General features: G+C 63.2%; 48 protein-coding genes and 2 pseudogenes (2 of these 50 only partly in view). 26 read left to right on the forward strand and 24 right to left on the reverse strand.

Translation table 11 applies throughout. The features are described 5' to 3' along the window. Positions 1-456, reverse strand: the 5' portion of a protein-coding gene (locus tag WMW70_RS02990; RefSeq protein WP_341436018.1) for an MOSC domain-containing protein. 39 nt of this gene lie to the left of the window's left edge; only the first 456 of its 495 coding nucleotides appear in the window; its start codon is at positions 454-456; its stop codon lies beyond the left edge, outside the window. Next, positions 453-1,082, reverse strand: coding sequence for a DUF1780 domain-containing protein (locus tag WMW70_RS02995; RefSeq protein ID WP_341436019.1), 630 nt, complete (start codon positions 1,080-1,082; stop codon positions 453-455). The genes WMW70_RS02990 and WMW70_RS02995 overlap by 4 nt, the downstream gene beginning before the upstream one ends. A gap of 315 nt (positions 1,083-1,397) precedes the next feature. On the opposite strand from WMW70_RS02995, the gene WMW70_RS03000 reads away from it, so the two are divergent. Further along, on the forward strand, positions 1,398-2,084 hold the full coding sequence (locus WMW70_RS03000; RefSeq protein ID WP_341436020.1) for an energy-coupling factor ABC transporter permease: 687 nt from the start codon (positions 1,398-1,400) through the stop codon (positions 2,082-2,084). Positions 2,085-2,228: 144 nt separating this feature from the next. Next, entirely contained in the window at positions 2,229-2,444 is a 216-nt protein-coding gene (locus WMW70_RS03005) for a hypothetical protein (RefSeq protein ID WP_341436021.1), read from the forward strand. A gap of 94 nt (positions 2,445-2,538) precedes the next feature. Here WMW70_RS03005 and yacG read toward each other — a convergent pair whose 3' ends face one another. The 5 genes from yacG to pilB all read right to left on the reverse strand — a co-directional run bounded on the left by yacG (position 2,539) and on the right by pilB (position 7,339). After that, the gene (gene yacG, locus WMW70_RS03010; protein ID WP_341436022.1) at positions 2,539-2,736 is read right to left on the reverse strand and encodes a DNA gyrase inhibitor YacG; all 198 of its coding nucleotides are present in this window, start codon (positions 2,734-2,736) and stop codon (positions 2,539-2,541) included. Then, entirely contained in the window at positions 2,733-3,341 is a 609-nt protein-coding gene (coaE, locus tag WMW70_RS03015) for a dephospho-CoA kinase (RefSeq protein ID WP_341436023.1), read from the reverse strand. The genes yacG and coaE overlap by 4 nt, the downstream gene beginning before the upstream one ends. Before the next feature lie 192 nt (positions 3,342-3,533). Then, a complete protein-coding gene (locus WMW70_RS03020) occupies positions 3,534-4,406 on the reverse strand; it encodes a prepilin peptidase (RefSeq protein ID WP_341436024.1) in 873 nt (290 codons plus the stop codon). After that, entirely contained in the window at positions 4,406-5,629 is a 1,224-nt protein-coding gene (locus WMW70_RS03025) for a type II secretion system F family protein (RefSeq protein ID WP_341436025.1), read from the reverse strand. Before WMW70_RS03025 ends, WMW70_RS03020 begins: the two co-directional genes overlap by 1 nt. Positions 5,630-5,632: 3 nt before the next feature. Next, positions 5,633-7,339: a type IV-A pilus assembly ATPase PilB gene (gene pilB / locus WMW70_RS03030; RefSeq protein WP_341436026.1), complete on the reverse strand. Its 1,707-nt coding sequence runs from the start codon at positions 7,337-7,339 to the stop codon at positions 5,633-5,635. Positions 7,340-7,585: 246 nt separating this feature from the next. Here pilB and WMW70_RS03035 point away from each other — a divergent pair, with 246 nt between their 5' ends. The 6 genes from WMW70_RS03035 (at position 7,586) to WMW70_RS03060 (ending at position 11,806) form a co-directional block, all read left to right on the forward strand. After that, a complete protein-coding gene (locus WMW70_RS03035) occupies positions 7,586-7,768 on the forward strand; it encodes a type IV pilin protein (RefSeq protein ID WP_341436027.1) in 183 nt (60 codons plus the stop codon). A 17-nt stretch (positions 7,769-7,785) separates the two neighbouring features. Further along, positions 7,786-8,232: a hypothetical protein gene (locus WMW70_RS03040; RefSeq protein ID WP_341436028.1), complete on the forward strand. Its 447-nt coding sequence runs from the start codon at positions 7,786-7,788 to the stop codon at positions 8,230-8,232. Between the two features lie 64 nt (positions 8,233-8,296). After that, the gene (locus WMW70_RS03045) at positions 8,297-9,097 is read left to right on the forward strand and encodes an ABC transporter permease (protein WP_341436029.1); all 801 of its coding nucleotides are present in this window, start codon (positions 8,297-8,299) and stop codon (positions 9,095-9,097) included. Beyond that, positions 9,094-9,924, forward strand: coding sequence for a hypothetical protein (locus tag WMW70_RS03050; RefSeq protein ID WP_341436030.1), 831 nt, complete (start codon positions 9,094-9,096; stop codon positions 9,922-9,924). The genes WMW70_RS03045 and WMW70_RS03050 overlap by 4 nt, the downstream gene beginning before the upstream one ends. Then, on the forward strand, positions 9,921-10,814 hold the full coding sequence (locus WMW70_RS03055; RefSeq protein WP_341436031.1) for an ABC transporter ATP-binding protein: 894 nt from the start codon (positions 9,921-9,923) through the stop codon (positions 10,812-10,814). The genes WMW70_RS03050 and WMW70_RS03055 overlap by 4 nt, the downstream gene beginning before the upstream one ends. Beyond that, positions 10,811-11,806: an acyltransferase family protein gene (locus WMW70_RS03060; protein WP_341436032.1), complete on the forward strand. Its 996-nt coding sequence runs from the start codon at positions 10,811-10,813 to the stop codon at positions 11,804-11,806. The genes WMW70_RS03055 and WMW70_RS03060 overlap by 4 nt, the downstream gene beginning before the upstream one ends. Positions 11,807-11,968: 162 nt before the next feature. Here the strand turns inward: WMW70_RS03060 and WMW70_RS03065 are convergent. Together WMW70_RS03065 and nadC are read right to left on the reverse strand one after the other, a co-directional pair. After that, positions 11,969-12,875 (reverse strand): annotated as a pseudogene (locus tag WMW70_RS03065) (IS4 family transposase); the annotation flags it as partial. A gap of 274 nt (positions 12,876-13,149) precedes the next feature. After that, positions 13,150-13,998 (reverse strand): carboxylating nicotinate-nucleotide diphosphorylase, encoded by an 849-nt coding sequence (nadC, locus tag WMW70_RS03070; RefSeq protein WP_341436033.1) that lies wholly within the window; start codon positions 13,996-13,998, stop codon positions 13,150-13,152. Between the two features lie 389 nt (positions 13,999-14,387). Between nadC and WMW70_RS03075 the strand changes: the two genes are divergently transcribed. From WMW70_RS03075 to WMW70_RS22020, 5 genes and pseudogenes are all read left to right on the forward strand, one after another. After that, a complete protein-coding gene (locus WMW70_RS03075; protein WP_341436034.1) occupies positions 14,388-16,679 on the forward strand; it encodes a DUF1631 domain-containing protein in 2,292 nt (763 codons plus the stop codon). A 206-nt stretch (positions 16,680-16,885) separates the two neighbouring features. Further along, the gene (ampD, locus tag WMW70_RS03080; protein ID WP_341436035.1) at positions 16,886-17,437 is read left to right on the forward strand and encodes a 1,6-anhydro-N-acetylmuramyl-L-alanine amidase AmpD; all 552 of its coding nucleotides are present in this window, start codon (positions 16,886-16,888) and stop codon (positions 17,435-17,437) included. 9 nt (positions 17,438-17,446) lie between these two features. Beyond that, positions 17,447-18,283 carry a regulatory signaling modulator protein AmpE gene (ampE, locus tag WMW70_RS03085; RefSeq protein ID WP_341436036.1) on the forward strand — a complete coding sequence of 279 codons (837 nt, stop codon included), beginning with the start codon at positions 17,447-17,449 and terminating at the stop codon, positions 18,281-18,283. 1,643 nt (positions 18,284-19,926) lie between these two features. After that, positions 19,927-20,133: pseudogene (locus WMW70_RS22015) on the forward strand (HAMP domain-containing protein); the annotation flags it as partial. Positions 20,134-20,283: 150 nt separating this feature from the next. After that, positions 20,284-20,988, forward strand: a complete 705-nt coding sequence (locus tag WMW70_RS22020) for a methyl-accepting chemotaxis protein (protein WP_445942104.1) — start codon at positions 20,284-20,286, stop codon at positions 20,986-20,988. 243 nt (positions 20,989-21,231) lie between these two features. Here the strand turns inward: WMW70_RS22020 and WMW70_RS03095 are convergent, their stop codons facing one another. Both WMW70_RS03095 and cra read right to left on the reverse strand, forming a co-directional pair. Further along, positions 21,232-22,014, reverse strand: a complete 783-nt coding sequence (locus WMW70_RS03095; RefSeq protein ID WP_341436038.1) for a TatD family hydrolase — start codon at positions 22,012-22,014, stop codon at positions 21,232-21,234. A 28-nt stretch (positions 22,015-22,042) separates the two neighbouring features. After that, on the reverse strand, positions 22,043-23,038 hold the full coding sequence (gene cra / locus WMW70_RS03100; RefSeq protein ID WP_341436039.1) for a catabolite repressor/activator: 996 nt from the start codon (positions 23,036-23,038) through the stop codon (positions 22,043-22,045). 169 nt (positions 23,039-23,207) lie between these two features. On the opposite strand from cra, the gene ptsP reads away from it, so the two are divergent. The 4 genes from ptsP to WMW70_RS03120 all read left to right on the forward strand — a co-directional run bounded on the left by ptsP (position 23,208) and on the right by WMW70_RS03120 (position 29,299). Beyond that, a complete protein-coding gene (gene ptsP, locus WMW70_RS03105) occupies positions 23,208-26,075 on the forward strand; it encodes a phosphoenolpyruvate--protein phosphotransferase (RefSeq protein WP_341436040.1) in 2,868 nt (955 codons plus the stop codon). Next, a complete protein-coding gene (pfkB, locus tag WMW70_RS03110) occupies positions 26,075-27,010 on the forward strand; it encodes a 1-phosphofructokinase (protein WP_341436041.1) in 936 nt (311 codons plus the stop codon). The genes ptsP and pfkB overlap by 1 nt, the downstream gene beginning before the upstream one ends. Before the next feature lie 24 nt (positions 27,011-27,034). Beyond that, positions 27,035-28,762, forward strand: a complete 1,728-nt coding sequence (locus WMW70_RS03115) for a fructose-specific PTS transporter subunit EIIC (protein WP_341436042.1) — start codon at positions 27,035-27,037, stop codon at positions 28,760-28,762. 120 nt (positions 28,763-28,882) lie between these two features. Continuing rightward, positions 28,883-29,299, forward strand: coding sequence for an endonuclease domain-containing protein (locus WMW70_RS03120; RefSeq protein ID WP_341436043.1), 417 nt, complete (start codon positions 28,883-28,885; stop codon positions 29,297-29,299). A 148-nt stretch (positions 29,300-29,447) separates the two neighbouring features. Here WMW70_RS03120 and WMW70_RS03125 read toward each other — a convergent pair whose 3' ends face one another. Then, positions 29,448-31,031 carry a peptide chain release factor 3 gene (locus tag WMW70_RS03125; protein ID WP_341436044.1) on the reverse strand — a complete coding sequence of 528 codons (1,584 nt, stop codon included), beginning with the start codon at positions 31,029-31,031 and terminating at the stop codon, positions 29,448-29,450. Positions 31,032-31,506: 475 nt separating this feature from the next. On the opposite strand from WMW70_RS03125, the gene WMW70_RS03130 reads away from it, so the two are divergent. Further along, entirely contained in the window at positions 31,507-32,670 is a 1,164-nt protein-coding gene (locus WMW70_RS03130) for a type III PLP-dependent enzyme (protein WP_341436045.1), read from the forward strand. A gap of 84 nt (positions 32,671-32,754) precedes the next feature. On the opposite strand, the gene WMW70_RS03135 is transcribed toward WMW70_RS03130, so the two are convergent. Continuing rightward, positions 32,755-34,989, reverse strand: coding sequence for a TonB-dependent receptor domain-containing protein (locus WMW70_RS03135; protein ID WP_341436046.1), 2,235 nt, complete (start codon positions 34,987-34,989; stop codon positions 32,755-32,757). A gap of 338 nt (positions 34,990-35,327) precedes the next feature. Here WMW70_RS03135 and WMW70_RS03140 point away from each other — a divergent pair, with 338 nt between their 5' ends. From WMW70_RS03140 to WMW70_RS03160, 5 genes are all read left to right on the forward strand, one after another. Next, positions 35,328-37,445 carry a TonB-dependent receptor gene (locus WMW70_RS03140; RefSeq protein ID WP_341436047.1) on the forward strand — a complete coding sequence of 706 codons (2,118 nt, stop codon included), beginning with the start codon at positions 35,328-35,330 and terminating at the stop codon, positions 37,443-37,445. Between the two features lie 55 nt (positions 37,446-37,500). Further along, positions 37,501-40,023: a sulfite reductase flavoprotein subunit alpha gene (locus tag WMW70_RS03145; RefSeq protein ID WP_341436048.1), complete on the forward strand. Its 2,523-nt coding sequence runs from the start codon at positions 37,501-37,503 to the stop codon at positions 40,021-40,023. Between the two features lie 93 nt (positions 40,024-40,116). Next, positions 40,117-40,860: a 5-oxoprolinase subunit PxpA gene (locus WMW70_RS03150; protein WP_341436049.1), complete on the forward strand. Its 744-nt coding sequence runs from the start codon at positions 40,117-40,119 to the stop codon at positions 40,858-40,860. Continuing rightward, complete coding sequence (gene pxpB / locus WMW70_RS03155; RefSeq protein WP_341436050.1) at positions 40,857-41,534, forward strand: 5-oxoprolinase subunit PxpB; 678 nt, start codon at positions 40,857-40,859, stop codon at positions 41,532-41,534. Before WMW70_RS03150 ends, pxpB begins: the two co-directional genes overlap by 4 nt. Further along, the gene (locus tag WMW70_RS03160) at positions 41,531-42,454 is read left to right on the forward strand and encodes a 5-oxoprolinase subunit C family protein (RefSeq protein WP_341436051.1); all 924 of its coding nucleotides are present in this window, start codon (positions 41,531-41,533) and stop codon (positions 42,452-42,454) included. Before pxpB ends, WMW70_RS03160 begins: the two co-directional genes overlap by 4 nt. A gap of 88 nt (positions 42,455-42,542) precedes the next feature. Here the strand turns inward: WMW70_RS03160 and WMW70_RS03165 are convergent, their stop codons facing one another. From WMW70_RS03165 to WMW70_RS03190, 6 genes are all read right to left on the reverse strand, one after another. Next, the gene (locus tag WMW70_RS03165; protein ID WP_341436052.1) at positions 42,543-43,514 is read right to left on the reverse strand and encodes a peptide ABC transporter ATP-binding protein; all 972 of its coding nucleotides are present in this window, start codon (positions 43,512-43,514) and stop codon (positions 42,543-42,545) included. Then, positions 43,514-44,488 carry an ABC transporter ATP-binding protein gene (locus tag WMW70_RS03170; protein WP_341436053.1) on the reverse strand — a complete coding sequence of 325 codons (975 nt, stop codon included), beginning with the start codon at positions 44,486-44,488 and terminating at the stop codon, positions 43,514-43,516. Before WMW70_RS03170 ends, WMW70_RS03165 begins: the two co-directional genes overlap by 1 nt. 147 nt (positions 44,489-44,635) lie before the next feature. Further along, entirely contained in the window at positions 44,636-45,535 is a 900-nt protein-coding gene (locus tag WMW70_RS03175; RefSeq protein WP_341436054.1) for an ABC transporter permease subunit, read from the reverse strand. Between the two features lie 132 nt (positions 45,536-45,667). Continuing rightward, positions 45,668-46,678, reverse strand: a complete 1,011-nt coding sequence (locus WMW70_RS03180) for an ABC transporter permease subunit (protein ID WP_341436055.1) — start codon at positions 46,676-46,678, stop codon at positions 45,668-45,670. Between the two features lie 253 nt (positions 46,679-46,931). Then, positions 46,932-48,530: an ABC transporter substrate-binding protein gene (locus WMW70_RS03185; RefSeq protein ID WP_341436056.1), complete on the reverse strand. Its 1,599-nt coding sequence runs from the start codon at positions 48,528-48,530 to the stop codon at positions 46,932-46,934. Between the two features lie 223 nt (positions 48,531-48,753). Then, the gene (locus tag WMW70_RS03190; RefSeq protein WP_341436057.1) at positions 48,754-49,467 is read right to left on the reverse strand and encodes an SIMPL domain-containing protein; all 714 of its coding nucleotides are present in this window, start codon (positions 49,465-49,467) and stop codon (positions 48,754-48,756) included. 196 nt (positions 49,468-49,663) lie between these two features. On the opposite strand from WMW70_RS03190, the gene WMW70_RS03195 reads away from it, so the two are divergent. The 3 genes from WMW70_RS03195 (at position 49,664) to WMW70_RS03205 (ending at position 52,520) form a co-directional block, all read left to right on the forward strand. Beyond that, complete coding sequence (locus tag WMW70_RS03195; protein WP_341436058.1) at positions 49,664-50,917, forward strand: ATP-binding protein; 1,254 nt, start codon at positions 49,664-49,666, stop codon at positions 50,915-50,917. 12 nt (positions 50,918-50,929) lie between these two features. Next, complete coding sequence (locus WMW70_RS03200; RefSeq protein ID WP_339459279.1) at positions 50,930-51,490, forward strand: response regulator transcription factor; 561 nt, start codon at positions 50,930-50,932, stop codon at positions 51,488-51,490. Between the two features lie 88 nt (positions 51,491-51,578). Continuing rightward, a complete protein-coding gene (locus WMW70_RS03205) occupies positions 51,579-52,520 on the forward strand; it encodes an AEC family transporter (protein WP_341436059.1) in 942 nt (313 codons plus the stop codon). A 54-nt stretch (positions 52,521-52,574) separates the two neighbouring features. Here the strand turns inward: WMW70_RS03205 and pcaC are convergent, their stop codons facing one another. The 5 genes from pcaC to gatA form a co-directional block, all read right to left on the reverse strand. Beyond that, positions 52,575-52,952: a 4-carboxymuconolactone decarboxylase gene (gene pcaC, locus WMW70_RS03210; RefSeq protein ID WP_341436060.1), complete on the reverse strand. Its 378-nt coding sequence runs from the start codon at positions 52,950-52,952 to the stop codon at positions 52,575-52,577. 2 nt (positions 52,953-52,954) lie between these two features. Beyond that, positions 52,955-54,052, reverse strand: a complete 1,098-nt coding sequence (locus WMW70_RS03215) for a calcium/sodium antiporter (protein WP_341436061.1) — start codon at positions 54,050-54,052, stop codon at positions 52,955-52,957. A gap of 107 nt (positions 54,053-54,159) precedes the next feature. Then, on the reverse strand, positions 54,160-54,528 hold the full coding sequence (locus WMW70_RS03220; RefSeq protein ID WP_341436062.1) for a septal ring lytic transglycosylase RlpA family protein: 369 nt from the start codon (positions 54,526-54,528) through the stop codon (positions 54,160-54,162). 72 nt (positions 54,529-54,600) lie between these two features. Then, complete coding sequence (gene gatB / locus WMW70_RS03225) at positions 54,601-56,049, reverse strand: Asp-tRNA(Asn)/Glu-tRNA(Gln) amidotransferase subunit GatB (RefSeq protein WP_341436063.1); 1,449 nt, start codon at positions 56,047-56,049, stop codon at positions 54,601-54,603. 11 nt (positions 56,050-56,060) lie between these two features. Beyond that, positions 56,061-56,986: the 3' portion of an Asp-tRNA(Asn)/Glu-tRNA(Gln) amidotransferase subunit GatA gene (gene gatA, locus WMW70_RS03230; RefSeq protein WP_341436064.1), read on the reverse strand. Its footprint extends 526 nt past the window's final position; 926 of the gene's 1,452 nt are visible here — the last part of the coding sequence; its start codon lies beyond the right edge, outside the window; its stop codon occupies positions 56,061-56,063.

Below are 56,986 nucleotides of genomic sequence, written 5' to 3' on the forward strand. Positions count from 1 at the left end.
AATGCCGCCCTGGAGTACCCGCGCCGTGATGCCGCCATGCCCGCGTACGGCCTGAAAGGTGCCGCTGCCCAGGCGCTCTTCCAGGCGCGCGCAGGGCTGGCACCAGCCGGTGGTCTGCAGGATCGCCTGGCCGAGGCGAAAGCGCCGGCCCTTGAGGCTGAACAGATTGATACCGCTGATGGCGATATTGCGGCGCAGCTCCTGCGGGGTGATCGGCTGCTCGGGCGGGCGTTCGAGCAGTGCGCCGATGACTGCCAGATGCTCCCACTGGATCAGCGTGACCTGCCGGGCATTGTGCAGGCCCGGGCGGCTGTGGTCGCCGGTCAGGCCGGCTTCACGACGGGCTTCCACTGCTTGTAGTTCGAGCATCTCAGCCCGCGCTGCTGGGCGTACCCCGATCCAGCGCACCCGGCCTTGTTGTGGCACGGCTGCGAGCAGCTCCTGCAAGGGGCTCACAGGCTGATCCCTACATCGAAAATCACGCTGCGGCCGAGGTTGCTGCGCAGGAAGTCCGGCGCATCCGGGTGGGCAAACAGCACCCGGGCGAAATTCGGCCCGACCAGCGACAGCGAGCGCCAGCCCTGGCGCAGAAACTCGGTGGGCGGCGGGAAGTGGCTGTTGAAGTCGGGGGTGGCGCGCTTCAGGCTGACAAAGGCGAGCAGGTCCAGCTCGCCCAGGTCCATGCCGCGCTCGCCATAGTTGTGGGCCTTTTTGCGTAAGGTGGGGCTCAGGCGCTGCTGCAGTTCCGCCGCGCCGATGCGCCGGGGGCGGGCCTCGCGGCGCACCAGCTGGCTGAGGGAGAAGGCACTGCGCCGGCGTTCCAGCTCGGCGCGCCATTCGTCATTCAGGCGGCGACCCTCATCCAGCACAAAGAACACCTCAAAGCTGGCGTCGCGAAACAGCACATCCGGCGGCTCCTGCCGGGCGGCGCTGAATTCGTCGAGGCGATGGCTGACGTTGAGTGCCTGCAGCAGGCGCTGGCATACCCAACGCTCACGCTCCCATTTGCGGGCATTGGAGAGAAAGGCATTGGCTTGTTCGGCCTGATGGGTAAGCAGGCGCAGATAATCCGAGTCGTCCATGTCGCCAGCTTAGCCGCGCGGCCGGGTTGTTGGTATCCCCTGATGCGGTTGGATGTTCTGCCGTGAAGGTGGATAAGGAAGGCGTCATCCACCTTACAGCGCGCTCGGTAGCTCGGATAAGCCATGGCGTAATCCGGGAGATATCCGACGCCGAACCCGTGGCCATGCTCTATTTGGCTGATAGATCCCGCCGATGCTGCCCGGACTGTGCCGGTCCGGGCAGTATTCGCAGCCGGGCTGCCTTGCTCATCGTCTGCTTTCGCAGGCAAGATCCGGGTTGCTGGCGCGCTCTACCGTCAGCTTATCGGGGGAACCATGATCGCTGCCGAACTGTTGCAGCCCACCACCCAACTGACCGGTTGGCTGCTCTATCTGCCGCTGCTGGGTTGGGCGCTGTGGCGTGCGCCCTGGCTGGAGTTGTTCAGCGATCTGCGTCGGCAGCATCTGCTGGGCGGGACGGCCCTGGTGCTCTTTCTGCTATGGCTGGTGCGGCGCGATTTCGATTCCGGCCTGTCCTACCACTTTATCGGCATGACGGCGGTGACCCTGCTGCTGGACTGGCCCCTGGCGGTCTTGGCCGGTTTTGTCGCGCAGCTGGGGATGGTCGCGCTGGGGCGGCAGGATCTGGCGGCCCTGGGCGTCAATGGCCTGTTGCTGGTGGCGATTCCCGTGGCGGTGACCGAAATCTGTGCGCTGCGGGTCGAGCGCGCGCAACCGCGCAACCTGTTCGTCTATATCTTCTTCAGCGGTTTCTTTGCCGCGGCCCTGGCGGTATTGCTCTGCATTGGCGCGGGGTTCGCGGTGCTGTGGATGGATGGCCTGTTCCCCATGCCGCCCTGGCTGGGGGACTTTATCGGCTACCTGTGGCTGGTGATGTTCCCCGAGGCCTTTATCAACGGCATGCTGGTGACGGCGCTGGTGGTGTTCTACCCGGACTGGCTGGAAACCTTCAATCGCTCGCGTTACCTGGCGGCCCCCTGGAAGGGCGATGACCGTCCCTAGTGATAACGCCTCCTTCGGCGCGCTTATCGAGGCGGGCCGGTTGATCCAGATCAAGGTGCGCCCCGGCCGCTTTGGCACGCTCGGTTAGCAGAGGTGCATAGGTGGTTTTTCAGCGGCCAGCTGGAGCAATCGAGGAGGTGTGAGATGGGCGTACACAAATGGGCCCGAGAGGAGCTTGAGCAGAGTCTGCAGCATGCCCGCGAGCAGGGCTTCGATAGCGCGCTGAGCCTGCGTGCGCTGCTCAGTGCTGTGGTCGAACGCAGTCGTTTGCAGCGCGACACTGCCGACCTGGCGGCCGAGCTGCAATTTCTGGCCGATAACCTGGACGATGAGCGCGACTATGGCTTTATGCGGCCCTAGACGCGATCAGAGCGAGGTTAGGCTGCTCTTGTAGGGTGCGCCACGCGCACCAAGGCCACGCCCGTCTGAGGCACTCTGCTCGGTCGGATAGCGATCAATGCTCGCGCGGTGGCAGCTCACCGGAAAACAGGTCGTCTTCCAGCGGGTTGCCGGGTATGGCGTGGTCTTCCGACGCCCAGGCTCCAAGGTCGATCAGCTTGCAGCGCTCCGAGCAGAAGGGCCGGCTAGGGCTTTGCGGGCCCCACTCGACGGGTGCGCCGCAGGTTGGGCAGGCGACGGTGGTGGTGCTCATGTTTGGCCTCCGCGTAGGGTCAGGTAAAAGTTGTGCAGGCGCTCGACCTCGGCCTGTAGCCAGTGCAGGTCGCGATCGTTAACCAGCACGTCGTGGGCATGCTGCAGGCGTTCGCTGCGGCTGGCCTGGGCCTTTAGAATGGCCTGCACCTGTTCTGCCGAACTCTGGTCGCGGGCAATGGTGCGCTGGATCTGCAGTTGTTCGGGGGCGTCCACCAGCAGCACGCGCTGGGTCAGCCGGTGTTGCCCGGACTCGATCAGCAGGGGCGAAACCAGGATCGCATAGGGCGATTCGGCGCGGGCCAGATAGGCTATGATTTCCTGGCCTATCAGCGGATGCAGCAAGGCTTCCAGCCAGCGCCGTTCATCGCTGTCGGCGAAGATCCGTGCGCGCAGGGCGCTGCGATCGAGCTGGCCGTCGGCTTGCAGCACATCGCCGCCAAAGTGCTCGACTATCTTGGCCAGCGCAGGTCGGCCGGGCTCGACCACCCAGCGTGCTGCGTGGTCGGCGTCGACCAGGTGCACGCCCAGGTCGACAAAGTGTTGCGCCACCGCGCTCTTGCCGCTGCCAATGCCGCCGGTTAGGCCAAGAATCCAGGGTTTCATAGTCCGTACATCTTATGCCGTAGAAGAACGCGGATTGTAGAGCACCCGGTCGGGGGATGGCGAACCGCATGGCCGTTTGCCTGTTGCGGGCAGGCCGTGCGGTATCACGCGGCCTCCATGGTCTGCATTAGGGGCAACGGGAGGGATGGTGCGCACGGCGCACCCTACGACAAGCCTTCGGTGCCAGCGGTGCTAGCGAAACCCGGCAATCTGCAGATAGCCACTGGTGATCTGCTCTCCCCAGAGCAGGGCGATCCAGCCGGCTATGGCCAGATAAGGGCCGAAGGGGATCGGGGTGCTGGTTTCTGCGTTGCGCAGGCGCAGCATGATCAGCCCGAGCACCGCACCGACCAGAGAGGACAGCAGGATGGTCAGCGGCAGCACCTGCCATCCGCCCCAGGCTCCGAGCATGGCCAGCAGTTTGAAGTCGCCATAACCCATGCCTTCCTTGCCGGTGATCAGCTTGAACAGCCAGTACACCGACCACAGGCTCAGATAGCCGGCCACCGCGCCCCAGAGCGCGTCTTCCAGGCTGGTAAACAGGCCGAAGTGGTTGAGGATTAAGCCCAGCCACAGCAGCGGCAGCACCAGAGCATCCGGCAGCAGCTGATGATCGGCGTCGATCAGGCTCATCGCCAGCAATCCCCAGGTCAGCAGCAACATGCCGCCGGTCTGCCAGGTAAAGCCGAAGTGCCAGGCGATATAGGCCGAAAGCAGGCCGCAGGTCAGTTCGACCAGGGGGTAGCGCTTGCTGATCGGCGTCTTGCAGCTGGAGCATTTGCCGCGCAGAAACAGATAGCTGAGCACCGGGATATTTTCCCAAGGCTTAATCTCGTGGCCGCACTGCGGGCATTTCGAGTTGGGCAGCACCAGATTGAAGGTTGCCCCACGAGCCTCCGCCGGCAACTCCAGCACTTCGCGAGCCTGCTCGCGCCAGTCGCGCTGCATCATCAGCGGCAGGCGATAGACCACTACGTTAAGGAAACTGCCGATCAATAAGCCGATCAGCAGTGCGCATAAAACAAAGGCCAGCACATGGCTGGCCAGAAAGTCTAATGCCTCCATTAGCCGACCACACCGCCCAGACTGAAGATAGGCAGGTACATGGCAATGATCAGACCGCCAACCAGGACGCCGAGCACTGACATGATCAAGGGCTCCAACAGTGTAGTCAGGTTGTCGACGGCGTTATCGACTTCCGCTTCATAGTAAGACGCCACCTTGTCTAGCATCACATCCAAGGCACCGGACTCCTCGCCAATGGCCGCCATTTGCACCGCCATGGCTGGGAAGATGGCGGTATTGCGCATGGCAAAGTTCAATTGCATGCCGCTGGAAACGTCTTGCTTGATTCTGTTGACTGCGTTGCGGAACACCACGTTGCCGGTCGCCCCGGCAACGGAGTCTAGCGCCTCGACCAGTGGCACACCGGCGGCGAAGGTGGTGGCCAGGGTGCGGCCAAAGCGGGCTACCGTGGCCTTGTAAAGAATATCCCCGACTATCGGCAGCTTCAGTACCGTACGGTCCATGGCATCACGAAACTTTTCGCTTTTCTTATGGGCCGTCTTGAAGGCAAAAGCAAAGGCAAACATGACCCCGAGAATCAAAAACCACCATGCCTGAAGATATTCGGACATATTGATGACCATCTGGGTAAAGGCTGGCAGCTCCGCACCGAAACCGGCGAAAACACCCTGGAAGGTCGGCACTACCTTGATTAGCAGAATCGCGGTCACGATAACGGCCACGACAATTACTGCTATCGGGTAGGTCATTGCCTTCTTGATCTTGGCCTTCAGCGCTTCGGTTTTTTCCTTGTAGGTGGCGATACGTTCCAGCAACAGCTCCAGAGCACCGGATTGCTCGCCGGCATCCACCAGGTTGCAGTACAGGTCATCAAAATGGGTGGGGAACTTGCGCAAGGAGTTGGCCAGGCTGTTACCGCCTGCCACTTCCTGTTTGACGTTGCCTATCAGTGTGCGCATGTTAGGGTTTTCAAAACCCTCACCGATAATGTCGAACGACTGCAGCAGAGGCACGCCTGCCCCCATCATGGTCGCCATCTGCCGAGTGAACAAGGCAATGTCCATGGGCTGGATTTTCTTGCCACTGCCCCCGAATAATGACTTCGGCTTTTTCTTGACCTTGTTGGCTGCGATCCCCTGCGCCCGTAGTTGCGCCTTGACCAGTGCGGCCGAGGTGCCGCTGACTTCGCCTTTGAGCGTGTTGCCTTTCTTGTCTTTCCCTTCCCACTGGAAGGTACTGGCCTGCAGCGCTTTGTTCGCCATGAATTAGTCCTTAGTCACTCGGTTCACTTCTTCGAGGCTGGTCACGCCTTGCATGGCCTTCAGCAGTGCCGAGGTCCTTAGGTCATTGAAGCCGTCTTTGCGCATCTGGATCGAGATATCAATGGAGTTGCCTTCTTCCATGATAATCCGTTGCAGGGCCGGCGTGTTTTTAACCACTTCATAAATACCGACACGGCCTTTATAGCCACCATTGCAGTTTTCACAGCCCACGGGGCCATAAATCTTGAAGTGACCGATCTGATCTTCCGGGAAGCCTTCCTCGATTAGGGCCTCGCGCGGAATCTTCACTTCTTTCTTGCAGCTGTTGCACAGCTTGCGGGCAAGGCGCTGGGCAATAATCAGGTTGACCGAGGTGGCGATGTTGAACGATGGCACGCCCATATTGCGTAGGCGGGTCAGGGTTTCCGCTGCGCTGTTGGTGTGCAGGGTGGACATCACCATATGCCCGGTTTGCGCGGCCTTGACCGCGATGGAGGCTGTGTCCAGGTCGCGGATTTCACCGACCATGATGATGTCCGGGTCCTGGCGCAGGAAGGCTTTAAGCGCGGCGGTAAAGTCCATGCCCTGTTTGGGGTTGACGTTGACCTGGTTGATGCCTTCTAGGTTGATCTCTACCGGGTCTTCGGCCGTGGAGATATTCACGTCCACGGTGTTGAGGATATTCAGGCCGGTATATAGGGAAACGGTCTTGCCCGAGCCGGTCGGGCCGGTCACCAGAATCATGCCCTGGGGTTGCTTGAGGGCGGCCATATACAAGTCTTTCTGCGCGGGCTCATAGCCCAGGGCGTCGATGCCCATCTGCGCGCTGGTGGCGTCGAGAATCCGCATCACGATCTTCTCGCCCCACAAGGTGGGGCAGGTGCTGACCCGGAAGTCAATGGACTTGGTCTTGGAAATGCGCATTTTGATGCGGCCATCCTGCGGCTTGCGCCGCTCGGAAATATCCAGCCCGGCCATCACCTTCAGGCGTGCGGAGATGCGTGGTGCCAACTGGATGGGCGGGCGGGCGATTTCCAGTAGGATGCCGTCGGTACGGAAACGCACCCGGTAGGTCTTCTCGTAGGGTTCGAAGTGCAGGTCCGAGGAGCCGCCCTTGATCGCATCCAGCAGCATCTTGTTGACGAAGCGCACCACCGGAGCATCGTCGGCATCATTGCCGGGGGCACCATCGTCCTTGCTGTCGCCCTCGCTCTCAAACTCCAGGCCGCCTTCCAGATCGATATCACCGAGGCCAGCCATGGCTTTGCTGCCATTGTCGAAGTACTGGTCGATGGCGGCGTCGAGCTTGTCGTCTTCGACTATGACCATTTCGGTGTTCAGGCCGGTGCTGAACTGGATATCCGTGACCGCTTGCTGCAGGGTCGGATCGGAGATGCCGAGAAACAGCTTGTTGCCGCGTCGCCAGAGTGGGATGGCGCGATGCTGGCGGGCCAGTTTCTCGCTGATGATGTCCTTGGGCTGCTGTTCGCGGTCCAGTGCGGCGAGGTCCAGGTGCGGTACGCCGAATTGCTCGGCCGCCTGGGCTGCCAGGGTGCGGCTGTTAACCAGCTTGTTCTGCACCAGATAGGTAACCAGCGGAATCTGATTGCGCTGCGCCTGTTGGGCGGCCTTGGCTGCGGTTTTTTCGTCGATAAGTTCGGCGAGCACCAGTTGGCGTGCCAGGCCGGTCAAAATGGGGGCGTCAGTCATCGAATGCCACGCGAATAGTTATATGGGAAGTGGGGCAACTTATAACCGAGAAGCGTAGCAGCTGCCACTGTGCCTGTTGCAGGTGACGAAAATTGTCGCTTTCAGGCAGGTTGGGTACTGGTCTGTCGGGTGCGGCCCGGTGCGGGCCCTTTAGAGCAGCGCTTTCAAGTGTTGGCATGGCTTTTGTTAGCTGTAATGCACACGAGGCAGAAGCCACGTCAAACGCGCAAACAGGAGACCATCCGTATGTCCAAGAAAAATCAAAAGGGTTTTACCCTGATCGAACTGATGATCGTGGTAGCGATTATCGGCATTCTCGCTGCCATTGCCATTCCGCAGTTTCAGGAATATCAGGCCAAGGGCTATGACAAGTCCGCGCAGTCGGATGCGCGCAATCTTCTGACTGGCGGCATCGCCAACTCTAACTAATTGAAAGGAGCTTCGATATGAAAAAGCTTTCTGCGGCTATTCTGCTTTCCAGTTTTGCCTTCGCATCCAGCGCCTTTGCAGGGACCACCACTACTGCAGTGGCTGTTCAGTTGGCTGATGGTTACAACGCAATCGGTGCTGCAACCGATACTACCCTTAACGTGCCTCGTGCCTATGCCCTTGCGCCGGTTGCTGCTCGCGCCGGTTTTGTTAAGAGTGCATTTGAGGCGGTGTTGTCGGCCAACGTAATCGCCGGTCTGGTCGATAGCGGCAGTACCAACCGCATGTCGGTGATCGCCGGTTCGAATAAGGGTTATAACGTGTTCACCGGCTCTTCGGTGGGGGGTAGCGTTGCTCAGTGCGGCCAGCCAGTAGCTAAGACCGTCACAAATCTTGGTGCTTCGCTGGTTGTGACTGGCTCAGTAAGCCTGACCACTGACAATGCTTGTAACCGCGCATTGTAATTGGCTCCGGCTGATAAAGGCAGGCCTGCGGGCCTGCCTTTTTTTTTCGTGAAAGTAGGTATGTATGTTTGAGTTGATACGACTTGGGCTGCAAGTGGGCTGGCGCGGAGTGGGCCTGCGGGTGCTGTTGCCGCTGGCGTTGCTGGTGCTGGTGGCGAGTATGCTGGGCTCTGGCTTTTCCGGCCGGCAGCCCAGCAGTGTGGCTCTGGATGTGGGGTTGACCGGTCTGCGGCTGGTGTTGTTGGTGGTGGCGCTGCTGTGGGTGCAGGACTTGTTTGCACGCGATATTGAACGCAAGACGGTGTACTTCATGCTCGCCTATCCGGTGACGCGTACCCACTACCTGCTCTCGCGCTTCCTTAGCGTCGCGCTGTTGGCTCTGGTGGCGTTGGCGCTGACCGGAGGGCTACTTTGGTTAAGCATGCAGGTCAGCAGTGGTTATGTGCAGGTCACGCCGGTGGCCATGGGGCACAAGTACCTTTTGGTGCTGCTGGGTATCTGGCTGGATGCCCTGGTGGTGACGGCGTTTGCCCTCTGTATTGCCAGCTTGTCCACCACGCCCTTCCTGCCATTGATTCTGGGGCTTTGTTTTGGCATGGCTGCGCGGGGCTTGGGGCCGACGCTTGATTACCTGATGCGCGGTGAGCGGTCCAGTGCGCTCCATAGCTCTCTGTTCGGTCCTGTGCTCGAATACGCTTTTCTCTGGCTGCCTGACCTTTCCCGTTTGGATTGGCGGCCGATAGCGTTGTATGACCTGCCGGTTGATTGGGGTACTTCTGGCCTGGCGACGCTTAGTGCGCTCGGCTATATCGGCCTGTTGCTGGGCTTGGCCAGTGCCATTTTTGGTCGGCGTGACTTCACATGATCTGGCGATCATTGACTTTTGCGCTGTTGGCGTGGTTGGTTTTTTCAGGTGCCAACCAGGCGTTGCGCGACGCCGAGCGGATGGGGCGGCAGACCGAGTTGCTCCGGGTGCGGTTGCCGCTGCCGATTCAGATCGCTTACTCCGGTGGGGATGCTTTTCTGGCGGCAAACATCAATGTCTTTCGTGGGCTGATGGTGGATGCCAGGGTGACGGAGCCGGAAACCTATCGGGTCCAGGCACAATTGCAGGCCGACGCGGCATGGCTTAATCCCTGGCATGAAGATAATTACTATGTTGGTGCGGCGATTCTGCCGTGGAACGGACAGGTTGATGCTGCTCAGTATGTGCTAAAGCAGGCCACATTTGCCCGCGACTGGGATATGTGGCCGCCGTTCTTCTATGCCTTCAATGCCATGTATTTTGAGCATGACATGATTCAGGCGGGAGAGTGGGCGGAGCTCGCCGCCCAGCGCCATCCCTCCAATGCAGCGGCTCTTCGCGACATGGCGGCCAAGTGGTATGAGCGCGGTGATGATCCCGTGTTCGCGCTCAGTATTCTCAAAGCCATGCACGAGCAGAGTAGGGATGATAATTTTCGGTACCTGCTAGAGGCGCGCATGCAGCGCCTTGAGGGCTTGCGTGCGCTGCGCAAGGCTCAGCAGGCCTATCAGGCTGAGCAAGGAAAACCGCCTGCTAGCTTAGGGGACGTGGTTGGTTATGCCGGTCTTGCACAGCTGCCGCAGGATCCTCTGATGCTCGGTTACGTACTGGATGCGGCTGGCGTGCCGCAGCTGGTCGATCATGTTGCGAGTCGGAAATCTCAATGAAGGCAATAGAAGTTAAGGGCCTGCAAAAGGCATTCAAGATCAAGGGTAAGGCGATCAAGGCGCTCGACGACGTCAGCTTTGATGTGGCGCTTGGGCAGTCGGTCGGTTTCATCGGTCAGAATGGCGCGGGGAAGAGCACCACGATCAAGGTTCTTTTCGGCGCACTACGTGCAGACACTGGCCAGGCGCTGCTGATGGGGCGCAGTGCTGAGGATCCGAGGTCGCGTCAGGGGGTTGGTTATGTCCCGGAAAATCCTTATCTCTATGAGCAGTTGACGCCGCGCGAGGTCGTGAGTAGTGGCTTGCGCCTGCATGGTGTGCATGGTGCCGAGAATAGCCTGCGCACTGAGCGTTGGCTGGAGAAGCTGGGGATCGCCTATGCGGCTGACAAACGTATTCGCAACCTTTCCAAGGGCATGACTCAGCGCACGGCATTGGCGCATGCCTTTGCCATAGAACCGCAGTTGTTGGTGCTCGATGAGCCTATGTCTGGCTTGGACCCTGTGGGGCGACGCCAAGTGGCTGATTTGATGCAAGAGTATCGGCAGGGCGGCGGAACCTTATTTTTCTGCACACATATCCTGCATGACGTAGAGCGATTGGCTGATCATTTTGTGATGATTGATCGAGGGCGTGTGCGTGCTAGGCAGGGGGTGGCGGAATTGCTTGCCAGCCAAGGGGGGATGGTTGTGCGATATTTGGGGCCGCAGGGCTTGCCGGGATTTGAGCCGGATGCTGGTCAGGTTTGGAAGGCAGTCCTGCCGCGCGGCGAATTATCTCAGGTGTTGCAGCGCATTGATGCGTTGCCCGGAGTGGTGCTCAATGTGCATCCGCAAAGCTCACTCGAAGAGCTGTTCGATACCGTGGTTGGCGAGTCGGTAAACGAGTGAGTTCTATACCTTATACTCCGGGGCTGGATGGGTTGCGGGCGCTGGCAATTGTTCTGGTCATGCTTTTTCATGCAGACATGCCGGGGTTGCCGGGTGGCAATGTTGGGGTCGATCTCTTTCTGGTGTTAAGTGGCTACTTGATTACTCGGTTGTTGTTGGCTGAAATTCAGCTGTCAGGCGGAGTTCGCTTGCGAGTGTTCTATTTGCGCCGTTTGTGGAGGTTGATGCCGCCATTGCTGTTGATGTTGGCGCTTTATTGCGTGTTCGCACCTTATGCTTGGCCTGAGTACCCATTTCACGTTCGAGATGTCGTGGCCTTGCTTCTTTATATAGGCAATATTGCTGCGATTGCCGGCTCTTTTCCTGAAAAGTTGATGCATGGCTGGTCGCTGGGGCTGGAGGAGCAGTTTTATCTGATTTGGCCGCTTTTCATGATTGTGCTTTGGCGGCGCTGCCAAGGGCACCTCGGTGTTGTGCTGTTGATTCTATTTATGCTGATGACCGCTTGGCGGTTCCTGTATGTGCAGTTGGGGGATACGTCAGGGGTGGCTTATTACCGCCCAGACATGCACAGCACAGGACTTATTTTGGGTGCTGCTCTTGCTGTAGGGGGGCTTTCGGTAGGGCGCTGGGTTGCAGCGCTTGCGCTCATGGCGTTAGTTTTCGCGGTCTTCTTGCCTAGATCCAGTGAGACGCATCTGATTTTTTTCATTCCATTGGCGGAGTTGGCTGCCGTACTCCTGATTGCCTCTGTTATGCAGGGGGCGGCTCAGGCTCTCGGGCATCCATTGGCGGTACATCTGGGCAAGTTGTCCTACGGCTTGTACTTGTTTCATTATCCGATAATGAAATGCTTGCTTGAGCAGGATATGCCTTGGTATGGCGTTTTTCTGTTTGGTGCGACGCTGTCTTATCTGTTGGCTTGGATCTCGTACCATAGCATCGAGCGCTATGCCCGTCAGCGGCGACATCACTATGCCTTGCAGCTTTGACTTGCTTGTCTTGTTTGACAGGCTTTGTTGAAATATCAATGTTAAGCCGCTGTGGCTCAGTCGGTAGAACAGCGCACTTGTAACGCGAAGGTCGTAGTTCGATTGGGTTCTACCCCGTTAGCGTGGACACTTTCGAGTAAGCTCTGGACTACCCACGTTCCGATACAGCTTGGCGATGACTTTGGCGCTGTAAGTATCTGCTGACGGCGAGGTGATTACTATTTTGACCTTGCCCTTTACCTTCGCGCCCGTCCCAGTGCGTTGGCTGACTGGGATTACGCTTTCTGGCCTGAGCCGACACCTTCATATGCAGCACTCGATCACCCCCATTGCCGTAGCGAGCGACCTCTTCGCTGACCAGTGCCTTGCGGGCTGGTATCAGCCAGTGCCGGTGGGTTTTTCCCTCCTGTGGCTAGGCTCAGCAGTAAATCGGCACTCCAAAAGTTCTTATCGAACAGCGTCACCGAATGGTTGGGAATCTGCTGCAAAAATTCATCGGCCAGGCGCATTTCACTGCGTCGGTATGGGCTCAGCTAGGCATCCAGAATCAGATGTGGGCGCACGTTCATCAAGGCCACCAGTCGTAGCATAGGAAACGGTCTCTGGTTGTCTGTGGAGGTATTGCCTGAGCCGAAATGCTCTCGGAGTTCAGGGGGGGGGCTGGGGTGTGCAGGAACGCACCATCCGCAGCCATTACCTGCAAGCCTTGCCAAGTATCGTCGTCATAGCGCTCGCGGTCCCATTGGTTACCTGTCTTGCGGAACAGCCATTCAACCGGATCGGCACCCTGCCGTTTGCGGGCCTCAGTTACTCCGTTCCTAGCCAATAGATCGTGAGGGGCCAGGCCCTGGGCGCAGATGTTCAGGTGCCGAGCGGCCTCATGGATCGGCTCGCCCCGGAACAAAGCCATGCCAAGCACCAGCCGGAGTATCTGGTCGCAGGGTAGCCGCCGAGGACTTATGGTGGCCTGGGCAGACAGGTCCAGCGCGGATGCCGCCCACTCGATCGGAATGTTTTGGGTGAAGGTGCTCAGATCGGAGAAGTTGAGCAGTTCGCCTAAATCGAGCAATTTCTATCAGAGAGACATAAAAAATCCGATGCCAGGAGATCTGGCATCGGATTTTCGGTGAAGCACCGCCTGGGCTCAAATGCTTAAGTGAACAGCATTACCGCACGAGACAGGGCTTTGTGTTTTGTGCCTTCGGGTTCATCCGGTGCTTGCTATCTGAGTGCCTGTGCAGGTGCCTTTTGGGCTGACCTTATTTGTGTGGGGGCTCACCCAATCCTCAGCCCTCTCCCTTAAGTGGGAGGGGGTAGGGCGCAGTGCGCTGGCCCAGCGCAGTTTACAGGCTCAATCGCATCGACAAGTCCACCGCCTTGATGTCCTTGGTCAGGGTGCCGATGGAGATATAGTCCACGCCGGTTTCGGCCACTGCGCGCAGGGTGCTGTCGTTGATGCCGCCGGAGGCTTCCAGTTTGGCACGGCCGGCGGTTATGGCTACGGCCTGGCGCATCTCGTCCAGGCTCAGCTCATCGAGCATGATGATATCGGCCCCTGCTTCAAGCGCTTCCTGCAGTTCCGTCAGGCTTTCCACTTCGACTTCTACCGGCTTGCCGGGGGCGATGCTGTGGGCGGCTTGTACGGCGGCGGCGATGCCTCCGCAGGCGGCGATGTGGTTTTCCTTTATAAGGAAGGCATCAAACAGGCCGATGCGGTGGTTGTGGCAGCCGCCGCAGGTCACTGCGTATTTCTGCGCCAGGCGCAGGCCGGGCAGGGTTTTGCGGGTGTCGAGCAACTTGACGGCGGTGCCTTGCACCAGGTCGGCATGATGCTGGCAGCGGGTGGCCACGGCGGAGAGGGTCTGGAGGAAGTTCAGGGCGCTGCGTTCGCCACTGAGCAGGGCGCGGGCCGGGCCTTCCAGGTGAAACAGGGCTTGATTGGCGCTGACCCGTTCGCCGTCGCGTACCTGCCAGTGCACGGCGACGCGCGGGTCGAGCTGGCGGAATACCGCGTCGACCCAGGCGGTGCCGGCAATCACGGCGGCTTCACGGGTGATGATGGTGGCCTGAGCCAGGCGCTCGGCGGGAATCAGTTGTGCGGTTATGTCGCCGCTGCCGATGTCTTCTGCCAGGGCGCGGCGCGCATTGGCCTCGATTTCGCTGCTGAGGTCGTCGAGAGTGAGGTTGGGCATGGCGGGCTCCATTGGCTGAGTGCGCCGATTATAGGGATTGGGGCGCGCCCGTGCAGTGCGATTGCCGATTTTGTCCCTACCAGCGGTAATGGTCGTCAATTTTTATGGGGCTATGCTATCTGGATGAGTGTTGCCTTGGGTGGCCGGCTGGGTGGCGTCAACCGGGTGGTGGTCGTGCGTAGGTGACCGTTGGGAGGCTGCGGCGTTGCATCTGTGACTTGGGTCATGTCTGGAGGAAATGTTGGCTTGGTATGCGTGGGCGCATCCCTATAATGCCTTTACTTGTTGACGTAAATATTGACGCCAGGGCTTTGACGTTAAGGATGACGCTCAGTTGATCGCTGTGCAGGCATGTTCACCCAAGAGGGGTCGCCTGCAGGAGACTCGCAATGAAAACTGACGCGAAAGTGGTGCACCTTAATAAAGTGGCCGCTGAGCAATCGTCCACCTCGCCGGTAGGAAGACTGCCCGTGGCGCTAACCAATGTGCGTGACAAAGCAGCGCAGCAGCTGCGCAAGGCGCTGCAGTCGCTCTTCGACAATGCCGACGATACGCTGTTCGAAATGGCCGATCGCGCCACCAGCAATACCGAGCAGAACGCGTTTTTCGAGACCATGCGGGACTTGCGCCTGAAGCGCAAAAATATCGAGCGCGGCTTTCTGCACAAGGTCTTGGATGCCTTCGCCACCCTCAATCAGTACGAAGTCGGCCGAGCGGCCCCGCTGGAGGCCGTTTCGTTCGACAGCCTGTCCCTGGTGCAGAACGACGAGCTGGAAGAGGCCGTGGCGCTGGAGGCCATGGTGGGCAAGGTCATGAATCAGGATGGCGTTGCCTTGAGCCATCTGACCACGCGCCTGAATGCGATGGTCAGCAAGAAGCTGGACGACAAGACCAACCCCGTCGGACCCAAACTGCTCTGCGAGTTCTTCCTCGATGCCTGCAGCAGTCTCGGGGTGGAGATCAAGGTCAAGCTGATCATTCTCAAACTGTTCGAAAAGTACGTTCTGGCGGACCTCGATCAGCTGTATGCCGAGGCCAACCAGGCCCTGGTCGCGGCGGGCGTGTTGCCTGAGTTGAAGTCGGCTCCGGCGGCGCAACAGCGCAATCCTTCGCGGTCCACTGCTGCGGCCGGTAGCGCGGTGGACGAGTCTTACGGGCGGGCCAGCGACGGTTATGCGGACGAGGGGGTCAAGGAGGTCTTCGGTGCGCTGCAGGAGTTGCTGTCGCAAGCCCGGGGTACCGTGGTGCCTTCGCGCAACCGGCCTGCCGATGCCCGGCCGATTTCCAGCAATGACCTGATGCGCTTGCTGTCGCATATGCAGCAAGGCGTACCGACGCAGGCGAGTGACGACTTCGACCTGCGCGAGCAGCTTGAAAGCCTGCTGGTGCGAGCCAGCGTCAAGACCGGCAAGACCCGTGTGGTAGGCGAGGTGGATGAGGATGTCATCAACCTGGTGTCGATGCTCTTCGAATTTATTCTCGATGACCGCACCCTGCCGGATTCGCTCAAGGCCCTGATCGCGCGTTTGCAGATCCCCATGCTGAAAGTCGCGGTGATCGACAAGACCTTCTTCAGCCGTGGTAGCCACCCGGCGCGGCGGCTGCTCAACGAGATCGCCTCCGCCGCCCTGGGCTGGGGTGATCAGGACGATACCCAGCGCGATAGCCTGTATCAGAAGATCGAGCAGGTGGTGCAGCGTCTGTTGAATGACTTCGTCGACGACCCGGCGATCTTCTCCGAGCTGCTCTCTGACTTCCTGGCCTTTACCGGTGATGAGCGCCGCCGCAGCCAGCTGCTGGAGCAACGTACCCGCGACGCCGAGGAGGGCAGTGCCAAGGCAGCGCTGGCTCGCCGCGAGGTGGAGCAGGCGCTGAATGAGCGGCTGCTCGGCAAGACCCTGCCCGAGGTGGTGGTGCGTTTGCTGCAAGAGGCCTGGAGCAAGGTGCTGATGCTCACCTGCCTCAAGCATGGCGTCGCGTCCGCCGAATGGCAGGCGGCCCTGGCGACCATGGATGAGCTGGTCTGGAGCGTTGAGCCGCACGATGACCCGGAGGCGCGCATGCGCCTGCTGGAAGTGGTGCCGGGCCTGCTCAAGGCGCTGCGTGAGGGCATGGCCAGCGCGGCCTTCGACCCGTTCTCCACCGGGGACTTCTTCAACCAGCTGGAGGCCCTGCATGTGCAGGCCTTTCAGCGTTTCAAGCGGGCACTGCCGGCCGACGTGCAGGTCGAAGCGCCGGCCGTCGATGACGCCCTGGCCGAGCAGGACATGCCGCTGCTGGAGTTGCCGCCGGAAGCGGCCGGCGACGAGCCGGCAATGGTCGCTGTGGTTGAGGAAATAGTACTGCTGGTCCCGGGTGAGAGTCGTTTGACCGAGCCGGAGGTGAGCCTGCCGGACGACGATGAGACGCTGCTGCAGGTGGATAGTCTGCGGGTTGGCAGTTGGGTCGAGTTTCAGGAAGACGAAGAACACAAGTTGCGCTGCAAGCTGGCAGCGGTGATCAAGCCGACCGGCAAGTATGTGTTCGTCAACCGCACCGGCATGAAGGTACTGGAAAAGACCCGTATGGGCCTGGCGGTCGAATTCCGCCGCGGCGCGATCCGCTTGCTCGACGATGCCTTGCTATTCGACCGGGCCCTGGAATCGGTGATCGGCAATCTGCGCCGATTGAAGAACACCTGAGGCGCTAGTTTGCAGGGGCAGACGGGAATGCGCCGTGTACAGCGCTTGCGGCGTGGGAGGGCTGGTGCGCACGGCGCACCTACGGGGTTATGGCCTGATGCCGTGCGCTCCTAGCCTGCTCTGGCGAGTAATGGACTGCGCCGCGTCTTGCGGGCAGCGTTTGGCTCGGCAGGCTGCTAAAGTGGTGGCTCGTTCAAGGAGCCCTTATGCAACTGGATTCCGCCAGTGGCTGGTGTCACGGCATTCGTCACTGCCCGTCCCCCAATTTCAATACGCGCCCGCAGGCCGAAGTGTCGCTGCTGGTGCTGCATAACATCAGCCTGCCTCCAGGCCAGTTCGGTACCGGCATGGTCCAGGCGTTTTTCCAGAACCGTCTGCCGGTGGCCGAACATCCCTATTTCGCCACCATCGCTGCTCTGCAGGTGTCCGCGCATTTCTTTATCGAGCGTGACGGCGCGATCACCCAGTTTGTCTCCTGCAATGATCGTGCGTGGCATGCCGGCCAGTCGTGTTATGCCGGGCGGGAAAACTGTAACGACTTTTCCCTCGGTATCGAGCTGGAGGGCACCGACGAGTTGCCCTATGCCGAGGCGCAGTATGCGGCTCTGGTCGAGCTGATCGGTGTATTGCAACAGGGCTATCCGAGGCTCAGTGTGGAGCGTATCTGCGGCCACAGTGATATCGCGCCAGCGCGCAAGACCGACCCGGGGCCGGCGTTCGACTGGCCGCGCCTGCGCGCTGCACTGCTGACTAAATAAGGAGAGGTCATGAGTTTTCTGGTGCTGCTGCTGGTGCTCTGGGTCGAGAAGTTCTCGGCCTGGCGCAGCAATATTCAACAGGACGGCCCCTGGCTGCGGCTGCTGGCCCTGGTTGAGCACAAGGCCGAGTGGGCTTCGCGCCCCTGGCTGGCCCTGGCGATTTTGGTCCTGCTGCCGCTGGCGGTGCTGGCCCTGATTCTGATCGCGCTCAAACCCCTGGCCTATGGCTGGCTGGCGCTGCCGGTGCACCTGCTGGTGGTGATTTACAGCCTGGGTCGCGGCGATCTGCAGGCTGCTTTGGGGCCATTCCGCGATAGCTGGCGGCGCGGCGATGCCGAGGCGGCTTATCTGGTGGCGCGCCGCGACCTGGGGCTGGAAGTCGAAGAGGAAGGAGCGCTGCTCAAGAGTGTGCAGGGCTATCTGGTGTGGCAGGCCTACCAGAGTTTCTTTGCCGTGATCTTCTGGTACGCGCTGCTCGGCCCGCTGGCCGCACTGGCCTATCGGTTGCTCGCCCTGAGCGCCGAGCATGCCGAGCAACCGGCCCTGCGCGAGCGTGCGGTGCAGGTGCGCCATGGCTTCGATTGGCTGCCGGTGAGGGTATTGGCAGCCAGCTTCGCCCTGGTGGGCAACTTTGCCGCGGTGACCCGCGCCTTGCTGCATGAGTTGCTCAGCTGGGACATCAGTGCGGCGCAGCTGGTGATCAACACCGGGCGAGCCGCCAGCGAAACCCCCGAGCCGGTTATCGGCGAGGTGGGGGTCAGTAGTCTGGACGGGCTATGGCAGCTGCTGGTGCGCGCTGCGGTGCTCTGGTATGCCCTGTTTGCCGTGTGGACGCTGCTTATCTAGCCGCCAATATGCCCATTACCTGGCGCGCATAGCGGGGCCAGCATCCACCGCGATCCCGGACTGCGCTGCGCTTGTTCGGGCTACAGCTCAAGCGTGGCCCTCTATTTATCTACAGGGCCTGCTATCTCGTAGAGTGGATGACGCTTTATCCATCCACCAGATTGCGGCGGTGGATGAGAAGGGCCTCATCCACCCTGCGCCGCTCTCGGTAGCCCGGATAGGCTCCGGCGCAATCCGGGACGCATGCCGCGGTGCGGCGTCCTGCCGCGCATAGCCCGTCCGGGCTATCGTTCTGATCGTACAAACAACCAATAGATTGGTTCGTGCGCCAGCCGCTGTTTGCGGGAGTCGTCTAGGATGGCTATCAAGGCCAGTGACTTGCCACGATCCTCCGTTGGTAATGATCTTGGCCTTGGTGCCGCTCAGGTCAATACCTGGCTTTAGCGATTCGCGCAGCATTAACCTTAAGTTACAGAGGTTGAAGTCGATAAGAGGTATATATGGCGGCATGCTCAGGCGTATTTTGTGATGCGGATCACCGTTGACCTGCCCGTGTTTGCCGGTTGATCCCAGTGTTACAGCCCGAGCTGCAAGGGACGCACAGGCCGCCATATGGAATTCGGGGCGGCTGATCTTGCCATCACCATGACAATAATTAGAACTGGAGACGTCCTGTGAAGACCGTGCTGTATCCGGCCATCGCGCTAATGAATCGCCTCAGCTTCGGCATGAAGTTCAGTTTGATCAGTGTCCTGTTCTTTCTGCCCATGCTGGTCACCAACTTCTATCTGGTGCGCGATTCCTATCGCCAGTTCATCAGCACCCAGGCGGCACTGGAAAGCATCGACCTGCTCGGCGAGGCCATGGTCCTGCGCCGCAGCCTGGAAGACTATGTCGACCTGATCGAAATCAACGCGATGATCGGCCAGTCCGGGCAGGCGGGCGATCTGGAAAGTCGCCTGAGCAAGCAGCAGAGCCAGATTACGCAGACTTTGCAGGCGCTGGCCCCGGTCGCCCATGACGCCGAGCAGATCGAGGAATTCAACGCCAAGCGCGACGAATTGAACGCCGAGCTGGAGGCGATTCAGCGGGAGACCTCGCTGCAGGGCAAGATCGCTCTGGCCGAGAAGCTGCTGGGCAGCTCCCAGGTCTTTATCAAGCTGGTCGCCAGCCAGGCGGGCCTGAGTCAGGACCGCGAAGGTGCGGTGCGGCAGATGGTCGAGCTGGTGGCCGTGGTAACCCCCAGAGTTAGCGGTGCCCTGAGCGAGGGGCGTGCCCTGGGGGCATACTCCCTGGGCCAGGGCTTTCTCAATTCATCCGCCAGTACCCAGTTCGATGAACTGCTCCTTGAGCTGGAAAAACTGCACGGCGAGTATGACCTGAACCTGCAGGAATCCCTCAATAGCAGCCCCGAGGCCCGGGCGGCGCTGGCCAGCCTGGCCGCCGAGAGCCTGGAAAGCCTCAAAAGCAGCGCGGTGGTGTTCGAGGACCAGGTGGTTATTGCCGATTCCCTCGACACCCCCTGGCTGCAGTTCTACGAAGAAATCAGCAGCGCCATGGGCAAGACCTATGCCCTTAACGACGCCGTGCTGGTTTTCCTCGACGGACAGTTGCAGGCGCGCCTGCAGGATAACCGCAGCCAGATGATCTTCCTGGTGGCGGCTCTGGTCGTGGTGTTCCTGCTGATCGTCTACCTCTATGGCGGTTTCTACGTGTCGATTCGCGCCACCCTCAAGAGTCTGGGCCTGGTGATGGACCAGGTGGCCGCCGGCGATATGACCGTGAGCTTCAAGTCCCAGAGTCAGGACGAGCTGGGTGAGTTGGGTCAGGTCTTCAATGAAACCGTGGCCAAGATCCATCAGCTGATCGAGCGTGTCGGCCAGACCGTGGTCGAGGTCGAGCGCCAGGCTGATCGCGTGCAGCAGGTCTCGGGCGAGAGCAATCACGCCGTGGCTGGGCAGCGCAGCCAGATCGAGCAGGTCGCCACGGCGATGAATCAGATGTCGGCCACCGCCCAGGAGGTGGCGCGCAGCGCCGCCGCAGCGGTGGGCAGCGCGCAGAGTGTGAATGATGAAACGGTTAGCGGCCGCGCCCTGGTCGAATCCCAGGTCGGCAGCATCCAGCGCCTGGCCGGTGAGATCGACCAGTCGGTGGCGGTGATCAATCAGCTGGCCAGCGACAGCGCCTCGATCAGCCAGGTGCTGGACGTGATCAAGGGCATCGCCGAGCAGACCAACCTGCTGGCGCTCAATGCCGCCATCGAGGCGGCGCGTGCCGGCGAGCAGGGCCGTGGTTTTGCCGTGGTGGCTGACGAGGTGCGCAACCTGGCCAAACGCACCCAGCAATCCACCGAGCAGATCGAGGCGATGATCAGCAAGCTGCAGGGCGGCGTTGGCGCGGCGGTGAAGGCGATGGGGGCCAGTCACCAGATGGCCGACACCACCGTCAGCGAGTCGGGTAAGGTGCAGCAGGCCCTGGAGAATATCCTCGGCGCGGTGGGCATGATCGTCGACCAGAACCAGCAGATCGCCACGGCCGCCGAAGAGCAGACCGCGGTGGCGCAGGATATCGACCAGAATATCGTCGAAATCAGCCAGGCCGGCGAACGCACCGCCGAGGGTGCCAGCCAGACCGAGCAGGCCAGCCGCGAGCTGTCCGGGCTGGTTGCGCGCCTGAAACAGTTGATCGGAGCGTTCCGCGTCTGAGGGTTGACGCAGTATCGACAAGGCCCGCCATTTGGCGGGCCTTGTTGTTTGCGGCGGTTGGCGGTGCCTGTGCTACAGCATTTGTAGGAGCGTGCCGTGCCCGCGAAAACCAGTAGCGCCTTAGGGTAGGGCGGCATCGGCGCGTAGCGACAATCCGCCGATTTAGACCCCGCGTCGCCGAAGCACGGTGCACTGCCTGCGGCGAGTGACACCCTGCGGATTGTGGCTAGCTCGGATATGGTTTCAGTCTTCCCAGCCAAACAGCTCGGCCGCATTGCGGCTGCTGGCGCTGGCCAACTCGTCTGCGCTGATGCCGCGCAGTTCGGCCAGGGCTGTACAGATATCCGGCAGAAATTCCGGGCTGTTGCGCTGGTTGGGGTGCATGGCCGGGGCCATGTCAGGGGCGTCGGTTTCCAGCACGATGGCTTCCAGCGGCAGTTGCGCCACCACCTTGCGCAGGCGCAGCGCCTGCGGCCAGGTGGGCGCGCCGCCGAGGCCGAGTTTGAAACCGAGCTTGAGGTATTCGCGGGCTTCCTCATAGCTGCCGGCGAAGGCGTGGATAATGCCGCCGCGCTTGGGCCTTAGGCGCTTCAGGGTGGCGATGGTCGCCGCATGGGCGCGGCGCACATGCAGCAGGGCGGGCAGCTCGAATTCCAGGGCCAGCCTGAGCTGGGCTTCGAACAGAGCCTGCTGGCGCTCGCGGTCCAGCTGCTCAAGAAAATAGTCCAGGCCGAACTCGCCCACGGCGCACAGCTGCGGATGGCCGGCGTAGTTTGCCAACCAATCACGTAGTTCGCTGAGGTGGGCGGGCTGGTGGCTGTCCAGATAGACCGGGTGCAGGCCAAAGGCCGCGTACAGGCCGGCATCGCCCTGCACCAGGTCCCACAGCCGCTGCCAGTTGGCCTGATACACGCCGAGTACCACCAGCCGCTCCACGCCCAGGGCCCGGCTGCGGGCCAGCAGTTCGCCGCGGTCGGCGTCGAAGTCGGGGAAATCCAGGTGGGTATGGGTATCGATCAGGCGCATGGGCGAATCATACGCCGCCCGGCCGTTCCTACAACGTGCGGCGGATCTTGAGCCGGCGCGCGATGGCCTCGATACCGGGCTGGTAGTGGTTCTGCTCGATGGCGGCGATGGCCAGCGTCAGCACCCGTTCGGCAATCCGCTCGTGCTGCTGGGAGATGGCGTTGACCCGCAGCGGCAGAAAATCCAGCAGTTGGGTGTCGCCGAAGGTGGCCAGGCGCAGCTCGGCGAAGTCTTTTGCGTTGTGCGCCTGCAGGGCATCCAGCACCCCTTCGAGCAGTACGTAGGCTGTGGTGATCAGGGCATCCGGTGCTCCGGCCGGGTGTCCCAGCAGGCTGTGCATCTGCTGGCAACCGCTGGCGCGGCTGAACTGCTCGGCATGGCAGACGCTGATGCGTCCGGCGAAGCCGTCCAGGGCCTGACGGAAACCGCGTTCGCGGGCCTGGCTGATCGGCAGTTCGCCGCGCGCGCCGATCAGGGCGATATGCCGAGGTGGTGGGCTGAGCAGCGTGGCGGTGAGCAGGCTGCCGGCCTGCTGGTCGTCGCTGACCACCGAGCAGATGCGCGCGGGATCGAGGGCGCGGTCGACCGCGATCACCGGCACGCCGCCGGCCACCAGGCGCGGGTAGATCGGGTCGTCCTGGGGCAGGCAGCTGGCGACTATCAGGGCATCGCAGCGGCGCGAGCGGAACAGTTCGAGCAACTGGCGCTCGCACTCCGGGTCGTCGTCGGAGCTGGCAATCAGCAACTGGTAGCCGGTGGCGCGGGCGCGCTGTTCGAGCAGCTTGGCCAGGCGCGCGTAGCTGGGGTTTTCCAGGTCCGGCAGGATAAAGCCCAGGCAGCGGCTCTGTCCGCGGCGCAGCCCGGCGGCCTGCTGGTCGGGACGATAGCCGTGACGCTCGACCACTTCCAGCACCCGCGCCACGGTGGCGGCGCTGATCCGCCGCTTGTCGGCCTGACCGTTGATCACATAGCTGGCGGTGGTGACCGAGACCTGGGCCAGGCGGGCGATATCGCTGAGTTTCAAGGGGCACTCTTGAGCTGGTGGTGGCTGCCGCTGACAGCCGGGCTTCAAGGATCGCCGATTATGGGTTAACGTGCCAGTCATTAGGTGAAACGATTCAGCAGGCGGAGCGTCTGACTATCCACGACGCGCCCGCGACAGCCAGCCTCACCTGCCAGAGGAGAACAATAAGATGCTCGAACTGAATGCCGCTCAAATCCAGATGGGCCATAGCGCCCCGAACAAACAGGCGGCGCTGGCGCTGCTGGCCGAGGCGCTGAGTAGTGGCGGGCTGGTCGCCCCCGGCTATCTGGCCGGCATGCAGGCTCGCGAGGCGCAGGGTTCGACCTACCTGGGCCAGGGCATCGCGATTCCCCATGGCACGCCACAAACCCGTGACCAGGTGCACTGCACCGGCGTGCGCCTGATCCAGTTCCCCGACGGGGTGGACTGGGGCAATGGCCAGCTGGTCTACCTGGCGATTGCCATCGCCGCCCGTTCCGACGAGCACCTGCATCTGCTGCAACTGCTGACCCGAGCCCTGGGCGAGGGCGATCTCAGTCAGGCCCTGCGCGAGGCGCGCGAGCCCGATGCGATCGTCGCGCTGTTGCAGGGCGCACCCCAGGAGCTGGCGCTGGATAGCCAGCTGATCGGCCTGGGCCTGGCGGTCGAGGATTTCGACGAGCTGCTCTGGCAGGGTGCGCGGCTGTTGAAAAAAGCCGGCTGCGCCGAACCGACGTTCGCCAATCAACTGGCCCAGGGCGAGCCGCTGCCGCTGGGCAATGGCCTGTGGTGGCTGCACAGCGACCAGGCGGTGCTGCGTCCGGGCCTGGCCTTCGTCACCCCGGCGCAGGCGATCGAGTACCAGGGCCAGCCGTTGCGCGGTCTGTTCTGCCTGGCCAGCCTGGGCGAGGCCCATCGTCAGTTGCTTGAGCGTCTGTGCGATCTGTTGATCGAGGGGCGCGCCGCGGCCTTCAGCCAGGCGACCTCGAGCCGCAGCGTGCTCGAAGCCCTGGGCGGCGAGGTGCCGGCCGACTGGCCTGTGCTGAATATCACCTTGGCCAACGCCCATGGTCTGCATGCGCGCCCGGCGAAGATTCTCTGCGAGGTGGCCCAGGCCTTTACCGGCGAGGTGCGCGTGCGCCTGGCCGGCGAGCCCGGCCCCGGGGTTTCGGCCAAGAGTCTGAGCAAGTTGCTGAGCCTCGGGGCCCGCCGCGGCCAGGCCCTGGAGTTCAGCGCTGAACCAGCTATTGCGGGCGACGCCCTGGCGGCGATTGAGGTCGCGGTGCAGGCCGGCTTGGGCGAAAGTGTCGAGCCCTTGCCGGCGCAGGCCGCAGCAGCTGCCGCACCACCGGCAAACGCCGTGGCCAAGCTGCTCGCGCCGGTTGCCGGGGCGCGTATCCAGGGCGTTGCCGCCGCGCCGGGGATCGCCATGGGGCCTGCGCTGGTGCGAGTGCCGCTGTGTTTCGACTATCCGGCGCAAGGGCAGGGCGCTGCGGCTGAGCGCGAGCGCCTGACTGCAGCGCTGGGGCAGGTCGACGAGGATATCCAGCGCCTGGTCGAGACCCGCGCAGAGGCCAATATCCGCGAAATCTTTATCACCCATCAGGCTATGCTGCGCGACCCGGCTCTGGCCGAGGATGTTGCGGCGCGCCTGCTCCAGGGGGCCAGTGCCGAGGCGGCCTGGCATGCCGAGATCGAGGCCGCGGCGGCGCAGCAGGAAGCCCTGCACGATGCCCTGCTGGCCGAGCGTGCCGCCGACCTGCGCGATATCGGTCGGCGTGTGCTGGCCCGCCTGTGCGGCGTCGAGGCTCCGCGCGAGCCGGATGAGCCCTATATTCTGGTGATGGACGAGGTGGCTCCCTCGGATGTCGCCAGCCTCAACCGCGAGCGCGTGGCGGGCATCCTCACCGCTCGCGGCGGTGCCACCGCCCATAGCGCGATCATCGCCCGGGCCCTGGGCATTCCGGCGGTAGTGGGGGCAGGCGAGGCGGTGCTGAGCCTGGCCCAGGGCACGCCGCTGCTGCTGGATGGCGAGCACGGTCTGCTGCGCGTGGCCCCCGACGGGCAGACCCTGGAGCTGGCTCGACAGCAACGCGAGCAGGGCGAACTGCGCCGTCAGCGCGCCCATGCCGAACGCCTGCAGCCGGCGATCACCCGCGACGGCCAGCGCCTGGAAGTAGCGGCCAATATCGGGGCCAGCGCCGAGGCCGCGGCGGCAGTGGAGGCGGGCGGCGAAGGTGTCGGCCTGCTGCGCACCGAACTGGTGTTTATGGACCACAGCCAGGCCCCGGACCAGGCCGCCCAGGAACTCGAATACCGCCGCGTGCTCGATGCCCTCGATGGCCGGCCGCTGGTGGTGCGGACCCTGGATGTCGGCGGCGACAAACCCTTGCCCTACTTGCCGATGCCGGCGGAGACCAACCCCTTTCTCGGTGTGCGCGGCATTCGCCTCAGCCTGCAGCGCCCGGATATGCTCGAAACCCAGCTGCGTGCGCTGTTGAGCGCGGCCGCCGGGCGGCCGTTGCGGATCATGTTTCCCATGGTCTACGGCGTCGAGGAGTGGCGTATGGCGCGGGATATGGCCCTGCGTCTGCGCGAGGAAATCCCCCTGGCCGACCTGCAACTGGGGATCATGGTCGAGGTGCCTTCGGCTGCGCTGCTGGCCCCGGTGCTGGCCCGCGAGGTGGACTTCTTCAGCATCGGCACCAACGACCTGACCCAGTACACCCTGGCCATCGACCGCGATCATCCGACCCTGTCGGCCCAGGCCGATGGTCTGCACCCGGCGGTGCTGCGCCTGATCGGCATGACGGTGGACGCCGCCCACGCCCATGGCAAGTGGGTCGGGGTGTGCGGCGAACTGGCCGGCGACATGCTCGCGGTGCCCCTGCTGGTGGGCCTGGGGGTCGACGAGCTGAGCGTTTCGACGCGCAGCATCGCCCTGGTCAAGGCGCGGGTGCGCGAGCTCGATTACCGCCACAGCCAGGCATTGGCGCAGCAGGCCCTGGGCCTGGAGAGCGCGGCGGCGGTGCGCGCACTGATGGAGGAGAGCGACTGATGGCACGCATCCTGACCCTGACCCTGAACCCTGCGCTGGACCTGACCGTGCGCCTGCAAAGCCTGCAGCCCGGCGCGCTCAACCGCAGCCTGGGGCAGAGCAGCCACGCCGCCGGCAAGGGCCTGAATGTGGCCCAGGTGCTGGCCGACCTGGGCCACAAGGTCACGGTTGGCGGCTTTCTCGGTGCGGCCAATGCCGGCCCCTTCGAGGCCCTGTTCGCCCGGCGCGGCTTTATCGATGCCTTTGTCCGTGTGCCCGGGGAGACCCGCAGCAATATCAAGCTGGCCGAGCAGGACGGGCGTATAACCGACCTCAACGGCCCGGGCCCGCAGGTCGAGGCGCGGCATCAGGCCGAGTTGCTCGAACGCTTGGAGCAGATCGCCGCGGGCCACGACGCCGTGGTGGTGGCCGGTAGTCTGCCCCAGGGGGTGAGCCCAGAATGGTTCGCTGGCCTGCTGCGCCGGCTCAAGGCCCTGGGCTTGCCGCTGGTGCTGGACAGCAGTGGCGCGGCGTTGCGCGCCGGCCTGGCGGTGGGGCCCTGGCTGATCAAGCCGAATGCGGAGGAGCTGGCCGAGGCCTGTGCGTTGCCGTCCGAGACCGGGGCCGAATTGCATGCCGCGGCGCTGCGCCTGCGTCAGCAGGGCGTCGAGCATGTGTTGCTGTCACGCGGGGCCGAGGGTGTCAGCTGGTTCGGCCCGGACATCGCACTGCAGGCGCAGCCGCCGCGGGTCGAGGTGGTCAGCACGGTTGGCGCGGGCGACTCGCTGCTCGCCGCCACCCTGCACGGCCTGCTGGCCGGTTGGTCGGCCGAACGCAGCCTGCGCCTGGCCACGGCCATTGCCGCCCAGGCGGTGACCCAGATCGGTTTTGGTATTCACGACAGGGAACAACTGGCGCGCCTGGAAGCCGGCGTGACCGTTGCCTCCCTGAATTAAAGAATAATAAAAGAGGTTGTCATCATGAATCTGCTGATCGTCACCGCCTGCCCCAATGGCATGGTCACCAGCGTGCTCTGTTCACGTCTGCTGCAAGCCGCTGCCCAGCGCCTGGGCTGGTCGAGCCAGGTCGAAGTGCATGACCCCAAGGCCATCGGCTCGCCGCTGAGCGAGGCGCAGATTGCCGCCGCCGAGCTGGTGGTGGTGGTCAAGACTGGCGAGCTGCCCCTGCAGCGCTTTGTCGGCAAACGCCTGGTGCAATCCACCCCGGCCGAGGCCCTGGCCGACCCCGAGGGCTTTCTCCGCGCGGCGGCGGCCGACGCCTTACCGCTGCAGGCGTCCGACGCGGCAGACGCGTCCGTCAGCGCCCGGCCGCGGCTGGTGGCGATCACCGCCTGCCCGACCGGGGTGGCGCACACCTTTATGGCCGCCGAGGCTCTGCAGCAGGCCGCCGCGCAACTGGGCTATGAGCTGCAGGTGGAAACTCGCGGCTCGGTGGGTGCGCGCAACGTGCTCGACGAGGCCGCCATCGCCGCCGCCGACGTGGTGCTGCTGGCCGCCGATATCGAGGTGGACACCGCTCGCTTCGCCGGCAAGAAAGTCTTTCGCTGCGGCACCGGGGTGGCCCTCAAACAACCGGCCCAGACCCTGCAGCGCGCCCTGACCGAAGCCGCGCCGCTGGCCGCCGCGAGCCGCGGCGAGACGGCCGTACCGGCCCAGGCCGGGCCCTACAAGCACCTGCTCACCGGCGTGTCCTATATGCTGCCGATGGTGGTGGCCGGCGGCCTGCTGATCGCCCTGTCGTTCGTCTTCGGCATCGAGGCATTCAAGCAGGAGGGCAGCCTGGCCGCCGCACTGATGCAGATCGGTGGCGAGAGCGCATTCAAGCTGATGGTGCCGTTGCTGGCCGGTTATATCGCCTATTCGATCGCCGACCGTCCCGGTCTGGCCCCGGGGATGATCGGCGGCCTGCTCGCCAGTTCGCTGGGCGCGGGCTTTATCGGCGGCATCATCGCCGGATTCCTCGCCGGTTATGCGGCCAAGGCCATCGCCCGCTGGGTGCAGTTGCCGGCGAGTGTCGAGGCACTCAAGCCGATCCTGATCATCCCGCTGCTGGCCAGCCTGTTCACCGGCCTGGTGATGATCTATGTGGTCGGCAAACCGGTGGCGGGTATGCTCGCCGGGCTAACCACCTTTCTCGACAGCATGGGCAGCACCAACGCGATCCTGCTCGGCCTGCTGCTGGGCGGCATGATGTGCGTCGACCTCGGCGGGCCGATCAACAAGGCCGCCTACGCCTTCTCGGTCGGCCTGCTGGCGTCGCAGAGCTACGCGCCCATGGCCGCGGTGATGGCCGCTGGCATGGTGCCGCCGATCGGCATGGCCATCGCCACCCTGATCGCCCGCCACAAGTTCGCCCAGAGCGAGCGCGAAGCCGGCAAGGCCGCCGGTGTGCTGGGGCTGTGCTTTATCTCCGAAGGGGCGATCCCCTTCGCCGCCAAGGACCCACTGCGGGTGATTCCGGCCAGTATCGCCGGCGGTGCCCTGACCGGCGCGCTGTCGATGTACTTCGGCTGCAAACTGATGGCCCCCCACGGCGGCCTGTTCGTGCTGCTGATCCCCAACGCGATCAATCACGCGCTGCTCTACCTGCTGGCGATAGTCGCCGGCAGCCTGCTGACCGGGGTGGTGTATGCCTTGATCAAAAAAGGCGAGGTGGTGGAGCTGGTGGCGGCGGGGGAGAAGGCGTAGGGGCAATTAATTGCTCGCCATTTGTGCCTGGCTAAGATCTTCTCGGTTCCTGCGATCAGTTCCCTCTCCCCCTTGGGGAGAGGGCTAGGGTGAGGGGCGAAGTTCACACGGAGGTGAAGCATGCCCAAAGGCATTCAAAGGCCTACAGCCGAGCAACGTGAATTTGCCAAGCAACTGCGCCATGAGCTGACCGATTGCGAGCAGTTGTTGTGGCGGCATTTACGCAATCGTCAGCTCGGCGGCTTCAAGTTTCGTCGGCAATATCCGTTACCGCCTTATGTGCTGGATTTTTACTGTGCAGAGCTGGGGTTGGCGGTCGAGTTGGATGGTGGGCAGCATTTTAGTGATGAGGCCTTGCGTCGGGATGCTGAGCGCAGCCGCTATCTGGGAAACCGTGGGATTCGGGTGGTTCGCTTTAGCAACCGGGAGATATTGGCGCAGATGCGGGAGGTGCTGGCGGAGATTTTGCGACAGGCGCAGATAGCTGCCCCTCACCCCAACCCTCTCCCCGGAGGGGCGAGGGGGCCGACAGTGTGAAGTCGATGATTGCTGTCTACCTGACTCCATCACTGCAGGGGTAAGCGCGTCGACCGCGTAGGGCCTGCTAACCGTGATATTTCTGTCTCCGCCGAACGGCCCCCTCTCCTTTTTATGGAGAGGGTTGGCTTTTACCTGCGATCAAAGATCAATGATGCTCGCGCGTCGCCCTGAATTTCACATCCGGCCAGCGCTCTTCCATCAGGCTCAGGTTTACCCGGGTCGGGGCCAGGTAGGTGAGGTGGCCGCCGCCGTCCAGGGCGAGGTTTTCCACCGCCTTGTTGGAGAATTCCTCAAGCTTCTTCTTGTCGGCGCACTCGATCCAGCGCGCCGACCACACGGTGATCGGCTCGTAGGCGCACTCGACCTTGTATTCCTCCTTCAGGCGGCTGGCGACCACGTCGAACTGCAGCACTCCGACCGCGCCGAGGATGATGTCGTTGCTGCGCTCGGGGAAGAACACCTGGGTCGCGCCTTCCTCGGCCAGCTGTTGCAGGCCCTGGCGCAGTTGCTTGGATTTCAGCGGGTCTTTCAGGCGTACGCGGCGGAACAGTTCCGGGGCGAAGTGCGGGATACCGGTAAAGCCCAGAGCCTCGCCTTCGGTAAAGGTGTCGCCGATCTGGATGGTGCCGTGGTTGTGCAGGCCGATGATGTCGCCGGCGTAGGCCTCGACCAGCATTTCACGCTCGCTGGAGAAGAAGGTCAGGGCGTCGCCGATGCGCACGTCCTTGCCCAGGCGCACGTGGCGCATCTTCATACCCTGGCTGTATTTGCCCGAGCAGATACGCATAAAGGCGATGCGGTCGCGGTGCTTGGGGTCCATGTTCGCCTGGATCTTGAACACGAAGCCGCTGAATTTCTCTTCCACCGGTTCCACGGTACGCTCGTTGGCGACGCGCGCCAGCGGCTTGGGTGCCCAGTCGACCACCGCATCCAGTACATGGTCGACGCCGAAGTTGCCCAGGGCGGTACCGAAGAACACCGGGGTCAGCTTGCCGTCGAGAAACTCCTGCTGGTCGAACTCATGGCAGGCACCCTGGACCAGTTCCAGCTGTTCGATAAAACGCTCGTATTCGTCACCCAGGTGGGCGCGAGCTTCATCCGAGTCCAGGTGTTGGATGATCTTGGTTTCGGTGCGCTCGTGGCCGTGGCCGGCGGTGTAGACGATGATGTAGTCGTCAGCCAGGTGGTAGACGCCCTTGAAGTCGCGGTAGCAGCCAATCGGCCAGGTGATGGGCGCGGCCTTGATCTTCAGCACCGCTTCGATCTCATCGAGCAGCTCGATCGGGTCACGGATATCGCGGTCGAGTTTGTTGACGAAGCTGACGATAGGCGTGTCGCGCAACCGACATACATCCATCAAGGCGATGGTGCGTGGCTCAACGCCCTTGCCGCCGTCGAGCACCATCAGCGCGCTGTCCACCGCGGTCAGGGTGCGGTAGGTGTCTTCCGAGAAGTCTTCGTGGCCGGGCGTGTCGAGCAGGTTGATCATGTGATCGCGGTAGGGGAACTGCATCACCGAGGTGGTGATGGAGATGCCGCGCTGCTTTTCCATTTCCATCCAGTCGGACGTGGCGTGGCGGTCGGATTTGCGCGACTTCACCGTACCGGCCACGGCAATGGCCTTGCCCATCAGCAGCAGCTTCTCGGTAATGGTGGTCTTACCGGCGTCGGGGTGGGAGATGATCGCGAACGTGCGGCGTTTGGCGACTTCGGCGGCCTGGATGGTCATTTTGCGGGAACCCGTCGACTGATAGTCGGTCTGTCAAAAAAGGCGGCGATTATAACGGTAAACGTCGCCCAGCGCGGCGACCTATGATCAGAGGAGAAAACCACGGATTCTCTGCGCTTTGTGCAGCATTCCTGACGTTTTGTTTTGAATATAAAACGAGCAATCGACAAGACAAGGCTGGTGACGAAACTGCGCTAATTATTGATTGATCTCAGCCCCCCATGGCCCTAAAGTTCGCGCCCGAACGTCCATGCTGGCAACGATCCATCCGGCTCAAGTACTGACGACGAGAGACCCCGCAGGGTACTCGGCGACATGCCTTGGGAAGTAGGCGAACCAAAGTGGGGATACTGATCAGACGTTCTGCTTGTGCGGCTAAGCCGTCGGGCATCCCTCAAGGCTGAGTAATGGCTAGCGAGTGCTAGGGTTACTTAACTGAAATGTTTTAACTGGTTCTGCCAACTGGAGTCCTAGCATGCCGATCAAGGTCGAAGACTATTACGCACCCGCCACTTTTCAACGCATGAAAGCGTTCGCCGATCAGCACGAAACCCCGTTCGTGGTGATCGACACCTCGATCATCAGCCAGGCGTATGACGACCTGCGCGCCGGTTTCGAATTCGCCAAGATCTACTACGCGGTCAAGGCCAACCCTGCAGTCGAGATCATCGACCTGCTCAAGGACAAGGGTTCGAGCTTCGATATCGCCTCGATCTACGAGCTGGACAAGGTGATGAGCCGCGGCGTCACTGCCGACCGTATCAGCTACGGCAACACCATCAAGAAATCCAAGGACATCCGCTACTTCTACGAGAAGGGCGTGCGTCTGTTCTCTACCGACTCCGAAGCCGACCTGCGCAATATCGCCAAGGCCGCGCCGGGCTCGAAAATCTATGTGCGCATCCTTACCGAAGGCTCGACCACGGCTGACTGGCCCCTGTCGCGCAAGTTCGGCTGCCAGACCGATATGGCCATGGACCTGCTGATCCTCGCTCGCGACCTGGGCCTGGTGCCGTACGGCATCTCCTTCCACGTCGGCTCGCAGCAGCGCGACATCTCCGTGTGGGATGCGGCGATTGCCAAGGTCAAGGTGATCTTCGAGCGTCTGAAGGAAGAAGACGGTATCCACCTCAAGCTGATCAATATGGGCGGCGGCTTCCCGGCCAACTACATCACCCGCACCAACAGCCTGGAAACCTACGCCGAGGAAATCATCCGCTTCCTCAAGGACGACTTCGGCGACGACCTGCCGGAAATCATCCTCGAACCGGGCCGTTCGTTGATCTCCAACGCCGGTATCCTGGTCAGTGAAGTGGTGCTGGTCGCACGCAAGTCGCGTACCGCCGTGGAGCGCTGGGTGTATGTGGACGTGGGCAAGTTCAGCGGCCTGATCGAAACCATGGACGAAGCCATCAAGTTCCCGATCTGGACCGAGAAGAAGGGCGAGATGGAAGAGGTGGTGATCGCAGGCCCGACCTGCGACAGCGCCGACATCATGTACGAGAACTACAAGTACGGCCTGCCGCTCAACCTGGCCATCGGCGACCGCCTCTACTGGCTGTCCACCGGTGCCTACACCACCAGCTACAGCGCGGTGGAGTTCAATGGCTTCCCGCCGCTGAAGTCGTTCTTCCTCTAGGCCGCCCGCTGTTGCCACATAAACCCCGCTTCGGCGGGGTTTTGTGTTTCTACCGGGGCGCACCAAGGCCCGCCATAGGCGGGCTTAGAAGCTGAGGTTGGCCGACAGCCACAGGCGGCGACCTTCTTCCAGGGTGCCGGTGGTGGATTGTGCTGCCTGGATATAGCTGGAAGCCCAGCCGGTGCTGCCGGTATTGGTGGTGTAGGTCTTGCCCTTGGTGAAGTCCTTGTCGAAGACGTTGTACAGGGTGGCGTTCAGCGTCAGGTTCTCAGACGCCCTGTACGAGCCGCCCAGGTGGAATACCTCGTAGGCCTTCAGGTCGCCGACCTGATCCTGCAGCGCCTGGTTGGCCGCCGTGAGGTTCTCGTATTTGTCGGTGAAGCGCGCACGTTCGCCGCGGTATTCACCTTTAAACCACAGGGTCAGGCGGTCGCTGGTGGTCCAGTTCAGGCGGGCGTGGGCCATGTGCTCCGGGGTGTTGGTCAGCGGCGCACCTGCGTTGATGCCGCTCTTCTGTTCGCTGTCGGTGTAGGTGTAATTCAGCGCCAGCTTCCAGGCTGGAGCGAACTGCCAGCCGCCTGCCAGTTCCAGGCCCTGGGTTTCGGCTTCGCCGATATTGACGCTCTGGGAGAAGCTCTCCTGGGTGAAGCCGCTGCCCAGGCTGACGCAGCCCGGCTGGTTCGGATTGGCGGTGAAGTTGCAGTTGGCCAACGGCGTGCCGTCGTCGATCTTGTCCTTGAACTTGTTGTGGAACAGCGTGGCGTTGGCATCGAAGCCGGCCAGGTTGTCGAAGTACACCCCGAACTCGGTGTTGGTGGTGATTTCCGGTTCCAGGTCCGGGCTGCCGATGGTGATGGTGCGACCCTGGCCGGTCACGCCGCTGATGCCGTCATGCAGCTGGTTCAGGGTCGGGGTCTTGTAGCCGCGGCTGACGCCGCCTTTCAGGGTCCAGTTGTCAGTGGTGTTCCACACCAGATAAGCGCGCGGGCTGACATGGCCGCCAAAGGCCTCGTGGTCTTCATAACGCGCGCCCAGGGTCAGGGCCAGGTCGTCGCGCAGTCGCCATTCGTCCTCGACGAACAGGGCCCAGGAGGTTTGCTGGAAGTCTTCCGAAGCGATGCCGTCGCTGACTTCGGCGTCCCAGTACTGACCGCCGAGGGTGGCGGTATGCGAGTCGCCCAGCGGGCTGACCAATTTGCTGTCGAAGATCAGGTCGGTGGATTTCAGCTCGCGGTCATCGCCGGCAACGATGGCCGGGTAGCCGCTATAGGCCACGCCGCGGGTGCCGGGGATGGTGCGGCCGATGGTCTCGGTGGTGTTGTGGGTCAGGCTGCTGTCCAGCGTGCCGAAGCCGAGGCGGGCGGTGTGGCTGAGGGCGAGCTGGTCACGCTCGAAGAGCAGTTCGTCGTCGTAGCCGTTGATCTGCGTGGGCCGCTCGACATTGCAGCCGTTGACCGCGCTGCCGCCGTTTTTGCCATCCAGGGTGCCGAGCTGGCAGTCATCGTTGTTGTAGACCTGGCGGCCTTGCTCGAGGTCCAGGGAGAAGTCGTGATTTTCATGGGGGGTCAGGGTCAGCCGCGCCCCGGCGCTGTAGTTGCGACCCTCCACCGGTGAGGCACCGCGCTTGCTGACGGTCGAGTCGTCGTCGAAGCTCAGATCGGATGCGCCCCGGTCAAACAGGCTGCCGCGCACGGCCAGACCGAGCAGGTTGTCGATCAGCGGGCCGCTGGCATACAGGCTGGTGCTGCTGGTTTCGCCGTAGTCGCGATTTTCCTGGAAGGTGTGATCCAGGCTGATCGCCGCGCCCCATTCCTTGGCGACTTTCTTGGTGATGATATTGACCACGCCGCCCATGGCGTCGGAACCGTAGAGGGTCGACATCGGCCCGCGAATCACCTCGATACGCTCGATGGCCGACATCGGCGGCATAAAGCTGGTGGCGGTTTCGTTGAAACCGTTGGGAGTGACGTTGCCCGCGCTGTTCTGCCGACGGCCATCGATGAGGATCAGGGTGTACTCGCTGGGCAGGCCGCGAATGCTGATATTCAGGCCGCCGGTCTTGCCGGTGCCCTGACGCACATCGATGCCTTCAACATCTTCCAGAGCCTGGGCCAGGTTGCTGTAGCGCTTCTGCTGCAGATCTTGCTGGCTCAACACGCTGATGCTGGCCGGGGCGTCGGTGACTTTCTGCTCGAAACCGGAGGCGCTGACCACCACATCTTTCAGGGCAATGGGCTCGTTGGCATGTGCGCTGGCCATAACGGCGCTGGCGAGGGTGATGGCGCTGGCCAGAACGGTGCGGTTGCGGGCGAAAGGCATCGATGACTCCAGGGGTGGGGGTGGAGAAAAGTGATGCGGATGATAATGAATTGCAAATAGGGTTCAATCCTAATGTCGCCGGCACCGCTTCCCGCGCCGTTCGGGTGCGCTGAAAGCCTGTGCCGCTGCGGCTTTCGGCAAGATGTAAATTATGTAAGCGGGGTGCTTTGCTTGCGCTCGACGCGGTGGTGAGGCGGAAAAACAGGGGGCAGGTGGCCGGCAGTCACGCGGGGACGCGCTGATACTTTGGTGCGGATGCTAATGCAAGTGATTCGTAACCCGTGTATGGTGCGCGGCCCTGACGCTTTCACTGCGTAATTCCCCTGGAGGCCGCCCCTGTGTTCTGCCGTTCCCGTCTTTGTCTAAGCATTTCCCTGGTCTGTACGGCCCTTGCGGGTGCCCCCGTTTACGCCGAAGAGGCGGTCGAACTGGAAGCCGTCACCATCAGTGCCACCCGCGCCAAGAGCGAGGCGGGCAAGACGCCGCAGAAGATCACGGTGATCACTCGCGAGCAGATCGAGCAGCAGCTGGCGATCACCTCCGATCACGGCCAGATCCTCAGCAACCTGATTCCGTCCTATTCGCCGAGCCGGCAGAAGATGAGCAGCGCCGGCGAGACTTTCCGCGGCCGCTCGGCGCTGGTGCTGATCGATGGCGTGCCGCAGTCCACGCCGCTGCGCAACAGCGCCCGGGACGGCTACACCATCGATATGGCCATGGTCGAGCGCATCGAGGTGATCCACGGGGCCAGCGCCGAGCACGGGCTTGGCGCTACCGGCGGGATCATCAACTACGTCACCCGCAGGCCTAAGGGCGGCACCCTCCGCCAGCATGCCGGGGTCAGCCTGGAAGCGCCGACTGACTATGAGTCCGCCGGCCTGGGCTACAAGCTGGATTACCGGGTTGAAGGCAACGAGGGCAGTTGGGACTACCTGGCCGCCGCCAGCTGGCAGACCCGCGGCATGTCCTACGATGCCAATGGCACCCTGATCGGCGTCGACGACACCCAGGGCGACATCATGAACTCGGACAGCAGCGACCTGCTGCTCAAGCTCGGCTACTGGTTCGACGCCGATCAGAACCTCGAACTGATGGTCAATCGCTTCCAGATCGAGGGCGAGCACGAGTACGTCAATGTGCCGGGCAACCGCGCTGCTGGTACTCCGGCCACCTCGCGCAAGGGCAGCCCGCCGGGCGAAGCGCCGCAGAACGAGGTGCTGGCCACCAGCCTGAGCTACAAGCATGACGACCTGAGTGGCAATCGCCTGAGCGCACAGCTCTACAGTCAGCGCTTCCGCGCGCGGTTTGGCGGCAACAGCCTGGCGTCCTTCCAGGATGCCTCGATTGCGCCGGTTGGCACCCTGTTCGACCAGTCGCAGAACGAGTCGGACAAATACGGCGGCAAGTTCACCCTGAGCCGCGACGGCCTGTTCGATAACCATCTGATGCTCACCGGCGGCCTCGATGTGCTGCAGGACACCACCAGCCAGATGCTCATCGCCACCGACCGCGAGTGGGTGCCGGAAACCCGGTTCCGCAACTTCGCGCCCTTTATCCAGGCGGAAATCCGCGCCCACGAGCGCCTCACCCTGCACGCCGGGGTACGCCACGAGTATGCCGAGCTGGAGGTGGGCAGCTTCCACACCATCGCCTCGACCACCAAACCGGCCGGCGGTGTCAGTGTCGAGGGCGGTAGCCCGACGTTCGAGGAAACCCTGTTCAACACCGGCCTGGTGTTTGAACTCACCGACTGGGCGCAGCTCTACGCCAACTACTCCGAAGGTTTTGGCATGCCGGATGTCGGTCGCGTGCTGCGTGGCATCAGCCAGCCGGGCATGAGCGTCGACAGCTTTCTCGACCTGCAGCCGATCGTCACCGACAACCGCGAGGTCGGCCTGCGTTTCAACCATGGTCCGTTCGATGCGGAAATCGGTTACTTCGAATCCAATGCCGACCTGGGCGCGCGCCTGGAAAATGTCGGCGGGGTCTATCAGATTCGCCGCGAGCGCAGCGAAATCGACGGTATCGAGGCCACGGCCGGCTGGCAGATCAACCCCGTGCATCGCATGCAGGCCACCTATGCCCAGGTCAATGGTCAGTCCGACACCGACGGCGACGGCAAGGTCGATACCGATCTGGACGGTGCCAACATCTCCCCGGACCGTTACGGCGTCAGCTGGCAGGCCAACTGGACCGACAAGCTGAATACCCGCCTGCAGGCCAACCACTACGCCAGTCGTGGCTTCGACGATCCGGCCCTGGAGTTCGACGGCTATAGCCTGGTCGACGCCTCGCTCGGCTACCGCCTGCCTGTGGGGGAGGCCAGCCTGGGTATCGAGAACCTGCTGAACAAGGAATACCTGACCTATTACGCCCAGGCTGCCAGCAAGCGTGACGATCAGATGTTTATGGGTCGCGGGCGCACCGTGACCCTGGGCTATCGGGTCAGTTTCTAAACATCCGCTTTAAAACCATCGCGAGCCCAGGTCGGGCAGTGACTGAGTCGGAAAAATGCTGAAGAAAGTCCTCTTCCAACTGCACTGGCTGCTCGGTATCAGCGCGGGTATGGTGCTGGCGCTGATGGGCCTGACCGGCGCGGCTTATTCGTTTCAGGACGAATTGTTGCGCGCGCTCAATCCCGAGGTGTTGCAGGTCGCCGTGCAGGACGGCGGCGTGCTGTCGCCTGACGTGCTGGTGCCGCGTATCGAGGCGGCCAGCCAGCAGCGGGTGGTGCGTCTGAACATCGAGGCGGCGGCCGACCGCGCCGGGCGGGCGATGTTCGCCCCGCCGGCGGGCGAGCGCCGCGGCGAGGCGCGCTATTTCGATCCTTATAGCGGCGAGCTGCTCGGTGAGGCGCGTGGCCAGGGCTTTTTCGACCTGATGCTGGAGCTGCACCGCTTTCTTGCCATGGGCGAGTACGGCAAGCAGATCACCGCCGCCAGCACCCTGGCGCTGATCTTCTTCTGCCTCTCTGGCCTCTACCTGCGCTGGCCGCGCCAGGCCTTGAACTGGCGCGCCTGGCTGGCTCTGGACTGGGCCAAGCGCGGTCGCGCCTTCAACTGGGATCTGCATGCGGTGGCCGGTACCTGGTGCCTGGCGTTCTATCTGTGCGCGGCGCTGACCGGGCTGTACTGGTCCTACGACTGGTACCGCGAAGGGCTGATCGCGCTGCTCAGCAGCGAGCCTGCTGGCGAGCCGCGCAAGCGCGGCGGCCGGCCGCCTGCCGGGGCCGTACCCGTGGTGAATTACCCTGCGCTCTGGGCCGGTCTGCAGCAGGCCGCCGGGCCGCAGCTGAGCGGTTACAGCCTGCGCCTGCCGGCTGCGCCCGGTCAGCCGGCCACGGTGTTCTATATGCGTGACGACGCGCCCCACGAGCGCGCCTTCAACCAGCTCAGCCTGGATGGGCAAAGCGGCGCGGTGAAACAGCACAAGCGCTACCGCGAGCAGGCCTTTGGCGATCAACTGCTGACCAGCAACTATGCCCTGCATGTGGGCAGCTACTTCGGTCTGCCCGGGCGCATCCTGATGTTCCTGGCCAGCCTGAGCATGCCGCTGTTCGCCATCACCGGCTGGTTGCTGTACCTCGATCGCCGGCGCAAGAAGCGCGCGCTGCTGCAGGCCCGTGGCGCGTTGCGGCCGCATACAGAACCGGGCAATGGCTGGCTGATAGGCTTTGCCAGCCAGAGCGGTTTTGCCGAACAGCTGGCCTGGCAAACCGCCGGGCAGCTGCAGGCCGCCGGCCTGGCCGTCAGCGTGCAGCCCTTGGCCAACCTCAACGCGCAGATGCTGCGCCAGGCGCACAACGCGCTATTTGTGCTGAGCACCTTTGGCGATGGCGAGGCCCCGGACAGCGCCCGCGGCTTCGAGCGCAAGCTGCTGGGGCAGGCCCTGGACCTGCCGCAGCTGCGTTACGCCATGCTCGCCCTCGGTGACCGTCAGTATCAGCACTTCTGCGGCTTTGCCTTGCGGGTTCAGGATTGGTTGGCACGGCAGGGCGCGCGCAGCCTGTTCGATGCGGTGCAGGTCGACGCCGCCGATACCGCGGCGCTGGCCAGCTGGCAGCGTCAGCTCGGCGAACTGACCGGTGCCCAGCCGCTGCATCAGGGCGAAACGCCCTATGGCTTGTGGACCCTGACGCGTCGCGAGCTGCTCAACCCCGGCAGCCAGGGTGCGCCAACCTACCTGCTGGCATTGCGTGCCGCACAGCCGACTGACTGGAGTGCCGGCGATATTCTCGAAGTGCCGCCGCGCCACAGCGACGCCACCGTACAGGCCTGGTTGCAGGCCCATGCAGTGGACGGCAGGCAAAGGGTCAGCCTCGATGGCCTGAGCCAGTCACTGCAGCAGGCGCTGCGCGGCAAGCAGTTGCCCGAGCAGTTCAGCCATTTGGTCGGCCTGCATGCACAGGCGCTGCTCGATGCGCTGGTGCCGCTGGCCGCACGCGAATACTCCATCGCCTCCTTGCCCGCCGACGGCGAGCTGGAGCTGATCGTGCGTCAGGAAAGGCATGCCGACGGCTCGCTGGGCCTCGGTTCCGGCTGGTTAACGGACGGTGCGGCACTGCACGGCCCGTTGCTGGCGCGGGTGCGGCGTAATAGCGCCTTCCATGCACAGGAGGATGCGCGGCCGCTGATCCTGATCGGCAATGGCACCGGCCTGGCCGGGCTGCGCAGCCTGCTCAAGGCGCGGATCGTTGCCGGGCATGGGGCTAACTGGCTGCTGTTCGGTGAGCGCAACGCGGCCCATGACTTCTATTGCCAGGCGCAGCTGCAGGGCTGGCTGGCCGCTGGTGATCTGGCGCGGCTGGACCTGGCCTTTTCCCGCGATCAGGCCGCCAGGGTCTATGTGCAGGACCGCCTGCGTGAAGCCGCCGAGCCACTGCGCGAATGGCTGGCCGAGGGGGCGGCGATCTATGTGTGCGGCAGCCTCGAAGGCATGGCCAGCGGGGTGGACCAGGTGCTGCGCGAATTGCTGGGCGAAGCCGCAGTCAATGCGCTGCGCGAAGAGGGCCGCTATCGCCGCGACGTGTATTGAACCCTGCGCCGACCACCCCGCGGCCTGGGCCAAGGTCGCAAAGTGCGCGGTTGCGACTGGTGCCGTTGCGCCTGTGGCTCTAAGCTTGGGGCCATGAAAAGAATCCTGCTGAACTGCGATATGGGCGAAAGCTTCGGCGTCTGGAGCATGGGTGACGATGCCCATGCCATGCCGTTGATCGATCAGGCCAACCTGGCTTGCGGCTTTCATGCCTCCGACCCCATGACCATGCTGCGCACCGTCGAGCTGGCGGTGCAACATGGGGTGAGCATTGGCGCGCATCCGGCCTATCCCGATATGGTCGGTTTCGGTCGTCGGCATATGGCCTGCTCACCCTACGAGGTGACCGCTCTGGTGCTCTACCAGGTCGGCGCGCTGGATGCCTTCTGCCGCGCCGCCGGTACCCGCCTGGCCTACGTCAAACCCCATGGTGCGCTGTACAACGACCTGGTGCGCGACGATGCCCTGTTCTCGGCGGTGCTGGAGGCCTGCGCCAGCTATCGCCAGGGCCTGCCGCTGATGACCCTGGCCCTGACCGACAACGCCCGCGAGCTGCATCTGGCCGATGAAGCCGATGTGCCGCTGCTGTTCGAGGCCTTCGCCGACCGCGCCTATCTGGCCGATGGGCAGCTGGCCCCGCGACGGCTGTCCGGGGCGGTGCATCGCGATCCGCAGCGGATTCTCGAACAGGGCCTGGCGATTGCCCGCGGCGAGCCCTTCGCCGATATCGACGGCAAGCCCTTGCAGCTGCGCGCCGACAGCCTCTGCGTGCATGGCGACAACGCCGACTCACTGGCCGTGCTGCGGCGTTTGCGGGCCATGCTGGACGCCTCGTGATCCGCATCGAACCGGCCGGTGCCGAAGCGCTGCTGCTGGTGCTGGCCGAGCAGCCGGACGCGCACCTGGCGCAGCGTATGGCCCTGCTGGCCGAACGTATCCGTGGCGAACTCGGCCCCTTGCTCACCGATCTGGTGCCCGGCTGGACCAGCCTGTTGCTGCACTACGACCTGACCCGCACCGATCACCTGCAACTGGCCGAGAAGCTCAAGCCGCTGCTGGAGCGTTGGATCGACCAGCCCTTGAGCGAGCGGGCGGGGCGTTTGCATGAAATCCCCATCTGTTACAACGGTGAAGACCTGGCCGAGGTGGCGCGCCTGTGTCGCCTGGATACCCAGCAGGTGATCGAGCTGCATGGCGCGCCCGAGTACCGCGTCGGAGCCATCGGCTTTGCCCCCGGCTTCGCCTATCTGGGCGAGCTGCATCCGCGTCTGCTCTTGCCGCGCCGCGCCACCCCGCGGCTGGCGGTGCCGGCCGGCAGCCTGGCCATCGCCGAGCGGCTGACGGCCATCTACCCGCAGCGTTCGCCCGGCGGCTGGCACCTGCTCGGGCGTTGCCCCTGGACCCTGTTCGATGCCACACGCGAGCCGCCATGTCCTCTGGCTCTGGGCGACCGGGTGCGTTTCCGCGCAATCGACGAGCGCGACTTTATCAGCGAGGGCGGCCAGCCGTGAAAGGCCTGCGAGTATTGAAGCCGGGGGCGCTGAGCCTGCTGCAGGATGGCGGTCGCCACGGCTGGCAGCACCTCGGCGTATCGCCGGCCGGGCCGCAGGATCTGCATGCGGCGGCCTGGGCCAACCGCCTGCTGGACAATCCCTGGGGCACACCGCTGCTGGAAATCGCCCTGGGCGATGTCGAACTGCAGGCCGAGCGCGACACCTGGCTGGCGGTCTGTGGCGCGGAGATGCCGCTAAGCCTGGATGGCCGGGCGCTGCCGCTCTGGTCGCGGTTTCCCGTGCGCGCCGGGGCGTGCCTGCAGCTGGGCTTTGCCCGCAGCGGTCAGCGCGCCTACCTGGCGGTGGCCGGCGGCTTTCGCGCCGTGCCGGTACTGGGCAGCGTCAGCGCCCAGCAACGCGAGGGCCTCGGCGGCCTGGACGGCCAGGGTTCGCCGCTGCAGGCGGGGGATCGGTTGCTGTGCGGCAACCGCCGTGTATTCAGTCACCCGGCCAGCGTGCCCTGGCCCTATCGCCCGGACTACCGCGGCAAGCCCCTGTTGCGGGTGATTACCGGCGGCGATGCGGCGAGTTTCGATGAAGATCAGTTGCAGGGCTTTTTCGCCCAGGCCTGGCAGCTCAGCCCGCATTCCGACCGGATGGGCGCGCGGCTACTGGGCGAGCCGCTGCAGGTGCCGGCGCGGCAGTGGTCCCTGGGCGTCGGCCGCGGGGCCATTCAGGTGCCGCCGGACGGCCAGCCGATCATTCTCCAGGCCGATCACCAGACCATGGGCGGCTACCCGCTGCTGGGCTGGTTGCACCCGCTGGACCAGAGCCGCCTGGCGCAATGCCCGGCGCACCAGGAGGTGCGCTTTACCCCGGTCAGCGTCAGCGATGCCCAGGCCGAGCTGCGTGAGTTTTATCGGTTTTTTCGGCGTTGATACCGTGCTGTTCCCATCGCGGGCATGGCCCGCTCCTACAGCTCAGTGGCGCTCTTGTAGGAGCGGGCCATGCCCGCGATTTTTTGGCTTAGCCGTTGATCGTCTCCGCATGGTGACAAGCCACCTGCCTTGCATCGAGCAGGCGCAGCGCAGGCTGTTCAACCTGGCAGCGTTCGCTGGCATGGGGGCAGCGTTGGTGGAAGGCGCAACCGCTGGGTGGCGACAGCGGGTTGGGCAGCTCGCCGCTGAGCTTGATCTTCGGTTTGCTCGGGTCGGGATGGATGGTCGGTGTCGCCGACAGCAGCGCCTGAGTGTAAGGGTGCAGCGGACGGTTGTAGATCAGCTCGCTGGAGCCCATTTCCACTGGGCGGCCGAGGTACATCACCAGCACATCGTCGGCCACATGGCGTACCACCGAGAGGTTGTGCGAGATAAACACGTAGCCGGTGTTGAACTCTTCCTGCAGGTCCATAAACAGGTTGAGCACCTGGGCCTGGATCGATACGTCCAGCGCCGAGGTCGGCTCATCCGCCACCAGCACCTTGGGTTGCAGCATCATCGCCCGGGCCAGGGCGATGCGCTGGCGCTGGCCGCCGGAGAACATATGCGGGTAGCGCTGGTAATGCTCGGGGCGCAGGCCGACCTGTTGCATCATCGCCTGCACCCGCTCGCGCCGTTCCAGGCGCGACAGGCCGGTGTTGATCAGCAGCGGCTCGCCCAATTGGTCGCCGACCTTCTGCCGCGGATTGAGCGAGGCGTAGGGGTTCTGAAAGACCATCTGCACATCACGGCGCAGCTGCTTGCGCTGGGCCTTGTTGGCACCCGTCACCTCCTGTCCGGCAATCTGCAGCGAGCCCGAGCTGGGCTCCTCGATCAGCGTCAGGGCGCGGGCCAGGGTGGACTTGCCGCAGCCGGACTCGCCGACCACCGCCAGGGTCTTGCCCGCCTGTAATTCAAAGGACACGCCATTCAGCGCCTGCACCTGGGCATTGGGTTGAAACAGGCCGCGGGAGATTTCGTAGTGACGGGTGAGGTCGCGAGCAGTCAGGACGGCGCTCATCAGGCCACCTCCGCAGTCAGGTTGAGCGGGTAGAAGCAGCGCGCTGCGCCACGTTCATGGGCGTCCAGACTCGGCCGTTGTTCACGGCAATGGGGCTGGGCGTAGGGGCAGCGTGGCGACAGCAGGCAGCCCACTGGCCGGTCGTAGCGACCCGGGACGATTCCGGGCAGGGTGGTCAGGCGGCGCTGGCCCTGACTGTGCTCGGGAATCGCCTTGAGCAGCGCTTCGGTGTAGGGGTGGCTGGGCGCGCTGAACAGCTGCGGCACGCTGCCGATCTCCACCGCCTGCCCGGCATACATCACGCAGACCCGTTGCGCGGTTTCCGCGACCACGGCCAGGTCATGGGTGATCAGCACCAGGCCCATGTTCTGTTCGCGTTGCAGGCCCACCAGCAGGTCCATGATCTGCGCCTGAATGGTCACATCCAGCGCCGTGGTCGGTTCGTCGGCGATCAGCAGTTTGGGCTCGGCGGCAATCGCCATGGCAATCGCCACCCGTTGGCTCATGCCGCCGGACAGTTGGTGCGGGTAGGCATTCAGGCGGCTGGCGGCGGCAGGGATCTCCACCCGGTCGAGCAGTTGCAGCGCGCGCTGGCGGGCGGACTGGCCTTTGAGATTCAGGTGCTGGCGCAGTACTTCTTCAATCTGGAAACCCACAGTAAAGCTGGGGTTGAGTGCGGTCATCGGGTCCTGAAAGACCATCGACAGGTCCTTGCCGACGATATGCCGCCGCTGGCGGCCCTTGAGGCGCAGCATGTCGGTGCCGTCGAACTGCAGGCTGTCGGCGGTGACGATGCCGGGCGCGTCGATCAGGCCCATCAACGCCATCATGGTCACCGATTTGCCGGAGCCGGATTCGCCGACAATCGCCAGTACTTCGCCCTTTTCCACGCACAGGTCGAGGCCGTCGACCACCGGAATGGCCGTGGCGTCGCCGAAGCGCACGGACAGGTTCTTGATATCCAGTAAGCTCATGCGGCGGTCTCCGGGCGTGCATTCGGACGCCGGTAGGATGGGTTGAGTCGTGCGATACCCATGCTGTTGGTCGAGCAGCGATGATGGGTATCGCTGTGCTCTACCCATCCTACGAAATGTTCTGCAGGGTGGCTCATGCTCGCCTCCTCACTGCGCATTCTTGAGTTTCGGGTCGAGTGCATCGCGCAGCCCGTCGCCCATCAGATTGATCGCCAGCACGCTGAGCAGAATGGTCAGGCCCGGCAGGCTGACCACCCACCAGGCGCGCTCGATATAGTCGCGCGCCGAGGCCAGCATGGTGCCCCACTCAGGCGTTGGCGGTTGTACGCCGAGACCGAGAAAGCCCAGGGCGGCGGCGTCGAGAATCGCCGAGGAAAAGCTCAGGGTGGCCTGAACGATCAGCGGTGCCATGCAGTTGGGCAGCACGGTGATAAACATCAGCCGTGGCAGGCTGGCACCGGCCAGGCGTGCAGCGGTGACGTAATCGCGGTTCAACTCGCCCATGACGGCGGCGCGGGTCAGGCGCACATAGGACGGCAGCGAGACGATGGCGATGGCGAAGATGGTGTTGATCAGCCCTGGGCCGAGGATGGCGACGATGGCCACCGCCAGCAGCAGCGAGGGCAGGGCCAGCATGATGTCCATCAGGCGCATGATCGACGGGCCGAGCAGGCGCGGAAAGAAACCGGCGACCAGGCCCAGCAGGATGCCGGGGATCAGCGACATCAATACCGAGGCCAGGCCGATCAGCAGCGACAGCCGCGCGCCATGGATCAGCCGCGACAGCAGATCACGACCGACTTCATCGGTGCCCAGCAGAAATTGCAGCTGACCGCCTTCCAGCCAGGCCGGTGGCGTGAGCAGAAACTCGCGGTATTGCTCGCTGGGGTCATGCGGGGCGATCCAGGGCGCAAACAGCGCGCAGATCACCAGCAGGATCATAAACGCCAGCCCGGCGACTGCGCCCTTGTTGTGGGCAAAGGCCTGCCAGAATTCCTTGAGTGGTGAGGGGTAGAACAGGCTCTGGTCGATAGTGGTGGTCGTCATGGGCGAGCCTCCAAAACGGGCCTGCGTAGGGTGGATGACGCTCTTTTCATCCACCGCTTGGGCGTTACGATGGTGGATGGATGAAGCGTCATCCACCCTACGGAAAGATTGCGGCTATGCATGATGTTTTCCTTAGGGCTGATGGCGAATGCGTGGGTTGGCCAGTCCGTAGAGGATGTCCACCACGAAGTTGACCAGGATCACCAGGCAGGCGATCAGCAAAATGCCGTTCTGCACCACCGGGTAGTCACGCGCGCCGATCGACTCGATCAGCCATTTGCCGATACCCGGCCAGGAGAAGATGGTTTCGGTCAGCACCGCGCCCGCCAGCAGCGCGCCGACCTGCAGGCCGAATACCGTGAGCACCGGGATCAGCGCATTGCGCAGGCCATGGACGAACACCACGCGGGCCGGCGACAGGCCCTTGGCGCGGGCGGTACGTACATAGTCCTCGCGCAGTACTTCGAGCATCGCCGAGCGGGTCATCCGCGCGATGACCGCGAGTGGGATGGTGCCGAGCACGATGGCCGGCAGGATCAGGTGACGCAGGGCGTCGACAAAGGCCCCGGGCTCGTCCGCCAGCAGGGTGTCGATCAGCATAAAACCGGTGACCGGCGGGATGTCGTAGAGCAGGTCGATGCGCCCGGACACCGGCGTCCAGCCCAGCCATACCGAGAAGAACATGATCAGCAGCAGACCCCACCAGAAAATCGGCATGGAGTAGCCGGCCAGCGAGATGCCCATCACCCCATGGTCGAACAGCGAGCCACGCTTGAGGGCGGCGATGACGCCGGCGATCAGACCCAGGCTTCCGGCGAACAGCAGGGCGGCCAGGGCCAGTTCGACCGTGGCGGGAAACAGGGTGAGAAACTCGCTCCACACGCTTTCCCGGGTGCGTAGCGATTGCCCCAGATCACCCTGGGCCAGCTGGCCGATATAGTCGAAATACTGGGCATACAGCGGTTTGTTCAGGCCCAGGCGCTCCATGGCCTCGGCATGCATCACCGGGTCGACGCGGCGCTCACCCATCATCACTTCCACCGGGTCGCCGGGGATCATGCGGATCAGCGCAAAGGTCAACAGGGTGACGCCGAAAAAGGTGGGGATCAGTAGCCCCAAACGGCGGGCGATAAAGGACAGCATAGTAATGGGTGCTCCGTGTGCGCCCGGCAGGCCGTTGAAAAACTACCTGCGTTGGCAATACTGCGTTAGAAACAGGCTCGGAATGCTCATTTACAGCAGTAAACTCCGCTTCCTCGCCTGTTTTTGCCTTGTCTTGCCTGCCTCGGCTACGTTTTTCTACGGCCTGCTAACTGCAATGGCCGGGCGCTGTTATGCGGGTGGTGTCCGCTTGGCGGGCCATGAAGGTGGCCGCCAAGCGGAGTGCAGCGCGTGGTTACTTGACGCCGACGCCGTAGAAGGAGTTCAGCGCGAAGGGGCTGATGCGGAAGTCCACGACCTTCTTGCTCATGGGCTGATAGACCGTGGAGTGGGCGATCGGGGTAATCGGCACTTCGCGCTTGAGAATCACCTGAGCCTGCTTGTACAGCTTGGTGCGTTCTGCGGTATCGGTCACCCGCTTGGCAGCCTTCACCAGCTTGTCGTAGTCGGCATCGCACCACTTGGAGAAGTTGTTGCCGTCCACCGCGTCGCAGCCGTAGAGGGTGCCCAGCCAGTTGTCCGGGTCACCGTTGTCGCCGCTCCAGCCGATCAGCATGGCGTCGTGTTCGCCGGCCTTGGCACGCTTGAGGTATTCGCCCCACTCGTAGCTGACGATCTTGGCCTTGATGCCGACCTTGGCCCAGTCGCTTTGCAGCATTTCAGCCATCAGCTTGGCGTTGGGGTTGTAGGGGCGCTGCACCGGCATGGCCCACAGGGTGATCTCGGTGCCTTCCTTGATGCCGGCAGCCTTGAGCAGCTCCTTGGCTTTTTCCGGGTCGTAGGCGGGGTCCTTGATGCTGTCGTCATAGGACCACTGGGTCGGCGGCATGCCGTTGACCGCCAGCTGGCCGGCGCTCTGGTACACCGCGTCGATGATGCCCTGCTTGTTCACCGCCATGTCCAGCGCCTGGCGCACTTCGAGTTTGTCGAACGGCGGGTGGGTGACGTTGTAGGCGATATAGCCGACGTTGAATCCAGCCTGCTCGGGCATGTCCAGATTCGGGTCTTTTTTCAGCGAGTCCAGATCCGCCGGGCGCGGGAACAGGGTGACCTGGCATTCGCCGGCCTTGAGCTTCTGCATGCGCACCGAGGCGTCGGTGTTGATGGCGAAGATCAGGTTGTCGATCTTCACCTCATCGGGTTGCCAGTATTCCTTGTTGCCCTTGAAGCGGATCACCGCGTCCTTCTGGTAGCGGCTGAACACGAATGGGCCGGTACCGATGGGCTTCTGGTTGATATCGGCGGCCTTGCCGGCCTTGAGCAGGCTATCGGCGTATTCGGCGGACTGGATCGAAGCGAAGCTCATCGCCAGGTTCTGGATAAAGGCGGCGTCGACTTCGTTGAGGGTGAACTTGACGGTCATGTCGTCGAGTTTTTCGATCTTGGCGATGTTCGCGTCCATGCCCATGTCGGTGAAGTAGGGGAACTCCGAGGGGTAGGCTTTGCGGAACGGGTGCTCCTTGTCGAGCATGCGCTGGAAGGTGAACAGCACGTCATCTGCGTTGAAGTCGCGGCTCGGCGTGAAGTATGCGGTGGTGTGGAATTTCACCTTGGGGCGCAGATGAAAGGTGTAGCTCAGGCCGTCTTCACTGATGTCCCACTTCTCGGCCAGGCCGGGGATCACTTTGGTGCCGCCACGTTCGAACTGGCTCAGGCGGTTGAATACGGTTTCCGCAGCGGCATCGAAATCGGTGCCGGTGGTGTACAGGCCAGGGTCGAACCCGGCGGGGCTGCCTTCGGAGCAGAACACCAGGTTGCCGGCGGCGCTGGCAAACGGGGTGCTGGCGATCAGCCCAGCGGCGAGTAAAGCCTGGATGACGGCGTTCTTACGCATAGTGACCTCATGGTTATTGTGGTTGTGATCCTGAGGGGCCTCTTTTGGAGACCTTGGGAGAAACTATGCAGGGCGTATGCCGGAGGCAAGGGGCATGTCGCAGAGAGAACAGGAATGACGATGCAGCGGTATGTTGGTGTCGCATATCTATAAAAGTTCGAGAAAAACATGGCAAGACGCCGCTATCGTCGGATAACGGCGCTGCTTCTGTTTGTAGCAGTTTCTACGGCATCTGCACTTCGATCACACCATCGGCGTTGATATTGACCTGGCTGGTGCCGGCTTCGATCTCCGGGGTCACCGCCGCATCCATCATCGCCGCGCCTTTCATGGCTTCCATGCGCATCGGCATTGGCGGCTGGAAACCGCCGCTATTCAGGCTCAGGCTGACCAGCTTGTAGCCGCTGCCGCCGAGGGCTTCAGTCGCAAGCTGGGCGCGAGCCTTGAAGGCCGCCACGGCGTCCTTGAGCAGGGCGTCTTCGTGGGTCTTGCGGGTGTCCGAGGCGATGCTGAAACTCATCCCTCCCATCTTCAGGGTCTGCAGCATTTCACCGGTGAGCTTGGACAGGGCGCTGAAGTCGGCGCTTTCCAGGCGCAGCTCGGCGCGCTCGCGCCAGGCAGTAATTTTCTGGCCCTTGTGGTCGTAGACCGGGTAGCTGTTGCGGCTGCCGGAGGTAACGCTGACGCCTTTGACCTTGCGCGCCTGGGCGATGCCGGCGTTGAGGGTCTTGCTGATCTGCGCGGCGAGGGCGGCCGGGTCGCTGTCCTGGGCTTCGCTGTAGAGGGTGACGTGCATCAGGTCGTGGGCGATTTCCTGATTGACCTCGGCGCGCAGGGAAACCTGGTTGTAGCGGGCTTCTTCGGCCATGGCCGTGGCGCTCAACAGGCTGGTGGCGCTGAGCAGCAGGGCGGTGGCGAGGCGGGACAATGGCAGCATGAGGATTCCTTTATATGTTGGGCGCATGGGGTATGCGCGGCTTTCCAGAGGGTAGACGGTACTATCTGATTAAACGGGTTAAAGCCGGTTCCACTATTTTTCAGGTTGCCCAGCTGCGGCGTGTTGCCGCAGTTGGGCGCGCAGTGGCTTGGTTATACTCCTGCCGCTCGTTGACCGAGCATTTTTTGGAGAGCCCATGCTCGCACCCGTGCAGTTGCTGTCGGCCAGTCGGCAAAATCTCTGGCGTCTGACCCTGATCCGTATTCTGGTGCTGGCCGCCCAGGCCGGCTCCGTGGGCCTGGCCTACAAGTCCGGGGCGTTGCCGTTACCCTGGCTGGAGCTGAGCGTCACCCTCGGTATTTCCCTGGTGGTGTGCCTGCTTACGGCGGTGCGTCTGCGTGGCCCCTGGCCGGTTACGGAGCTGGAGTACGCTGGGCAACTGGCCTGTGACCTGATTATTCATAGCCTGCTGTTGTACTACTCGGGCGGCTCGACCAACCCCTTCGTGTCCTATTACCTGGTGCCGCTGACCATTGCTGCGGCGACCCTGCCCTGGCTTTACACCATCACCCTGTCCGGACTGGCGCTGGGCGGCTACACCTTTCTGCTGGTCTGGTCGCACCCGCTGGAGTTGCCCGCGGGGCCGCGGGAAATTCTGCTGATCTACGGCATGTGGCTGAGCTTTGCCCTGGCCGCCGGCTTGATCACCTTCTTCGTCGCCAAGATGGCCGAGGAGTTGCGCCATCAGGAAGAGCTGCGCGCCGAGCGCCGCGAGGAAGGTCTGCGCGACCAGCAGCTGCTCGCGGTGGCGACCCAGGCCGCCGGTGCCGCCCATGAACTGGGCACGCCGCTGGCGACCATGAGCGTGCTGATCAAGGAGCTGCGCCGCGAGCATCAGGAACCGACCCTGCAGGAGGACCTGGCGGTGCTGCAGGAGCAGGTCAAACTGTGCAAGGAGACCCTGCAGCACCTGGTACGCGCCGCCGAGGCGGATCGTCGTCAGGCGGTGGTTGACATGTCTTCTGTGGAGTGGCTGGAAACCACCCTCAATCGCTGGCACCTGATGCGTCCCGAGGCCAGCTATCGTTATCAATGCCTGGGCCGCGGTACGCCGCCACGGATGATGCCGCCGGCCGATCTGAGCCAAGCGCTGCTCAACTTGCTGAACAATGCCGCCGATGCCTGCCCGGACAAGCTGGATATCCGCCTGGACTGGGATCACCAGTGGCTGCGCCTGAGCATCCGCGACTTTGGCGCGGGCGTGCCGCTGGCGATCGCCGAGCAGCTGGGGCGGCCGTTTTTCACCACCAAGGGCAAGGGTTTCGGCCTGGGCCTGTTTCTCAGCCAGGCCAGCGTCACCCGTGCCGGCGGCACGGTTAAACTGTATAACCATGAAGAAGGCGGCACGCTCACCGAGCTGAAGTTGCCGCGTGCCTATGGCCGAGCGTAAGGAAATACCCGAATGAGCGATGAAGTGCTGTTCGAAGGCGAAGAACAACCGCATTTGCTGCTGGTCGATGACGACCCGACCTTTACCCGTGTCATGGCTCGCGCCATGAGCCGTCGCGGGCTGCGGGTGTCCACTGCCGGTTCCGCCGAGGAAGGCCTGGCCCTGGCCGAGCAGGACCTGCCGGACTACGCCGTACTGGACCTGAAGATGGAAGGCGACTCCGGTCTGGTGCTGCTGCCCAAGTTGCTGGAGCTGGATGCCGAGATGCGGGTGGTGATTCTCACCGGTTATTCGAGCATCGCCACCGCGGTGGAGGCGATCAAGCGCGGGGCCTGCAACTACCTGTGCAAGCCGGCCGATGCCGACGATGTGCTGGCCGCGCTGCTGACCCAGCATGCCGACCTGGATACCCTGGTGCCGGAAAACCCGATGTCGGTGGATCGCCTGCAATGGGAGCATATCCAGCGCGTGCTGGCCGAGCATGAAGGCAATATCTCCGCCACGGCCCGCGCCCTGGGCATGCACCGGCGCACCCTGCAGCGCAAGCTGCAGAAGCGTCCGGTACGCCGCTGAAGAGGGCTGCGTGCTTGTACAGGCGACGGTAGCAAGGCAATGGTTAGCCAGCTAACATAGGTTGTCAGACAACCCCTCTGGTGCTTCCATGCTTGCCGTCGTCCAGCAAACCCTCGCCATCACTGCGCCGGTGTTCGCCATGCTGTTTCTCGGCGTGGTGCTCAAGCGCCTGCACTGGATCGACACCGCCTTTATCAACACGGCCTCGAGCCTGGTTTTTCGCGGCACCATGCCGACCCTGCTGTTTCTCGGCATCGTCAAAGCCGACCTGAGCACGGCGTTGCAGCCGGCGCTGCTGCTGTTCTTTGTCGTTGCCACCCTGGTCTGCTTTGCCCTGGCCTGGGGCTGGGCGATCTGGCGCATCCCCCATGAAGATCGCGGCATCTATACCCAGGGCGCGTTCCGCGGTAACAACGGCATCATCGGCCTGGCGTTGGCCACCAGCCTCTACGGCGATTACGGCCTGTCTCTGGGGGCGGTGCTCGGCGGGGTGGTGATCCTCTGTTACAACGTGCTCTCGGCCATTGTCCTGGCCATCTACAGCCCGGGAGCCAAGACCGGGCCGCTGGCCATCGGCAAGAGCATTCTGGTCAATCCGCTGATCATCGGCGTGCTGCTGGCGATTCCCTTCGCCTACTGGCGGATTCCGTTGCCGGGCTGGCTGATGACCTCGGCCGAGTACTTCGCGCAGATGACCCTGCCGCTGGCGCTGATCTGCATCGGCGGCACCCTCAGCCTGGCCTCGCTGCGCCAGAGCAGCGGCACGGCGCTTAGTGCGAGCCTGATGAAGATGGTCTGGTTGCCGTTGTTGGCCACCTTGGGTGCCTGGCTGTATGGCTTTCGCGAGGCGGATCTGGCGATCCTCTTTCTGTATTTCGCCAGCCCCACGGCGGCGGCCAGCTTCGTCATGGCCCGCGCGGTGGGTGCCAATCACGAGTTGGCGGCGGCGATCATCGTGATCACCACTCTGGTGGCGGTGATCACCACCAACCTCGGCTTGCTGCTGTTGCAGTGGGGCGGCTGGATTTAGCCAGCGTGCGCGCATAAAAAAGCCGGGCAGTGCCCGGCTTTTGTTTTGCGGCGATCAGGCCTGCTGGAAGTCGTCGATCACTTCCTGCGCCGCGCGAAAGGCGTCGATGGCCGCCGGCACGCCGGCGTACACCGCGCAGTGCAGCAGGGTTTCGCGGATTTCCGCGACCGTACAGCCATTGTTCAGCGCGCCGCGCACGTGACCCTTGAGCTCCTGCGGGCATTTCAGCGCCGTCAGCGCCGACAGCGTGATCAGGCTGCGGGTCTTGCGATCCAGCCCCTCGCGGGTCCACACGCCGCCCCAGGCGTGCTCGTTGACGAAATCCTGCAGCGGCTGGGTAAAGTCCGTGGCGTTACCCAGGGCGCGGTCGACAAAGGCGTCGCCCATCACCTCGCGGCGGACTTTCAGGCCCTGCTCGTGGCTGTCACTCATGGCTAAACCTCCTCGCCACGCTGCTTGTGCCAGGCGCGGCCGGCGATGATCACCAGGGTCACGGCGGTCAGCGGCAGGGCGTAGCCGAGCATGGCGTCACCGAAGACTTCGGCGAACGGCCGGCCGGTCGACGACAGCACCAGGTACACCGTGTAGGCCACGTAGTAGGCGAGGAACAGCAGGCCTTCCCAGCGGTTGATGCGGTAGCCGGCGAAGAAGATCGGCAGGCAGGCCACGGCCACGGCGATCATCACCGGGAAGTCGAAGGCCAGGGCGTTGGCCGCCACATTGATCGCCTGTGGCGACACCAGCGAAGCCAGGCCCAGTACGCAGAGCAGGTTGAAGATATTGCTGCCGACGATATTGCCCACGGCGATATCGCGCTCGCCCTTGATGGCGGCCATGATCGAGGTGGCCAGTTCCGGCAGCGAGGTGCCGATGGCCACTACGGTCAGGCCGATCACCAGTTCCGAGATGCCCAGCGCGCGGGCCATGGTGACGGCACCTTCGACGAGGAAGTTGGAGCCGCTGACCAGCAGCACCAGGCCGGCAATGATCAGCCCCAGATTGATCGCCCAGGCGTAGGGTTTGGCTGGCTCATTGAGGCCGAACTCCTTGGCAAACTCGTCGTCCTCGCTGGCGCTCTTGTCGCGACGCGAGCTGATGATCAGGAAGCTGGTGTAGGCAACCACACCGGCAAACAGCAGGGCACCGTCGAGGCGGCTGAGGCTGCCGTCCCAGGCCAGGGCGTACACCACCAGGCTGGCACCGATCATGATCGGCACATCCAGACGGATCAGCTGGCGCGAGACGATCAGTGGTGCCACCACAGCGGTCAGGCCGAGAATCAGCAGCACGTTGGCGATATTGCTGCCGATCACGTTGCCGATGGCCAGATCGCCGCTGTTGTTGAAGGCGGCCTGTACGCTGACGGCGGTTTCCGGCGCGCTGGTGCCGAAGGCCACCACGGTCAGGCCGATCACCAGTGGCGGGATGCCAAACTGGGCGGCCAGTTTGGCGGCACCGCGTACCAGCACCTCGGCACCGGCGACCAGCAGCACCAGGCCGGCGATCAGATAAACAAAGGTCATCAGGGTCATTGCAGGGGGCTCCATAAAAGTGGCGCTAGTTTAATCATCCCCGGTTGGGCTGCCAGTGGGGGTTGTATCTTTATTTGTGCAGGCGGTTGCCGTGGGGCAGGGCCGGGTCAGTCCGCCAGTTGCTGAACCCTTACAGGCACCACGCCGGCGCGCAGCATGTCGAGCTGCTCGGCGGCCTTGTACGACAGGTCGATAATTCGCCCCCTGGCATAGGGACCGCGGTCGTTGATGCGCACCACCACCTGCTTGTCGTTGCGCAGGTTGGTCACCCGTACCCGGGTGCCGAAGGGCAGGCTGCGATGGGCGGCGGTCAGGGCATGCTGGTCGAAGCGTTCACCGCTGGCGGTCTTGTTGCCATGGTGGCGCGCGCCGTAATAGGAGGCCTTGCCCTCGGCGCTGTAGCCGCCGGGGGAGAGGCTCTGGCTGGCGCAGGCGCTGAGCAGCAGGCTGGTTAGGGCGATCAATAACAGGCGCATGGCGGCTCCTGGGCAGGTTGCAGCGGACAAAACAACGCCGGGCTTACCCGGCGTTGTGTGTTACGGCAAGGCTCAGGCTTCGAGCTTTTTCTTCAGTAGTTGGTTCACCTGGCCGGGGTTGGCCTTGCCTTTCGAGGCCTTCATGGCCTGGCCGACGAAAAAGCCGAACATCTTGCCGCGTTTGGCTTCGTCCGCCGCGCGGTACTGTTCGACCTGCTCGGCGTTGGCCGCCAGCACTTCGTCCAGCATGGCCTCGATGGCTCCGGAGTCGGTGACCTGCTTCAGGCCCTTCTTCTCGATCACTTCATCGGCGCTTGCGCCTTCGCCGGCGGCCAGGGCCTCGAAGACCATCTTGGCGATCTTGCCGCTGATGGTGTTGTCCTTGATGCGCAGGATCATCCCGCCCAATTGCTCGGCGCTAACCGGCGACTGGTCGATTTCCAGGTTGTCCTTATTGAGCAGGCTGGACAGCTCGCCCATCACCCAGTTGGCGGCCAGCTTGGCGTCGCCACACACGGCGTTGACTGCCTCGAAGTAGTTGGCCATCTCGCGGCTGGCGGCCAGTACGTCGGCATCGTAGGCGGACAGGCCGAATTCGCGCTCGAAGCGCGCGCGCTTCTCGACCGGCAGCTCCGGCAGGCTGGCGCGGATTTCATCGAGGAAGCTCTGCTCGATCACCACCGGCAGCAGATCCGGGCAGGGGAAGTAACGGTAATCGTTGGCTTCTTCCTTGCTGCGCATGGAGCGGGTCTGGTCCTTGTTCGGGTCGTACAGGCGGGTTTCCTGCACCACCTTGCCGCCGTCCTCGATCAGCTCGATCTGGCGCTGCACTTCGTGGTTGATGGCTTTTTCGATAAAGCGGAACGAGTTGACGTTCTTGATCTCGGCGCGGGTGCCGAACTCGGCCTGGCCTTTTGGCCGTACCGAGACGTTGCAGTCGCAGCGCAGCGAGCCTTCGGCCATATTGCCGTCGCAGATGCCGAGGTAGCGCACCAGGGCGTGAATGGCTTTGACGTAGGCCACCGCTTCCTTGGCCGAGCGGATGTCCGGCTCGGAAACGATCTCCAGCAGCGGGGTGCCGGCACGGTTGAGGTCGATGCCGCTCATGCCGTGGAAGTCTTCGTGCAGGCTCTTGCCGGCGTCTTCTTCCAGGTGCGCGCGGGTGATGCCGATGCGCTTCTGGGTGCCGTCCTCCAGGGTAATGTCGAGGAAGCCCTTGCCGACGATGGGGTGATCCATCTGGCTGGTCTGGTAGCCCTTGGGCAAGTCCGGGTAGAAGTAGTTCTTGCGCGCAAAGACGTTCTGCGAGGCGATCTCGGCGTCAATGGCCAGGCCGAACTTGCAGGCCATGCGCACCGCTTCGGCATTCAGTACCGGCAGGGTGCCGGGCATGCCGAGGTCGATCAGGCTGGCCTGGGTGTTGGGCTCGGCACCGAAGGCGATGGCGCTGGCGGAGAAAATCTTCGATTGGGTGCTGAGCTGGGCGTGAATTTCCAGCCCGATTACGGTTTCCCATTGCATGTCAGTCGTCCTCAGAATCCAGCCGGAGCTTGTGTGTGCCAGTCAGTAACCTGTTGGTACTGGTGGGCGACGTTGAGCAGGCGGCCTTCCTGGAAGTAAGGGGCGAGCAGTTGCACACCCACCGGCAAACCATCGACGAAGCCGGCAGGCATCGACAGGCCGGGGATGCCGGCGAGGTTGGCGGTGATGGTGTAGATGTCTTCCAGGTAGGCAGCGACCGGATCGTTGTTCTTCTCGCCGAGCTTCCAGGCCAGGTTGGGCGTGGTAGGGCCGAGGATGACGTCGACGTCATTGAAAGCTGCAACGAAGTCGTTCTTGATCAGCCGGCGGATCTTCTGCGCCTTGAGGTAGTAGGCGTCGTAGTAACCGGCGGACAGCGCGTAGGTGCCGACCATGATGCGCCGTTTCACTTCTGCCCCGAAGCCCTCGCCGCGGGAGCGCTTGTACAGGTCTTCCAGATTCACTGGGTTCTCGCAGCGGTAGCCAAAGCGCACGCCGTCGAAGCGCGACAGGTTGCTGCTGGCTTCAGCCGGGGCGATCACGTAGTAGGCGGGAATCGCGTGCTGCATATTTGGCAGGGAGATTTCCTTGACGGTGGCGCCGAGCTTTTTCAGCTCTTCGACAACAGCCATCACCTTCTCGCCGATGCGTGCATCCAGGCCCGTGCCGAAGTATTCCTTGGGCAGGCCGATACGCAGGCCATTCAACGGCTGGCTAAGGGCGGCCAGGTAGTCGTCGACCGGCTGTTCGACGCTGGTGGAATCCTTGGCATCGAAACCGGCCATGGCCTGCAGCATCAGCGCGCAGTCCTCGGCGGTGCGGGCCAGTGGACCGCCCTGGTCGAGGCTGGAGGCGTAGGCGATCATGCCCCAACGGGAGACGCGGCCATAGGTCGGCTTGATCCCGGTAAGGTTGGTCAGCGCCGCCGGCTGGCGAA

This window comes from Pseudomonas sp. XK-1, from assembly GCF_038069885.1.
In the GTDB taxonomy this organism is placed as follows: domain Bacteria; phylum Pseudomonadota; class Gammaproteobacteria; order Pseudomonadales; family Pseudomonadaceae; genus Aquipseudomonas.

Coding starts and splice junctions, on each gene's coding strand:
- WMW70_RS03220 (WP_341436062.1), bottom strand. CDS start 54,528: ATGCGCCTGTTATTGATCGCCCTAACCAGCCTGCTGCTCAGCGCCTGC.
- WMW70_RS03125 (WP_341436044.1), bottom strand. CDS start 31,031: ATGACCATCCAGGCCGCCGAAGTCGCCAAACGCCGCACGTTCGCGATC.
- WMW70_RS03035 (WP_341436027.1), top strand. CDS start 7,586: ATGTCCAAGAAAAATCAAAAGGGTTTTACCCTGATCGAACTGATGATC.
- WMW70_RS03190 (WP_341436057.1), bottom strand. CDS start 49,467: ATGCTGCCATTGTCCCGCCTCGCCACCGCCCTGCTGCTCAGCGCCACC.
- pcaC (WP_341436060.1), bottom strand. CDS start 52,952: ATGAGTGACAGCCACGAGCAGGGCCTGAAAGTCCGCCGCGAGGTGATG.
- WMW70_RS03005 (WP_341436021.1), top strand. CDS start 2,229: ATGGGCGTACACAAATGGGCCCGAGAGGAGCTTGAGCAGAGTCTGCAG.
- WMW70_RS03185 (WP_341436056.1), bottom strand. CDS start 48,530: ATGCGTAAGAACGCCGTCATCCAGGCTTTACTCGCCGCTGGGCTGATC.
- WMW70_RS03120 (WP_341436043.1), top strand. CDS start 28,883: ATGCCCAAAGGCATTCAAAGGCCTACAGCCGAGCAACGTGAATTTGCC.
- ampD (WP_341436035.1), top strand. CDS start 16,886: ATGCAACTGGATTCCGCCAGTGGCTGGTGTCACGGCATTCGTCACTGC.
- WMW70_RS03000 (WP_341436020.1), top strand. CDS start 1,398: ATGATCGCTGCCGAACTGTTGCAGCCCACCACCCAACTGACCGGTTGG.
- WMW70_RS03075 (WP_341436034.1), top strand. CDS start 14,388: ATGAAAACTGACGCGAAAGTGGTGCACCTTAATAAAGTGGCCGCTGAG.
- ptsP (WP_341436040.1), top strand. CDS start 23,208: ATGCTCGAACTGAATGCCGCTCAAATCCAGATGGGCCATAGCGCCCCG.
- WMW70_RS03200 (WP_339459279.1), top strand. CDS start 50,930: ATGAGCGATGAAGTGCTGTTCGAAGGCGAAGAACAACCGCATTTGCTG.
- WMW70_RS03165 (WP_341436052.1), bottom strand. CDS start 43,514: ATGAGCGCCGTCCTGACTGCTCGCGACCTCACCCGTCACTACGAAATC.
- WMW70_RS03170 (WP_341436053.1), bottom strand. CDS start 44,488: ATGAGCTTACTGGATATCAAGAACCTGTCCGTGCGCTTCGGCGACGCC.
- WMW70_RS03135 (WP_341436046.1), bottom strand. CDS start 34,989: ATGCCTTTCGCCCGCAACCGCACCGTTCTGGCCAGCGCCATCACCCTC.
- WMW70_RS03205 (WP_341436059.1), top strand. CDS start 51,579: ATGCTTGCCGTCGTCCAGCAAACCCTCGCCATCACTGCGCCGGTGTTC.
- WMW70_RS03040 (WP_341436028.1), top strand. CDS start 7,786: ATGAAAAAGCTTTCTGCGGCTATTCTGCTTTCCAGTTTTGCCTTCGCA.
- WMW70_RS03020 (WP_341436024.1), bottom strand. CDS start 4,406: ATGGAGGCATTAGACTTTCTGGCCAGCCATGTGCTGGCCTTTGTTTTA.
- gatB (WP_341436063.1), bottom strand. CDS start 56,049: ATGCAATGGGAAACCGTAATCGGGCTGGAAATTCACGCCCAGCTCAGC.
- ampE (WP_341436036.1), top strand. CDS start 17,447: ATGAGTTTTCTGGTGCTGCTGCTGGTGCTCTGGGTCGAGAAGTTCTCG.
- WMW70_RS03145 (WP_341436048.1), top strand. CDS start 37,501: ATGCTGAAGAAAGTCCTCTTCCAACTGCACTGGCTGCTCGGTATCAGC.
- WMW70_RS03130 (WP_341436045.1), top strand. CDS start 31,507: ATGCCGATCAAGGTCGAAGACTATTACGCACCCGCCACTTTTCAACGC.
- WMW70_RS03095 (WP_341436038.1), bottom strand. CDS start 22,014: ATGCGCCTGATCGATACCCATACCCACCTGGATTTCCCCGACTTCGAC.
- WMW70_RS22020 (WP_445942104.1), top strand. CDS start 20,284: ATGTCGGCCACCGCCCAGGAGGTGGCGCGCAGCGCCGCCGCAGCGGTG.
- pilB (WP_341436026.1), bottom strand. CDS start 7,339: ATGACTGACGCCCCCATTTTGACCGGCCTGGCACGCCAACTGGTGCTC.
- WMW70_RS03115 (WP_341436042.1), top strand. CDS start 27,035: ATGAATCTGCTGATCGTCACCGCCTGCCCCAATGGCATGGTCACCAGC.
- WMW70_RS03050 (WP_341436030.1), top strand. CDS start 9,094: ATGATCTGGCGATCATTGACTTTTGCGCTGTTGGCGTGGTTGGTTTTT.
- pfkB (WP_341436041.1), top strand. CDS start 26,075: ATGGCACGCATCCTGACCCTGACCCTGAACCCTGCGCTGGACCTGACC.
- WMW70_RS03180 (WP_341436055.1), bottom strand. CDS start 46,678: ATGCTGTCCTTTATCGCCCGCCGTTTGGGGCTACTGATCCCCACCTTT.
- yacG (WP_341436022.1), bottom strand. CDS start 2,736: ATGAGCACCACCACCGTCGCCTGCCCAACCTGCGGCGCACCCGTCGAG.
- coaE (WP_341436023.1), bottom strand. CDS start 3,341: ATGAAACCCTGGATTCTTGGCCTAACCGGCGGCATTGGCAGCGGCAAG.
- WMW70_RS03025 (WP_341436025.1), bottom strand. CDS start 5,629: ATGGCGAACAAAGCGCTGCAGGCCAGTACCTTCCAGTGGGAAGGGAAA.
- WMW70_RS02995 (WP_341436019.1), bottom strand. CDS start 1,082: ATGGACGACTCGGATTATCTGCGCCTGCTTACCCATCAGGCCGAACAA.
- WMW70_RS03150 (WP_341436049.1), top strand. CDS start 40,117: ATGAAAAGAATCCTGCTGAACTGCGATATGGGCGAAAGCTTCGGCGTC.
- WMW70_RS03055 (WP_341436031.1), top strand. CDS start 9,921: ATGAAGGCAATAGAAGTTAAGGGCCTGCAAAAGGCATTCAAGATCAAG.
- WMW70_RS03175 (WP_341436054.1), bottom strand. CDS start 45,535: ATGACGACCACCACTATCGACCAGAGCCTGTTCTACCCCTCACCACTC.
- WMW70_RS03215 (WP_341436061.1), bottom strand. CDS start 54,052: ATGACCCTGATGACCTTTGTTTATCTGATCGCCGGCCTGGTGCTGCTG.
- WMW70_RS03045 (WP_341436029.1), top strand. CDS start 8,297: ATGTTTGAGTTGATACGACTTGGGCTGCAAGTGGGCTGGCGCGGAGTG.
- WMW70_RS03195 (WP_341436058.1), top strand. CDS start 49,664: ATGCTCGCACCCGTGCAGTTGCTGTCGGCCAGTCGGCAAAATCTCTGG.
- nadC (WP_341436033.1), bottom strand. CDS start 13,998: ATGCCCAACCTCACTCTCGACGACCTCAGCAGCGAAATCGAGGCCAAT.